Source organism: Streptomyces soli (genome assembly GCF_003999195.1).
Lineage (GTDB): Bacteria > Actinomycetota > Actinomycetes > Streptomycetales > Streptomycetaceae > Actinacidiphila > Actinacidiphila soli.
Genome location: NZ_RJVR01000351.1, coordinates 1 through 47,130, shown reverse-complemented (window position 1 = coordinate 47,130; position 47,130 = coordinate 1). Strand labels below are relative to the sequence as shown.

Sequence of the window (47,130 nt, the reverse complement as noted above, 5' to 3'; positions counted from 1 at the left end):
CGGACGGCGTGACGGGGGCCGCCGGGGGCTCTGCCGGGGCCGTGGGCGCCTGCGCCGGGGCCGCGGGGGCAGCAGCCTCGGGCGGGTCGGGGGGCTCCAGGTCGTTGTCGGACGGGGCGTCCTCACCCTCCGGGATGGCGACCACCATGTCCCGCTCCACCTCGTCGACCCCGGGCGCGCTGCGCACCTGGGCGAGCTGGGCGGCGGTGAGCTTCGCGGCGAAGCCCGGCAGCGCGTGGCCGTACACGTACAGCGGCTTGACGCCGAGCTTGTCCAGCACCGCCGTGGGGGCCGTGCCCGCGGTCAGGGTGACGATGTACTGCCCGGGGCCGGAGCCCGGTGCCTCCTTGAGCGGCTCCGCGTACGCGGTGGCCGGAATCACGGCGATCAGGGCGGCGGCCGTCCATCGCGAGACCCTGCGGGACTTGTGCATGCGTAAGGCTCCTTGACCGGACGGAATCTGATCGCCCCCCAGATTCTGGTTACCAGCGGTGACCCCGGTCCGCGCGGTCCCGGGGGCCAACCGGGTGATGCCGCGCATCTGCTGAAATGTCCGGTCGTTGACCAGTCCGATCCCCCGATCATGATCAACGAAAGGAACCACTCGTGAAGCGTCTCTCCAAGGCCGCCGCGCTGACCGTCGCGGCCGGCGCCGCCATCCTCGGCACCGCCGGTGGTGCCGTCGCCCACGACGACGGCCACAGCGGCGCGTCGGCCGAGGCCAAGGCGATCGGCTCCCCGGGCGTCCTGAGCGGCAACGTCATCCAGGTTCCGATCCACGTGCCGGTCAACGTTTGCGGCAACGGCATCAACGTCCTTCTCGCCATCGCGAACCCCACCATCGGCAACGTCTGCATCAACGGCGCCGGTGGCCACCACGAGGACCGCGGCCAGGACTGGGGCAACCACCACTAGCAGGACCGTAGGAAGGCCGCCGGGTGGACCCCGGCGGCCTTCCGCTTGCCGCCATTCCGGTGAACTGGCGTATCCACGGTCCTGACGGACCGTTTACCAGGTGCGTGCAGCCGACAGCAGAGGCCGCCGGAGTCATTCCTCCTCTCCGGCGGCCTCTGCCGTCGTACGCGACAGTTCGCCTACCGGTCAGCGCCGACAGCGTGGTCACCGCGCCGCCCAGCGCGTTCATCGCGGTCTCATCGGGCCGGGTGTTCTGGGCGGACAGCGCTCCGAGCGGCGCGAAGTCGTTTGTCCGGGCGCCCACTTCGGGCCGCCGCTCCGGCATGGACACCTTCGCCGCCTGCGGCGCCAGCGCGGCATCCTTGACCTGGCGCGGGACCGAGCGCACGGCCTTGACCACCGGCTCGGGGGCCGTCAGCACGGTGGGCGCCAACCCTCCGCCCGGTAGTTCGGCCGCCGAAGCGCCGGTTCGCATCCCATGCGAAAAGCGGTGGTTGACCAGGGCGACCAAGGCAGGGATCAGTCAGCGGCGACACCTGCGTCAACGGCTGACCTACCCCCGCAGAGCTCAGGAGTACTCGCACCATGCCGAAGAAGGCACTCACCGTCGCCACCCTCGCTGTCGCCAGCACGGGCGCCACAGCGTCAGACGTTCTTGACGTCGATGCGGGGGTGCGGGGGTGCGGATCAGGCTCCGGACGCCGACACCAGGTGAAACGCCTCAGGAAGAAGGATGTAACGGCTATTACCGCGTGAAGAGTGCACTCTCTAGCCGGATATAACCTGTCTTATTCGAATGACCCAAGTACGACAGCGCTGTTGAAGCCACCCGTCCCCCGCGCCACCACCAGCACCGTACACAGCCGGGCGGGCCGCAACCGCCGGGTGACCAGGCGGATCCCGTACCGCTCCAGGCTCGCCACCTCATCGGCACCGGCGGTCGGCGGAATGACGCCGGAGCGCAGGGCCAGCGCGGCGCAGGCGGTGTCCAGCGCGCCGCCGCCCGAAGTGAGCCTGCCGACAGCCGACTTGGGCACGGTGACCGGCAGGTCGGCGAGCCGGGGGCCGAAGACCCTGCGCAGGGCGGCCGCTTCGGCCGCGTCACCGTCGGGGTCGCCGGCGCCGTCGGCGAAGACCACGTCCACGTCGTCCGGTTCGCGGCCGGCCGAGGCCAGCGCGGTGGTGATCGCCCGGGCCAGCTGGACGCCGTCCGGGGCAGGTGCGGTGTGGTGGTGGGCGTCGTGCGTGGCGGCGTGGCCGAGCAACTCGGCGTAGATCCGGGCGCCTCGCTCGGCGGCGTGCGAGCGATCCTCCAGCACCATCAGGGCGCCGCCCTCGCCGGGCACGAAGCCGGCGGCATGCGGGCTGAACGGCAGATACGCCCGGTCCGGATCCTGGCCGCGATACACCGTGTGCAAGGTGCTCTGGCAGGTGAGCGCGAACGGCGACAGCGGGGCCTCGCTGCCGCCGACCAGGACCGCCTTGCTGCCGCGCCGCAGCAGCCGCCAGGCCTGCTTGAGCGCGTCGAGGCCGCCCGCGCCGTCCGCCGAGACCACGCCACAGCCGCCGGTGAGGCCGTGCTTGATGGAGATCTGGCCGGTGCTGGCGGCGTAGAACCAGGCGATGGACTGGTAGGCGCTGACCTTGCTGGGGTGCTCGGCCCACAGCGCCTGCTCCTCCTTCTGCCCGAACTCGTTGCCGCCGGAGCCGCTGGCGGTGACCACCGAGAGCTGGAAGTTCGGGTGGTCGGCGGGCTTGAACGCGGCGTCGGCGAGCGCCATTTCGGCGGCGGCCATCGCGAACCAGCTCCAGCGGTCGGTCTGGACCCGGAGCTTGTTGGTCATCCAGGTGGCCGGTTCGAAGCCGGTGACCTCCCCGGCCACGGCGATCGGCGAGCAGGTCGCGTCGAGCCGGTTGAGGCGGCGCAGCCCGCTCCGGCCGGCAAGGGCGGAGCGCCAGTACGGTGCGGTGCCGATGCCGATCGGGGCGACGACGCCGACGCCGGTGAGAACTGCCCTGGTGCTCATATGCCGGCCTCCGCCGCTGAGAGAACCGCTGAGAAGACCATCGCCGACTGGAAGCCCCCGAAGCCGCTGCCCACCGACAGCGCGTGCCGCACCGGCTGTTCCCGGGCGAAGATAGGCGTGTAGTCGAGGTCGCACTCGGGGTCGGGATGCACCAGGTTGGCGGTGGGCGGGATGACGCCGCGGTCGACGGCCAGGGCGCAGGCGGCCATCTCCAGGGAGCCGATGGCGCCGAGGGAGTGGCCGATCACCGACTTGACGGAGCTGATGGCGACCTTGTAGGCGTGGTCGCCGAGAGCCCGCTTGTAGGCGGCGGTCTCGTGGCGGTCGTTCTGCGCCGTGCCGGAGCCGTGGGCGCTGATGTAGTCGAGCTGGTCGGGGCGTACACCGGCCTCGCACATCGCGGAGATGATGGCCTCGCTCAGCTCGTACCCGTCGGGGCGCAGTCCGGTCATGTGGTAGGCGTTGGCCCGGTTGTCGTAGCCCCGGACCTCGCAGTAGATGTGCGCGCCCCTCGCGAGGGCGTGGTCAAGGTCCTCCAGGACGAGGATGGCGCTCCCTTCGCCGAGTACGAAGCCGCTGCGCTCCTTGTCGAAGGGCGTGGAGGCCTGTTCGGGGTCGTCGCCGCCGGTCGTGGTGGCGCGGATGGCGTCGAAGCAGGCGACGGTGATCGGGGAGATGGGGGCGTCGCTGGCGCCGGCGAGCATGATGTCGGCCTCGCCGTCCTTCATGGCCTGGAAGGCGTAGCCGATGGCGTCGATGCCCGAGGTGCACCCGGTGGAGACCACGCCGGAGGGGCCGTGCAGTCCGTAGCGCAGCGATATCTCACTGGCGGCGGACGAGGGGTGCATGGCCCGGTAGAGGAAGGGCATGCCGTGGCCCGGGTCGACCTCCCAGAGGCGGCCGTGATCGCTGGCGACGACGTACTCGTCCTCCAGCGTGATGGTGGCGCCGACGGCGGTGCCGAGGCTGACGCCGATGCGCTCGGTGTCCTCTTCCCCGGTGCGCAGGCCGCTGTCGAGCAGCGCCTCGGCCGATGCGGCCAGGGCGAACTGCGCGAAGCGGTCGTTGCGCCGGATCTCCTGCGGGGTGAGGCCGGCCGCGACCGGGTCGAAGTCGCATTCGGCGGCGATGCACGAGCGGTACTCGGTGGGGTCGAACCGGCTGATCCGCCGGATGGCCGGGCGGCCACCGACGATCCGGTCCCAGAACGCCTCGCGTCCCACGCCGCCGGGCGCGATCGCTCCCACGCCCGTGACCACGACTCTGCGCCCGTTTGCCTGCACGACCCGGCCTCCTCCGATCACCGGTCGACCAGTTCGCGTACGACCCGGGCGGCAGCCTCTTCCCTGCTCTCGGTGTCCACGTGGCCGAGGTCGGGGCGCGGCGCCAGCGGGCTGAGGAAGAACACCCCGCGAGCGGACGACCCGGTCTCGTTCACGACCCGGTGCCTGACATTGCGCGGCACGAGCAGCGCCTCGTCCTTGCCGACGATGTGCGGCACGCCGTCCAGGTCGAGCCGCAACTCGCCCTCCACGACGACCAGGAATTCCTGGGAGTACGGGTGGTAGTGCTCGGCCACCGCCTCGCCGGGGCCCAGCAGCACGATGCCGCAGAAGCCGTCGGTGCAGCCGACCGACCCGGGGGTCAGCAGGGTGCGCAGGTCACCGCCGCGCCGGTTGTCCGGCTTGACGTCGGAGATGTGGACGGCGCGGGTGCGGCGGGCTTCGAGGCGGTCCTTGATGAGCTGGAGCTGCACCTTGGAGTTGCCGTTGATGCGGTGCCGCATGCCCTCGTCGTCGACCGGGGCGTCGGGCTTCATCCGGAAGTCCTGGACCCAGCGCATACGGGTCTGCTCCGGTCCCAGCTCCTCGTACTGCCAGAAGATGTTCATGAACTCGAACGGGCCGGTCTCCACGCGGCGGGCGCGGACGGTGCGGCTGGCCAGGTCGGTGGTGCGCTCGGAGACCCAGGACCAGACGCGGCCCTTCTCGTCGGGGTGCATGGTCAGCCGGAAGGTGACCGTGTTCCCCTCCCGGCCGGTGATCTCGGCCGCGGCGTACTCACTGAAAAGGTCGGGCCAGGACGCCACGTCGTTCGTACGGGTCCAGACATAGGTGAACGGAGCGTCGATGACGATCTCGTTCTCGGTGTGCGCGGTCATCGTCCGGCCACCGCCTCTTCGACCATGCGGCGCAGCTGCGTCGGGGTGGTCTCGGGAGTCAGGTGCTCCTCGACATCCACGGCCCAGCGCTCCACGACGCGCGCGGCGATCTCGGTGCGGGCCAGCGAATCAAGATCGAGGTCCCGGAAGGAGTCGTCGAAGACTCCTGGCCCCACCGGCGGCTCGGCGCCGACGGCGAGCAGCAACCCCGCCAGGTCACTGTCGGTGAACTCTCTCAGTTGACTATCGGTCACAGACGTCACGGGTACCTCCAACCAGACGGCCGATTAATCACACAAACGGTCCCCACGGATGGGGAACGCGTCACGCGACGGCCGCCGGGTCCACCCGGACGGGGGACTCGCTACTCGGCCGACTCGGGATCATGTGCGAAGACATTCAGGAGGTCGCCGACGAAGTGCTTGGCCTCGGCAGGGTGACGGAAGTGACCGGTGGGGTTGATCGTGTACTGGTTGCGCCGACCGAGCCTGACCTTGCTCAGATACCCGCCGGCCACCAGATCGGCGACGATCCCCTGCGTCGCCCGCTCGGTGATCCCGGCATGGACCGCGACGTCCCGGAGCCGCGCGTCCGGCTTCCGCGCCAGTTCGAGAAGCACGCGGGCGTGGTTGGTCAGGAATGTCCATCGGCCGTTGGAGTCGGGGTCCTGGGTGGTCATGCGCTCCCTCGTGGCAATCTGTGCGAACGATCTAGTGACCTGCAATTGACGAATTTCATTTCACGTATCCATTGACAGGATACCGCTCGGGCGTCACGCTCGAAAGGTGATTGCACACGACAGCGTCGAAGCACGTGACCTGTCCAAGGTCATGTTCGCCCGGCTGAGGGAACTCGAAGAAGGCACGTACGAGTACCAGTACGTGCGCAACACCCTCATCGAGCTCAACCTCACACTGGTGCGCTATGCCGCCCGCCGTTTCCAGTCCCGCAGCGCCCAGCTGGACGACATCATGCAGGTCGGCACCATCGGGCTGATCAAGGCCGTCGACCACTTCGACATCCAGCGTGGCGTCGAGTTCACCAGCTTCGCGCTCCCCACCATCGTCGGGGAGATGAAGCGCTTCTTCCGGGACACCAGCTGGGCCGCGCACGTCCCGCGCCGGCTCCAGGAGGCCCGGATCGACATCGCCCGCGCCACCGAGGCGCTCGGCAAGCGGCTCGGCCGCGACCCGACGGCGGCCGAACTCGCCGACGAACTCCACCTCACCGAGGCCGAGGTCGTCGAGGCCCAGGCCGTCACCGACAACGCGTACACCGCGTCGTCGCTGGACGCCACCACCACGGACGACGAGAGCGAGGGCGCCCTCGCCGCCTACCTCGGCCACGTCGACCCCTCCCTGGAGCGCGTCGACAACCTCATCAGTCTCAAGCCGCTGATCGCCGAGCTCGACGAACGCGACCGTATGATCCTCTCCCTCCGCTTCGGCGACGAACTCACCCAGGCCGAGATCGCCGACCGCATCGGCGTCTCCCAGATGCACGTCTGCCGACTGCTCAAGCGCATCCTCGCCACCCTCCGCGAGGGCCTGCTCGCCGAGGCCGAAGCCTCCAGCTAGCCCCTGGTGAGGCGGGTGGCAGAGCCATTCGGTCGTGCTTGACTTGACGTAGAGGCCCGTGAGTGCCGCCATTGTGGCGGAGACCGCGCCCCTGGCCGAGTACGACCAGCAGATCCGCCACCAGGCGGCGCCACAAGCCCAGGGCTGGCAGGCGTAGACAGCGGCATAGGCTCTGTCCGGGCGATCACGGGCGCCCGCCGCGCCAGCGGCTGATGTCACAGCGGCGTCGTCTGGTGCGGTGCATCGCAAGGCGCTGGGGGCACCCCCGGACGGAGTCTGGGGGAGGATGTCCGCATACTGGTTTGTCTGTGGGCGTTTCGGCAACGCCGCGAGGTGCCGTGCCTGGGGGCACCTCCCAGCCGCCAGGCTGGGGGAGCGGCGAAGGGGCCGTTCGTGATCGCCCGGACAGGGCCTAGATCCCGCCGCGCTCGCGGGTGATGCGCACCGCCGCGTGGCGGTTCCCCGTACGGCCTCGGAGCCGCCCCCGTACCGGCGGCGCACGCCGGTCGCCTCGATCACGCTCTCCCCGATATCCATGGCTCAAGCGTCGGGCCGGGCGGCGGCCGGGGGCAGTGCGGACTGTCACGACTGGCGATGACGAATGTCATGCGTCGCCAGGGCCGCCGTCGGCATTGTGGGGGGCTGTCCGGTGAGGGCGGCAACGGTGGTGGCCAGAGCGTGGCGTTGTTCGTCGGTCCAGGAGGCCGCGTCGCCGGCGTTCATGGGGTGGCCGTGGGCCGGCGCAGATCGCCTCGCTGGACGACGTCTCGGAGCCCACGCTCAACTTCCCGGCGTACTACAACACCCATCTCGCCCCCATGCCCGCCTTCGCGGGCGCCACCGTCGACGGACAGCCGACCACGGTCTCGCCGCTGCTCAAGGGCAATTCCGCGCGCTACTGACGCGGTGAACGCGCCGCCCGCACGAGGCGGACGGCGCGGGGAGCCCGCCGAAGTGCGTACGTACTAGAACTGCACATCCGAGCAGGCGTAGAAGGCGTTGGCGGTGTCGGCGACGGTCCACACGGCGACGATGAGGTGCTTGCCGGTCTTGCCGGTGGGGATGGTGCCCTGGTGTGAGGCGGTGGTGCCCGGGCGGGCGCCGTTGTAGGGGACGATCAGGAAGGGCGTCGTGTCCAGGCTCGCGCGGGTGAGCGGCTTGGTCGGGTCGTAGCCGGACTTGGTGATGTAGTAGCGGAAGTCCGTGGTGGCGTGGGACGCGGTGAACCGCCAGGTGAAGGTGTAGCTCTGACCGCCGGTCACCTTGGTGGCCGGCCACTGTCCGCTGCGCGGGGCGTCGAGTTGGGCGAATCGGCTGTTGCCGCCGGCGCAGATCGTGCCGTCGGCGGGTCCGGCCGAGGGGAAGCCCTTGGGGCCCTCGACGCTCTGCGGTTCGTACTGGATGTCGCCGCAGTTGGTGACGGTGCCGTTGGCGCAGAGGGCCTGCCGGCTGATGGGGGTGTTGGTGTAGCCGTGACTCTGGGCGCTGCCGGTGGCGAGGACGGAGACGAGGGCGACTCCCAGGCCGATCACGGCCGCGCTGATCTTCTTGCGCATGCTGGCTCCTGGAGAACGTGGGGGAGTTCCTGGGGCGTGCTGGGGACGCGAGCTCAGCGCATTAAGGTCTAGACCAGGTTCAGGTTAGGGCACGCTATTTGAACATGTCCATACCATCGAGCAAACGGATCACCGCGCCTCACGCGGCCAGGAAGCGCTGCGCTGCCGCCGTCAGCCGACCAGGGCGGCGGCGCGGCGGCCGCTCTTGGCCTCCTGGACCTCACCCAGAAGCGCTGCCGCCGCCGCGCTGGTCGGATCGCCCGTCACGGTGATGGTCTCCCAGGCCGGTACGGTCCCGCTGAGCCCGACGAAACGCACCTGATCGGTCTTGGCCGCGAACGACTGCGGTACGAGCGCCACGCCGAGCCCGAAGGTCACCATGTCGAGCAGCGAGTGCACGTCGGTCACCTCCAGCGAGACATGGCGGTCCACGCCCGCGGCGGCGAGCGCGCTGTCGACCAGGTCCCGGGTGCCCCAGTCCGGCAGGAAGTCCACGAACTGTTCCCCCCGCAGCTCCGCCACCCCGACCTCCACCCGCGCCGCCAGCGGATGGTCGGGCGCACAGGCCAGCACCAGCGGTTCGCTGGCGAGCGGCCCCACCACGACGTCGTCCGGGCACCGGGCCGGGCGCGAGACGAAGGCCACGTCCAGCCGTCCCGCGCGCACCTGCTCGATCAGCTCGGCAGACCCGCCCTGCCGCAAGCGGATCTCCAGACCGGGATACTCGGCCAGGAAGCGGCCGAGCACGGCCGGCAGATGCACCACGTGCAGGCATTGCAGCGACCCGATGGCCAGGCTGCCGCGGAGCAGCCCCTGCACCGCCGCGACCGCGTCCTTGGCGGCGTCGGTCGCCGACAGCGCCCGCCGGGCCTCGACCAGCAGGACCCGCCCCGCAGGGGTCAGCTCGACCTGCCGGGTGCTGCGGAGGAAGAGCGGGGCGCCCAGTTCGTGTTCGAGGGAGCTGATCGAGGCGGACAGCCCGGACTGGGCGATGTGCAGACGCTTGGCCGCCCGGGTGAAGTGGCATTCCTCCGCGACGGCGACGAAGTACTTCAGTTGCCGGAGTTCCATGATTCATCACCAGAGCTGCTCAAAGGGATCGGTTTCTCCTGTTGGACAGCTTAATCACCAAAGCGCAGGCTGGGGAAGCACCAGCAGATCTCCAAGGAGGAGCTCCCATGCAGACTCGCCGCATCGGTGACACCCAGGTCAGCACGATCGGTCTCGGTGGAATGCCGATGTCCATCGAGGGGCGCCCCGACGAGCAGCGCTCGGTCGCGACGATCCACGCCGCGCTGGAGGCGGGCGTGACGCTGTTCGACACCGCAGACGCCTACCACCTGACAGCGAACGACGTCGGCCACAACGAATCGCTGATCGCCGGCGCGGTGGCCAGCTACGGCGGCGACACCTCCGACGTACTGATCGCCACCAAGGGCGGTCACCTGCGTCCGGGCGACGGCTCCTGGACCCTGAACGGCTCGCCGGAGTACCTGAAGCAGGCCTGCGACGCATCGCTCCAGCGACTCGGCGTCGAGGCCATCGGACTCTACCAGTTCCACCGGCCGGACCCGAAGGTCCCCTACGCCGACTCCGTCGGGGCGATCCGCGACCTGCTGGACGCGGGCAAGATCCGCTACGCCGGCATCTCGAACGCCAACCCGGATCAGATCCGGCTGTCCAACGAGATCCTCGGCGGCCGGCTGGTGAGCGTACAGAACCAGTTCTCCCCGGCCTTCCGCTCCAGCGAACCGGAGCTGGAGCTCTGCGCCGAACTGGGCATCGCCTTCCTGCCGTGGAGCCCGCTCGGCGGGATCACCCAGGCCGGTGAACTGGGTTCACGGTTCGCTGTCTTCGCGGAGGTCGCGAAGGCACACGGTGTCAGCCCGCAGCAGGTCTCCCTGGCCTGGGCACTCGCCAAGGCGCCCGTGGTGATCCCCATCCCGGGTTCCTCGCGCCCCGAGACCATCCGCGACTCGGTCGCGGCGGCCGATCTCAAGCTGTCCGCCGAGGAGTTGAGCCGCCTCGACGCCGTCTGACGGAGCCTCGTGGTCTCGGGAGCGCGTGACCTCGAGTGGCCTCACTCGTTGGCTCCCGTGCAGATCACTCGTGACGCGTCCTGCTGGTCCATCCCAAGGCATCCGCGCTCCCCTCGCGCTCCCAAGACCACGCGGTCCGCCTGAGTCTTCCGGCGCCTACATGAAGGTCAAATACAAGGAGACGGCACGGGGTAGCCTCGCGGTGAACATCATCGACTCGCTAGCTAGGGAAAATGGCCCTGACCTGCCCCTTTGCGTCTTTCGGGGCTGTCAGGGCCTTCCCTGCTCGCACGGCGGAAAAGTCCCCGGGAATTCCCCGGCGGGCGTCTGACCAAGGCGTTCACGACCTCGCTCGTCTGGTTCGTCGAGTCCCATGACGGCACCTTCGCGTCGCTGTTCCACGTGGTCGAAGTTGCCGCGAAGCTGAAGCCCGACACGATCAGCATGAGCTGGGGAGTGGGGCAGGAGTTCACGGACGCGGCGTACAACCCGGATGTCCTGTCTGGGCACGGCAGTGTGACTGCCTCGCAGGGGCGCGCGAGGACGTTGACCGGGGAAGATGGCACGCGAAGGCGACCCCTGTTCGTGATCTTCGGTCTCAACAACCTTGATCATCAGGAGTCGCGTTCGTCATTTCCAATCGAACCAAGGGCGCAACCACGGATTGGTCAGGACGAACACCTCATCTCGCCTACCGAGAACGGCCGGTGATGCCCCGCACCTGCGAAAAGCTTTGGGCTTCGCTGAGCGCGGAACCGCTGCTGGGCCCGCTCGCCGCCCAGCGGTCCAGGGCGCCGGGGTGTGGGGCGGGCTGCTGGCCGGAGCTGTCGTGCCACGAGCGAGGCACTCTTCCCGCGCCTGGAGGACACGCAATAGGTCGGATCTTCTCGCCGTAATCCGCGCCTGACTCTAGGAGTTGGAGGCACGGTTGCGTACATTCATTGGACGTCTGACCTTCGCCCGTCCTGCTGGAGACCCACGATGCGCAACACCGCCGTTGCATGCCTTGTTGTCGCCGCCGCCGCCTGTTTCGGCTTCACCGGTGGCCCACCCAGAGCCGTCCCGGATACGAACACCCTCCATGTCGCGCCCGACGGGCGCGGTTCCGCCTGCACTACGAACAATCCGTGCACCCTGAACACCGCCCGCGACCGTGCCAGATCCCTGGTCCCCGACGCCACCGGGGACGTCGTGGTCGAGCTGCAGGGCGGGACGTACCGGCTCACCAGCCCGTTCCAACTGGGCGTGCAGGACTCCGGCCGGCCCGGCCACCCGGTGGTGTACCGGGCGGCCGCCGGCCAGACACCTGTGCTCAGCGGCGCCACCCGCGTCACCGGGTTCGCCGAGGTGGACGCGGCCAAGAACATCTACCGCGCCGAGGTCCCGGCGGGCGTGGCCAGCAGGGAGCTGTTCGTCAACGGTGTACGCGCGGACCGTGCGCGAGGGCCGAAGAACCCCTCAGGGTTCTCGGTGACCGCCACCGGGTTCACCACCAGCGACCCGTCGTACGCCTCGTGGACGAACCCCGCTCAGGTCGAGGTCGTCGAGAACAACGCCTGGAAGCAGATGCGCTGCCCGCTGGCGTCCATCACGCGCTCCGCGTCCGGCGGTTCCGACCTCACCGTTGACCCCGGCTGCTGGAACAACAACCACAGCTCGGTGCCCAACCCCGGCTTCCCGTTCAACGGCGCGGGACTGCCCAGCCTGGACGGCATCACCTGGCTGGAGAACGCGTACCAACTGCTGGGCACCCCTGGGCAGTTCTACCTCGACGACAGCGCCGGCTACCTCTACTACGTGCCCCGGGCCGGCGAGAACCTGGCCACCGCGGACGTCGAGCTGCCCGTCGCCCCCGAACTGCTCGATGTCTCAGGCACCCCGGGACACCTGGCCCCGGTGAACGACACCGACTGGCGAGCGGTCTACAGCGGAAGCTGGGGCTACTCCAGCGGCCGGCACCTCGGTGACCTGGGCGCCGATGTGCACTACACCTCCACCAACGGCGACTCGGTCAGCTACACCTTCACCGGCACCGGGATCCAGGTCCTGTCCGAGACCAACTCGGACGAAGGCAACGCGGACGTCTACATCGACGGCACGAAGGTGTCGACGGTCTCCGGCAACGGCCCGGAGCGCCTCGCCCAGCAGGCCATGGTCTCCGTCACCGGACTGCCGAAGGGCACGCACACACTGCGCCTGGTCAATACCGGCGGATCGTATCTGCTGGTCGACGGCTTCACCGTGATCCCCGACGTGATCGCGCCCGTGCACGACGTCGTCTTCTCCGGGCTCACCTTCGCCTACACCACCTGGAACGCCCCGACGGCCGAAGGCTATGTGGACAACCAGGCCGGCGTGATCTGGGATCCGACGACGCGCACGCCGATACAAATCCCCGCCGCCGTCCAGGTGCACCGCGGCGCGCGAATCACCTTCACCGACGATGTTGTCCAGCACACCGGAACCAGCGGGATCGCCCTGGCTGACCAGACGCAGGACTCCAAGGTGAACGCAAGCTCCATCACCGACACATCGGGTACCGGAGTGGCCATCGGCGCGGTAGACGACTACTACCAGACCGAGCCCGCGCTGATGACGAGCGGCAACACCGTATCCGCCAGCACCGTGCAGTTCCCCGGCCAGGAGTACCAGGACGCGGTCGGCATCTGGGTCGGCTACAGCAAGGGAACCGTCATCTCGCACAACGACGTCGGCTACACGCCGTACTCCGGCATGTCCATCGGCTGGGGCTGGGGCTGGGCGTCGAACTGCACGCTCCAGGCCGCGCAGGGACTGCCCAGCCCATGCCTGCACGGCACCAGCTACGCCGGGGGCAACAAGATTATCGACAACCATGTGCACAGCGTGATGGGCGCGCTGAACGACGGCGGACCGATCTACACCCTCGGCGGCCAGTCCGCGCCCTCGGAGTTCTCCGGGAACGTCCTGTCGGAGTGCATCGACGGCTGCAACATGATCTACCACGACGAAGGAAGCTCGCTGTGGAACACCCACGACAACGTGGTGCGGTTCAGCAACGGGTCACTGTGGACGAACCTGTGGACGCCGAGCATCCATGACGACTCGATCCACGACAACTACAGCGACACCGCTTCCTACAACAACAACGGCACGAACATCACCTTCCAGCAGGCCACCGTGGTGACCGACGGGAACTGGCCGACCGCGGCCCAGTCAATCGTGAACGCCGCGGGTCCCGGCACCCTGCCGGGCAAGGTGGTCGACGACGACGACCTGCGCGTGGCGTACACCGGCGGCTGGTCGTCGAGCGGGTCCCGGAGCACCGGCGACCTCGACAACGGCGTGCACTACACCCAGCAGAACGGCGCCGCCGCCACGATCACCTTCACCGGCACCGGGATCAGCTTCCTCACCGAGACCAACTCCGACGAGGGCGACATCGGTATCACCCTGGACGGCGTCTCCAAGGGAACGGTTAGCGCGAACACCCCGGATCGGCACTCCCAGCAGAGCCTGTACTCGGTGTCCGGCCTGACCGCCGGCCAGCACACGCTGACGGTGACCAAACTCAGCGGCACCTACCTCCTGGTGGACGGCTTCACGCTGAGCTGAGCGCCACTGATCGCCGCGGAATCCCTGTCCCGGGCCCGAACAACCAAGCCGCTCTGGCCGGCCGACTCCGGGTGCCCCTGACGTCTTCGCCGAAACCGCCGTACTCCGGCCGTGCGTGACGTCAGCGGGCACCGGGTCGCCGGCCGGGAGAAAGGTGAACCATGCTTGTCACCAAGAGAACAACGCTGCTGGCCCTGCTGGCCGTGACCACCGCCGTCGCCGGACTCATGGGAGGCGCGCCCTTCGCCGAAGGCCAGCCGGCCGACTCCCACGCGGCCAACCCCCAGCGGGTGGCCGCTTGGGCGCCCAGCATGACGATCGGCGGACCGAACTTCAATGACCAGACCATCCGGATGGTCGCGCACTCCAGCATCGACGGAACCGCACTCCGTATCCACCTGTCCAATCTGCGCAGCACCATCCCGCTGACCGTCGGAGCGGTGAGCATCGCCGCACAGGCCGACCGGGCCACGGCGGTCGCCGGATCGCAGCGGGCGGTCACCTTCTCCCACAGGAAGTCCGTGACCATCGCGGCCGGGGCGGAACTGGTCAGCGACCCGGTCCCGATGTCCGTCAAGGCTGACCAGAACGTCCTGGTCAGCATCTACCTCCCGCACGCGACCAGTTCCGCCACCTGGCATTCCGACGCCTTCGACACCAGTTACCTGTCCACCCCGGGCGACCACACCGCCGACACCGCGGACGGCAACTACATCGCGGCGACCACCTCCTGGTACTACCTCTCCGGCCTCGACGTGACCTCGCCGGACGCCCATGGCACTGTGGTGGCCTTCGGCGATTCCATCACCGACGGTTACAACACCCCGGCGGGGGCGTACCACCGCTGGCCCGACGACCTGGCCCGGCGGCTGTCCGGAACCCAGCCGATGGGTGTGGTGGACGCCGGCATCGGCGGCAACCGCGTCCTGACCGACGTGCCGAACATCTGGCAGGGCATCAGCGCTACCAAGCGTTTCGCCCACGACGCGCTGGGCCAGCCCGGGGTGCGGGACGTGATCCTGCTGGAGGGCATCAACGACATCGGCAACAACGCCGGTCCGGGTGGTGCCCCGCTCACCGCACAGGACCTGATCAACGGTTACCAGAATCTGATCCAGCAGGCCCATGCGGCCGGAGTCCGGATCATCGGCGGCACGATGCTGCCGGACAAGGGAGCCGGCTACTACAGCGACTCCGCCGAAGCCATCCGCCAGGCGGCCAATACCTGGATTCGCACCAGCGGGGCCTTCGACGGGGTGGTCGACTTCGAGAAGGCCGTCGCCGATCCGGCGGACCCGGCCGCCCTCAACCCCGCCTTCGATTCCGGCGATCACCTCCACCCGAACGAGGCCGGCATGCAGGCGCTGGCGAACGCGGTCGACCTGTCGCTGCTGAAGTAGACGGCGGCCGTCCCCGTATCGACGCCTGCCGGGGCGACGGACCCGTCTCGGCAGGCGTCAGCGCGGTAACGTCATCGATCGTGGCCGCCACCGCACTAGCCTCGCCCGCCCCGGTAACCGTGCTCACCTCCGACCCCGAAGGCCTCCTCATGCTGTGTGGTCCTGGCACCCGCGTCTTCAAGGTCTGACTGACCCCCGAGCCCTGGCTGCGGAATGGCAAGTCCGACTACGGCGGCTGCCCGGCACCGGCGCCGCAGGACTCCGGTGGGCGACCAGATTCGCGCAACCGCGCTCACAACAGCCACACCCCCTCCCGCATCAAATCCCGGCCCCGCAGCTCCTCCACCGTCCGCCACGTCTGCACCCACCACGGCCGCACCGCGTAGTACGCATACGCCGGACCGCTCTCCCGGGGATCCCATCCGCCCTTTGCCGCGAACGACTCACCCACCCCTGCCGGCAGCTCGCCACTCGTCATCTCCCGCGCCGTCCCGCCCATGAGCACCACATCACCCGTATCCCCAAAACTCAGCCGCACCCGCCCCGACGCCCGCAGATTCCGCCCCGTCGGATTCGACTCCCGCGTCGACAACCACACCTCCTCGCCGTCCCACCAGAAGGACAGCGGCACAAGGCACGGCTCACCGCCGGCATCCGCCGTGGCGACCCATACGTCCTTGTCGTGCTCCAACCGGTCCAACGCCTCACGGTGACGCTGCTCAAGAGGGCGCGGGCCTGCGTTTGTTCCCATGTGCCGCGACGTTACCGGCGTGTGCCGCGCCGCGCCTGTGCCGCGCCGCGCCTGGGTGAAAGGCCGGTAGGACCGGCGCCTTACGCCGTCCCGGGGTGACAAGCCGATGCGGACAGGGCCGCCCTTGGGGTCGACGTTGACCGGCAGGCTCGACGGCGGTGACGACCGACTTGCCGATCGTGAAGATCCGAGCCGGGTGACGGGCGACGTGGCGGTGAGGCTCGCCGACGGTGGCGAGGCCATCGCCGACCTCGGTATATGCCGCGATCAGCCGTGGCACACTGAAGATGTACCACGTGACGTGTCAAGCGCACTCCGGGATCGGTGAAACTCCGAACCGACGGTTAAAGTCCGTGACCCGTCCGCATCCAGCGGTCGGTTGACCAGGTGAAATTCCTGGACCGACGGTTAAAGTCCGGATGGGAGGCAGTGCGCGGCGGGCATGCACCGGTACGCAGCCGTGAGTGATCTGTGAGGCGGTGCGCAGCCGCGCATCTGGCTTCGGAACGCTTCCCCGGTTCGGCGTTCCCCGGTGTATTCGTCTCGTACGAGTCCTATCTCGCCCCCGGAGTCCTTGCCCGAAGAGGCAGGAGGACCCGGTGGCCACCGCCGATGCAGCCCCCGCGATGCGACGAGCGATTACGCTCGCGGCCCGCGGGCTCGGCTCCGCCAGCCCCAACCCAGTCGTCGGGTGTGTCGTTCTCGACGCCGGCAGACAGGTCGTCGGCGAGGGGTGGCACCAGCGCCGCGATGCCGGTGAGGTGTCGATGAGTTTCGCCACTTGGCGCGAACGGGCCTGGTTGGTGGCGGCCAGGGGCAGCGGGCACCGTTGCGGTCGGCGGGCTGTTCGTGACGTTCCCGGCGCTGTCGTGGAACCCGTGGCCCAACCCGTACATCGTCGTGGGCATGCTCGCCGTGATGGTCGCGCAGGCCCGCGGCCGGGTGGAGTTCTGGTTCGCCCGGCTCGCGGTGGCCCTGGTGGGCGTCCCGCTCGCCTGCAGCAGCGGCCTCGTCTTCTCCGGCCTGGTCTACGGCATCTACCCCGTCCTGGTGATCCTCGGCGTGCGCGGCTCGTGGCTGCGGGCCCGGGCCCCCGGACCCGACCGGACACGTGGAAGGAGCGGCAGCATGACCTGGTACGAGACTGAGGCGGGCTTCGCGCTCGACCCCGTTGAGCGGGCGATCGCCGACATCGTGGCCGGACGCCCGGTTGTGGTGGTCGACGACGAGAACCGCGAGAACGAGGGCGACCTGATCTTCGCCGCCGAGCTGGCCACGCCCGAGCTCGTCGCATTCATGATGACCGAGTGCCGCGGCCTGGTGTGCGCGCCCATGGACGGCCCGGACCTGGACCGCCTGGGGCTGCCGCAGATGGTCGACCAGAACACCGAGGCCATGCGCACCGCGTTCACCATCTCCGTGGACGCTGCCACCGAACACGGCACCAGCACCGGCATCTCCGCCGCCGACCGGGCGATCACCTTGCGGATGCTCGCCTGCCCGGGCAGCGTGGCCGACGACTTCGTCCGCCCCGGCCATATCTTCCCGCTGCGCGCACGCCCCGGCGGCGTGCTGACCCGCGGCGGCCACACCGAGGCCGGGGTCGACCTCGCTCGCCTGGCGGGTCTGCGCCCGGCTGCCATGATCTGCGAGATCGCCAACGAGGACGGGACCATGGCCCGCCTGCCGGAACTCGTTCCGTTCGCCCGCAAGCACGGCCTGACGATCATCTCCATCGAGGACCTGGTCACCTACCGGCGCGCCGGCGAGCCCAGCGTGCGCCGCGAGCCCACCGTGCGCCGCGAGGCCCGCACCCGGCTGCCCAGTGTCTTCGGCGACTTCCAGGCGTTCGGCTACCGCAGCACTGTAGACGGGGTCGAGCACATCGCTCTGGTCGCCGGCGGGTTGGACAACGACGGCCGGCTGACCGACGGCGAGGACGTGCTGGTGCGCATGCACTCCGAGTGCCTGACCGGCGATATCTTCGACTCGCTGCGCTGCGACTGCGGACCCCAGCTGCGCACCTCCCTGGAACGGGTGGCGTCCGAGGGCCGCGGTGTGGTGATCTACCTGCGCGGCCACGAGGGCCGCGGCATCGGACTGCTGCACAAGCTGCGCGCGTACGAACTCCAGGAGCGGGGCCGGGACACCGTCGACGCCAATCTGGAGCTCGGGCTGCCCGCCGACTCCCGTGTCTACGAAGCGGGAGCGCAGATCCTCACCGATCTCGGCGTGCGCTCGGTGCGTCTGATGACCAACAACCCGGAGAAGATCGCGGCCCTGACCCGGCACGGGCTGCGGTTCACCGGCCGCGAGCCGATGCCCGTGCAGGCCGGGGAGCACAATCTGGGGTACCTACGCACCAAGCGGGACCGGATGGGTCACGACCTGCCGTGGCTGGACACGGACACCGTCGGCGCCTGCGCCAGCCAGTAATCCGATAACCCAGTACGACAGACGACATCCGGACGTCATTGAGTCGAGGAGAGACATGAGCGGTAGGGGCGCCTGCCTGTGGCGCCGCGCTGCCGAGGACCGCCTCGCCACGGTGCCAGTGCTGAAGACGGCCTCCACCGCTGGGGCCACCGTGGACGCGGGTCCTGGCGACGACGGTCATCGTGGGCACGGCCGCGATCGGCAGCGGGCCGACGATGAGGCCGCCGTCACTGACCTGGTCCACCCACGCCTTTGGCAGTAGTGGCGGGGTGCACCACCCACCATCGGGTCGAACGGGGCCTACGGGGCCCGCTCGGGGAAGCCGACCGTGCCGTCGGCGGCGTGGCAGCGGACGTTGTCCAGGCCCCGTTCCTGGCGGATGAGGTTGGCCCAGCGGCTCAGGTAGGTGTCGAGATCGAGGCTGGTGACGGAGCCGTGGGGACCGACGAGCTGGGCGAGCAGTCCGCGGGACGGTGCCGCAGTCCACGACGCTCAGTCATGCCCGTCATCCACCTCCAGCGTGGACAGCTCGCGGAGGCGCTCGGGGACGGTTTCGGCGGCCAGGGAGACTGCGCGCATGGCTCACTCCTTCGCAGGGTTGGGGCGAGGTACGCGTATTCGTCGTCAACCGCTTCGGGCGGGTGAAGGACACACGCGGGGGTGACACCGGGCCGGTCAGGTTGGCGAGTCCGAGCGTGGTAATTGGCCAGCCCCGCCCCTCGCCCGAAGATCTGGATGACCCTTGGGAGGGCAACCGGAGACGCCCGCCGGCTCCCCGCCGGGGTCTTCACGCCAGCACTACGTCACCGGCATGGCCGGTGAGGTGTCGCACGACGTATTCGGCGTCTCGTCCGACGCCACAGCCGAATTCTGAGGTGAAGCTGTACTGGAACGGCAGGCCGACGAAGTACAGGCCCGGGATCTCGGATACTCCGCGCGTGTGGCGTGGCATGCCGAATTCGTCGAAAGCGGGCAGGTTGATCCAGCCGAAGTCCGGTCGGAAGCCGGTCGCCCACACGATGGCCGCGGGGCGTACGACCCGCCCGTCGCCAAGAAGGGGAAGGCCATGGGAGTGCCCTTCGACCCTGGGCAGCCGTTCGACTCCTGCCTTCGTCAGTTGCCGGGGACTGCTCCTGATCACAGGTGTGCCCTTACCACTCGTGGCCGCGCGGAGCCTGCGTCCCATGGAGCTGTCGACGGTCAGTAGACGGTGGGCGAGTCGCCAGAAGACCGGCCCGGTGGGATTGAACGGGATGTGGCCGGGGTGGCGGCCGGCGAGCCAGACCGAGTGCGCCGTGGCGAGTTCAGTGGCGATCTCCACGCCGGTGTTGGCGGCCCCGACCACCAGTACCGGTCCCGAGGCGACCTCGGTGGGGTTATGGTAATCGGCCACCGTGAGCTGCTGGATTGCCGGATCGAGTCCGTCGGCGAATGGGGGGATGCGGGGGGCGAGCAAGGAGCCGATGGCCACGATCACGATGTCCGCTTCGAGGCCGACGTCGCCCAGGTCGAGGAGGAACCGGTCGCCGCGCCGAGCGAGCTCGTGGACCCGGGTGTCCAAGCGGACCGGCAGGTTAAGGATCTGGGCGTACGACTGCAGGTAGTCGGCCATCTGATCCTTGCTGGGGAAGGCTCTGCCCGGGCCGGGGAAAGGCAGGCCGGGAAGGCCGCTGACAGCGGCAGGCGTGAACAGCCGCAGCGAGTCCCACCTGCGGCGCCAAGGCTCGCCGATACTCGAGTGGGCATCGACGATCAGGTACTCCCTGGCCGTCCGGGCGAGATGCGCCCCTGCCGCGAGTCCAGCCTGGCCGGCACCGATCACCACCGTGTCCAGTCGCTCGGTCATGACCTCCTCCTAGTAAATGAACCAAAGGGGCGAGTCCATCTCCTCCTACGCCCCTGCCCGCCACCCGCTCAGCAGCGCTTCCATCCAAGAAGCGTCAGTCTTGCCTCATGGGAGAGTCAATCGCCACGCCTCGCGCGGGACCCTCCCCTGACGGGGCAGTCGACGCCGAGCGCAGAGCCGGCCAACTGAAGTCCGGCCTCGGTGTACTCGCCGACCAGGCCGTGACCGGTCAGTTCGGCCCGGACGTGGTACGCGACCGGCGGTAGGGAGAACCGCACGCACAGACACCAGTTTAGGACCGCCAAGGAGGACTGCGGCCAGTACCGCGCCGAGCGAGGAGTCCGAGCGGCCGAGGTTGGCGGCTGCGGGTAGGTGGCGCCAGCGCTTGGCCGGCTTGAGGTTCGGGATGTACTGCGATGGACCGGCCCGGCCCCCGGATCCAACGGATTTTCCTGGCGTCCCATGCGGTGTCCCCCTCCACCCGACGCGCGGTCATCGCACGGTCGGCCCGCGTCAACCTACGCACCCCGGCGCCTGGCAGCAACGCCTTCTCAAACGCAGTTTTCCTCCGCGCCCGCCTCTGACCAGCAGCGCGGCGGACTTTCAACCACACGCCCTGGCCCCCGACCGGCGGCGAGCAGCCGTTCAAGGGCGTGCGCGGCGCGCAGCACTGTCGAGTCCGTCAGTCGGCCGCCAACGATCTGGAGACCGACGGGCAGTCCCTCGCCGGTTACCCCCACCGGTACGCTCGCCGCCGGCTGACCGGTGAGATTGAACGGGAAGGCGAAGGGCGACCAGTCACGACCCGGCCCGTCTTCCGGCCATCGCAAGCCGATCGGGAACGCCGTTGTTGCGGTGGTCGGGGTGACCAGCAGGTCCCAGTCCGCCATGAAGCCGCGGACCGCGTCGTACAGCACCTGGCGCCGGGTCGCGGCCCAGGTGAACATCTCCGCGGTCCACTCCCGGTGCACCAGCTCCCGAAGGTCCTCGGAAACCTCATGCCGCTCCGCCAGCTCCCGCAGCCCTGCGAGGTCGGAGTCCCGGGCGACCGTGGCCGCGAACGCCGAACGCAGCTCCCGCAGATCCCCGACGGGCGGATCGACGGGCACGACCTCGCAGCCCAGTCCGTCGCGGCCGAACAGGCCGACCGCACGCGTGGTGAGTTCGAGCACCTCGGGGTCGACATGCGCCTGCCCGAGGCGCGGGCTCCAGGCGATCCTCAGACCACGCACACCTTCGTCCAAGGACGCCCGCAGCTCACCCACGGCGCTGGGTATCGAATGCCGGTCCCGCTCGTCGAAGCCCGCGATCGCTTCCAGCACCAGTGCGGCGTCCGCTACCGTACGGGTGATCGGCCCGACGGATTCCAGCGTTTCCCAGCTCCCCAGCCCCGCCCGTGTCGGCAACCGGCAGGATGGGTACAGGGGCACCACCCCGAAGGTCGGCTTCAGGGTGAAGACACCGCACAGAGCCGCGGGCACGCGCAGCGAACCGCCACCGTCGTTGCCCAGGCTGACCGACCCCATCCCGGCGGCCACGGCCGCGGCCGAGCCGCCCGAGGACCCGCCTGCCGTACGATCCGGTCGGTGGGGATTGCGGGTCGGACCGAACAGCGCATTGTCGGTCACCACGCCGTACCCGAGCTCACGGGTGTTGGTCTTCCCGAGCAGGAGGCCGCCCGCCGCGCGCATCCGCTCCACGCAGACGTCGTCATGGTCGGGGATCCAGTCGGCGTAGGCGGTGCTGCCCAGGGTGGTACGCAGTCCGGCGGTCGGGATGAGGTCCTTCACGGAAAACGGAACCCCATGCAGCGGCCCGGTCCTCTCGCCTGCCGCCAGCGCCGCATCAGCCGCCCGCGCGTCCGCCAGTGCCCGCTCGTTGAGCGTGCAGAAGGCGTTGACCGACGGGTCGGCCGCATCGATACGGTCCAGTACCGAACGCATCAGCTCCTCCGCGGAGAACCGGCCTTCACGGATCCCCCGCGCTTGCTCGCCGACGGTGAGCTCCCACAACTCCGTCATCGCATCAGCCCGGCTGTCTCCCGGTGCTGGTACCGCCCGAACCCCGGCTGCTGCCTGAGCTCGCCGTCCTCCAGCACGACCCGGCCACGCACGGTGGACAGGACCGGCCAGCCGGTCACCTCACGGCCTTCGTAGAGGCTGTACGTCGCGGTCGAGTGCTGGGTCGCCGCGCTGATCACTTCCCGGCGTTCGGGATCCACCAGGACGAGATCCGCGTCGGAGCCCGGCGCGATGACGCCCTTCTTCGGGTACAGCCCGTAGATCCGCGCCGGGTTGGTGCTCAGGATCTCGGCGAGCAGAGCCACGTCCCCGCCACGCCGCACCACCAGTTCGTCGAAGATCACCGGCAGCATGGTCTCCGTACCGGGTGCGCCGTACGGCTCGGCGAACACGTCGGCGACCGGGCCCATCCGCTCCCGTACCCGGGGCGCGTGGTCGCTCGCGACCACCGACAGTGTGCCCGCGCTCAACCCGTCCCACAGCCGGTCCCGGTCGTGGTCGCTGCGCAGCGGAGGCCCGACCTTCGCCTGCGCCCCGACGCGCAGGAGATCGTCGTTGGTCAGGCTCAGATACTTCGGGCAGGTCTCCCCGAACACACGCTGACCCTCGGCCGCCGCCTCGCGCAGGAGTTCCACGCCACCCGCCGTGGTCATGTGCAGGATGTAGAGGGGACAGTCGGTCGCCTTCGCATAGGCGAGCGCCTTGTGCACCCCTAGGTCCTCGGCCGAGGCGGGGTGCGTCCAGGCGAAGTCCTCAAGCCCGGTGCGCCCGGTCGCCTGGGCGTGCTCGATGAGGTTGCTGAGGATCTCGCCGTCCTCCGCGTGCACCATGGCCAGGCCGCCGTTCTCCGCCACCACGCGGAGGTTGCGCAGCAGGGTGGCGTCGGGCGTCATGATGCCGGTGTCCTTGTAGGACATGAAGAACTTGACGGACGGGCTGCCGAGGCCGATCACCTTCGGCACCTCGGTGGCCGCGTCGTGCTCGGGCCGCAGGATGGTGTGCAGCCCGAAGTCGATCGGCGACGTGCGCTCGCCCTCCTCGATGAAGTGCTCGATCGCGGCCGAGGGAGCCATCTCGACGGGCGCCCTGATCTGCGTGATCGCGGTGGTGACGCCACCGTGGGCCGCCGAGCGGTGGGAGTCACCGATGGCGTCGGCGTGATCGGTCCAGGTCTGGCAGTGGACGTGGGCGTCGATCACTCCGGGCAGCACGAACTTGCCGGTGGCGTCGATAACGCGACCGGTAACGTCCGTGAGGGCGACTGGGGCGCCGACCGACACGATGACGCCGTCCTTGATCGCGACATCGGTACGCGTGACGCCGTCCGGTGTGACGACGGATCCGCCGATGATGGCCATGTCGTACATGTGATCGCCTTTCATCGAGTAGGGAGCACCGGGTGCCGGGTGTGCCAGTCCGTGGTGGCCTCGTAGGCGCCGGCCGCATAGAACAGAGTCGTCTCGGCATGTGGCGGCCCGGCGATCTGCATGCCGATCGGGAGTCCGCCCGCGGTGGCGCCGCAGGGGACGGACAGCGCGGGCAGGCCGAGCGAGCTGAGCGGTGCCAGATAGCGTGTGTAGACGGTGTGGGTGGGCTCAGCGCCCCGTGAACTCGTGGTGACCGAGGACGTTCCGATGGGCGCGGCGGGCACCGGGACCGTCGGAGTGACGATCAGATCGACGTCTCGCCACACCTCGGAGAACTTCCGGCACAGCACGGCGCGAATACGGGACGCCTTGAGGTACTCGCCGGCGAGCATCGCCCGCCCGGCCTCCTCCCGGTCACGGATGTTGGCTCCGAACTCGTCGCCCTGGTGGAGCAGGAACGGCTCGTGAGACGCGGATGCCTCGGAGAACGCGACGGCACGGTGCATCCGCAGGATGTCCCCCGCGTACGGCACGTCCACCTCGCGGACCTTCGCGCCGAGGTCCTTGAGGTGCTCAAGCGCCCGCTCGAACGCGTCCCGCACCTCCGGGTCGAGCCCCATGTCGAGCCAGGACGTGGGAATACCGAAGGTCAGGTCGAGGGCGGGGGCCCGTGCCCCGGCCAGCGCCGCGCTCTCGCAACTGCCGCGCTTGCCCCACGGGGTGGTGGGGGACAGCAGGTGATCGGCTATGCCGGCGGCTCCCCGTACGCGCTGCCCCATCACACCGAGGGAGTCCAGCGTCCAGGTCAGCGGCAGCACACCACGTCGGCTGATCGCCCCGTAGGTGGGCTTGAGCGCGACGACCCCGCAGAGCGCGGCGGGCACCCTGATCGATCCGCCGGGGTCGGGACCGAGCGCGGCGGAGACGAGTCCGGCCGCCACCGCGGCCCCCGCTCCGCCGCAGGCTCCGCCGGCCATCCTGGTCAAGTCCCAGGGGTTACGGGTCCAGCCGTACCGGGCGTTCTCACCGGTCGTACCGGCCGCGAACTCCTGCACGTTCAGCTTGCCCGCGAGCACGGCACCCGCGCCGGACAGCGTGCTCCAGCACTCGGCGTCGGTGTCGGCGATCCGGTCGCCCAGGATCGCCGATCCGGCTGTGGTGGGCAGCCCCGCGACATCGATCATGTCGCTGAGGCCGATCGGGACCCCCGCCAGCGCTCCGGTGCGCGGCTCAGCCGCCTTGTCGAGTGCGACGTCGATGAACGCGTTGATCTCCGGCTGCCATGCGCTGATCCGCCGGGCGTACAGGGCGGCCACCTCCTGCGCTGTGTACGCCCCCTCGCGTACCAGGCGGGCGAGATCGGTGGCCGGCGCCCAGGGCAGTTCGTCGGCGCCCGGCGCCGGGAGCGCACCGGTGGAAGCCCCGGTACCTTCGAACTCCACCGGCGTCGGCAGATAGGACGAGGCAGCCACCGGATCGAACGTGAGGACCGGGAACGTGGTGTCCAGATCCCGCGCGTCCACCGAGTCAAGGTAGGCGACGACGTCGTCGAGCATACTTCCGGCCCGGTCAAGGACGCCTTCCCCGAGGTCCGGCTGGATCAAGCGGAGAATGGCGGATCGGGATTGCACGGTCCGTTTGCCTGCTTTCATATCGACTGGGTGGGTGCGGTCGCCGGGCGCGGCATCTTCTCCTGAGTGGAGCCGAACACGGACTCCGGTTCGTCCTCGGAGACATTGCCCACCGGCTCCCACTTGATCACGGCGAGCATTATCAGACCGATCGCCGGGGCGATCAGCAGGATCAGCAGCGCGTGGTAGAGCCCGAAAGCGGACAGCAGGACCGGGACGCCGTAGAGCGCGATCAGGCTGCCGGTGCGGTTGCTGGCCTGGGACAGTCCGGCGCCCACGCCGCGGATCCGGGTCGGGTAGGACATCGCCGACATCGCCTGGGCGGTGGAACCAGGGCCGAAGGTGTGCGCGCCGATGAAGAACGCCAGCAGGACGACTCCGAGGATCGGCGGAATCAGATTGCCGACCAGGCCGAGCACGACCAGCACGACCGCGACACCGGAGAATCCGACGATGGTCAGCCTGCGCAGCCCGAGCTTGTTGGCGAGGTTCGCAGCCAGCAACGCGGCGCACAGACCACAGGCGTTGGCGAACACCGACGCCAACAAAGAGACGGTGAAGCTGCTGTGGAAGAATGAGAAGACGATCAGCGGCAGATAGAAGCCGACCGAGGAGAACTGGATGCTCTGCGCCCCGCTGATGACGGAGATCAGGATCGTCCGCTTGCGGTACTGCCCGGCGAAGAGCTGTCCGAAGGGACGGAACGGGTTTCTGGGTTCCGCAACCACTGTCGGGGTCGCCGCGTCCGGCGCCAGTTCATACGGCCTGGCGTAGGTGCGGCTGAGGAGGCGCGCGGCTTCGGCGAGGTCACCCTTGGTCGCAGCCCACATCGGGCTTTCCGCCATGTACTTGAAGCGCAGCAGAAGGATCACGACGGCGGGCAGGGCCCCAAGGCCGACCTCCCAGCGCCACAGGCTGGTTCCGGCTCCGAGCGCGTCGAGGAGAAGAGCGACGAGCAGTCCGCTGATGGTCGCCGCGGACCAAAGGGCAGCGGCCGACTCCGCCCACTTCGCCTTCTTCCTCGTGGCCATGAACTCGACCAGGAACGCCATGGCGACCGGCACGTCGAGTCCGACCCCGATGCCAATCAACAGGCGCAGCACGATGAGGGTTTCGTAATTCGGGGAGAAGGCCGCACCGAGCGTCGCCAGGACGAACAGCAGCAGGTTCACGATGAACATGCGGAGCCGGCCGAACCGGTCCACGAAGTAGCCGCCGAACAGTGCCCCGACGATGGCACCGAAGGCCATGGTGGCGGTGACCAGACCGAGTTGGCCTGAGGTGAGCCCGAACTCCTCCCTCATCTGGACCGAACCCGCGCTCAGGCTGGTGAAGTCGTAGGCGTCGAGGAAGAAGCCACCCAGGGCGATGAAGCCGATCATGCGGCTGTGCGGGGCGTCGTCGCTCTCGTTGATCGCGCGGACGACATCGTCCTTGGTTCTGATCAGGACCGGGGATACACCCATCGGTTTATTTTCTCCTGTCCCGGGGTGGCGACCAATGTCGTATCCCGGAGTGGACTGTCGCTTTCGAAGTATGAAACGTGGCCCTTATCAATAAGTCCAGTCTCTTTTTCTGATGAAACAGATAGGCTACGCCGATGAGTATGGATCTGCGCACGCTGGAGTACTTCGTCGCTGCGGTCGAGACCGGCGGTTTCACGAAGGCCGCCGCCCGACTGCACGTGAGCCAGCCGGCATTGTCCGAGGGCATCCGCAAGCTGGAGCGGGAGTGCGGCTCACCGTTGTTCCACCGGGTCGGCCGGGGGGTCGTCGTCTCCGAGGCGGGGGCCGTCCTGCTCACCTACGCGCGCCGCGCGCTCAAGGATGTCGAAGAGGGGCGGCTGTCGATGATCGCGTTGAAGGGGTTCCGTGGCGGGCGCGTCACCGTCAGCGCCCCACCGGCGTTGAGCGTCGAACCGCTGGCCCGAATCATCGGGATCTTTCGCCGCAACTATCCGGAGGTGACCATCTCGATGCTCCCGACGGAGGACGGCGCGCTCGCCGCGGCGGCGGTGGCCAATGCCTCGTGCGAGGTCGGGCTGACCGACCGCCCTGTCTCGGCGGACCTGCGGGCGCATCCCATCGGCCGCAACGAGATCGTCGCCGTACTCCCGCCCGGCAGCCCGCTCGCCGGCCAGGGGCCGGTCAGTCTGGAGCGCCTGGTGGACATCCCGTTCATCAGCAGCGCCGTGGGTACCCGTGCCCGCATCCTGCTCGACGAGGCGAAGCAACGGGGTATCGCGCTGCGCACCGCGCTGGAGACCCCGCACCGTGAGGCGGTCGTGCCGATGATCCTGGAGGGCGTCGGTGCGGCCTTTCTGCCCTGGACGGTGTCACGGGAAGCGGCGCGCAGGGGCGCCGTGGTGCTTCCCCTGCTTCCCCAGGTCACCTACGACCTGCTCATCGTCCACCGGGACCAGCCGCTGACCGTCGCGGCCGAGGCTTTCGTGGCCACCGCGCTGGACTCACGCGCCGCGTGACTGTCGCCCGGCAACCTGTGCGCTGACCTGCCTTTTCGGTGCTCGCCGGTGAAGGAGCTGGCCGAGTTACATTCGGTCTGTGGGGGGTCACGGTGACGGCGTGGCCCCCCACACTCGCCGGACCAGTTTGGAGAGGGACAGGCTGTCCCGCTCAATCGCCAGGGGTGTCCATGGTGTGGACCCCCTTTGTGAGGGAGTCCGACTCCCCCGCAACCGTGACCGTCAGCCTGACTGCCTGTGGGGCATGAGCCGCCACTGCCGGCGGAAGTGCTACCCAGCCTGCTGCTGCTCGGCTTCGCGGATGGGGTGGACGGTGCCTTCGAGAGTGCCGTCTTGCTGTTCGTGCTGGGAGAGGGCGAGGCCGAGGCCGAAGAAGGTGGGTGCCCATTCGCCGACGAAGATGCCCCACCGGTCAGCGCGGTCGAGGCCAACGCCGGGTTCGGCCTTCAAGCTGGTGACCCAGGCGGCGACGGAAAGCCCGATGGAGGCCATGTCGGCCAGGTAGGCGTGTTCGCTGCGGATGCCCATCTTGTGCATTGCTTTGATCATCACGGTGTGCTCCTTTCGGGTTCTCTGGGGGGTGTCCGCTCACACCCGAATCGCACATAATCGCACATAATGGGATAGAGACGACGAAGCCGCCATCCTGATGACTGGGGCCTTCTTTGCGTTCAGGGGGCGCGGGGCCGGCGCTAGTCTGCCTCGATGACCATCGACGACAAGCTGCTGAAGATGCCCTACGCCGTCGCCGCCCGCAAGCGAGCCGAAGCCGGCGGGACCATCTTCAGTTGGCGGGCCCTCGTGCCCACAGAGGAGAAGCACGAACTGACCGCGCTCTCCGACGCCATCGAAGCGGTGGAGCACTACGGCTGGCGGCTGGACCAGGCACTGCCGGCCGGGCAAGACTCCCCTCTACAGGCCGCGTGGTTCCTCATCTTCCGGCGGGCACAGGGGTAGACGGACGGCGCTCCTACGCCGACGACCTGTTCACCGAAATCACCGACCCATGGATCACGCCGCACTCGCGGTGACGATGACGCGCAGACGAAGGCCCCGCCCGAACTCCCGATGGCCGCCGGTCAGTTGTGTCCGTCTCGCCCACAACTGGCAGTCGTGGGGATACGCCCACAACCGTGGGGCAGCTGTCCGCGGTTCGCTCGTGCCGCCGTTCGGGTGGTGGTTGTCCGCCGGATGCCTCGCCACGCGGGCGGCGGCGACATCCACGCCGTGAAGGAGACACTGCGGCACTCGACGATCCAGTTGTCGAGCGACACCTACGCGAGCCTGCTCCCCCAAGTCGACCGGGCGATCGCGGAGAAGGCGGCGGCGCTGGTGCCCCGCGCACGCCGGGAGAAGATCATCCGGACCGCCGCTCACGCATCGCTCACGCAGGAGCCCCCTAACGAGTGAGTGTCCCACCCTGGTTCAAACCAGTTGGGACACTCGTATGCAGGTCAACCGACCTACTCCCCCGCCGGGCACGGTGGGGCGGGTGGGACTCGAACCCACGACCGACGGATTATGAGTCGCCCGGATTCCGTGCCGGGGGATGACGAGTAATCCCCCCTGATCCCGTCCGTGCAGGTCAGAAAGGGAGCAGGTCTGACTCGCAATGAACGGTCCCACCAAGTCCAGGAGCGTCCGGGCTCACACCGGGCTCACCGCCTGCGCTCCGCAACGGACTCCATGGAACTGGCATGCCACGGCAGGACGACAGATTCAGATCCGTCTCTCGAAAGGCGGGAATCACCGGGAAGGCGGTGGGCGTTTGATCCTCCGCCTTCCCAGAGCTGACCGTGCGGCTTGTCGCCATCGCGCGAGCAGGGCGAGGGCGGCCCGACCCGCCTGGACGGATCCCCCGCCGGATTGGCGAGGAGGGTCAGGGAACTACTCCGTCCCGCACAACGGTGAGCGGAAGGTCTCGTCGAGGGAGGTGCATCCAGCCCTCGACCGCGGCCATGGCATGCTCCTCGTCCGTGGTCGGCGAATGGGTCATTCCACACGCTGCGGCCCGTGCGACGACCGCCGATATCAGGGCGTCCAGGTCATGGTCGCTGCGCGTGCACCGGTCGCGCACGCGTTCGCTGAGGTCGAGGCCCAAGCCGCCGGCGAGGCCGGCAAGGATCTCGGCCCTCGCAGCAAGAGCGGCAGGCTTGGAGCTCTTATAGCTGACCTTGCTCGCAAGCCCCCACTGGATCAGCGCGAACGCCGGGTAGACCTCGACGACCGAGCCGGAGCCGTCTCGGGGAATAGCGGGGCCCACCTCAGCCAGACGTTCCAGGAGATCCACCGCTCGCATGGCGACGATGCCCAGCTTGTCAGCAGCGACCGACAGAGGGCGCTGCTTCCCGGCCCCGGTGCGCTTCCATGCCACGTCGTCGGTCAGACGATGGGTGAACCTGCCCAGCCCGTCGCGACCGCCCGGGTGCGGCACGTAGCGGGACCGTACGGGCAGCTTCGTGCCAGCCTGGTGGGCGGCGAGCAGGGACGTGAATGCCACCGGCCAGCCGATAGGCGAATCCAGACCGGTCTTGTCGGCGGTCCGCATGGCCGCCAGCAGGTCTTCGTCGTTCCTGGCATTGAGTAGCTCGACGGCCGGTTGCTCCGCCCAGATGACGCGGCAGACCCCGGTCGTTCCGGAGTAGCCGGCCAGGTCGATGCCCACTGTCACCATTGGCGGGTCCGTCACGGCGGTCTCTGCCCACTTGCCCGCAGTCATGACCTGCAACTCGCCTCCGCCTCCTTTCTATGCGAGCCTGCCAAGTCCCGGCCAGGCTGTCAGTGCGTGGACTCACGGTACTTGTTTGACCCGGGCAAAGAGGCCGGCCTCGATCTGATCAGGACGGGCCCCCAACCTCGCCGCGAGCCCATGCGCGGTGGCCAGGTACCGCTGGTACGGATCGGTAGTCTCTCCAAAATCGTACGAGCGGCGCCGGAGCCGTCCTCAAGGACGCGGGGATCGAGGTCGTGCTCAGCGGCGTACGGATGCCGCGCATGAACTCGATCATGGAAAGGTGGGTGCAGACCTGCCGACGTGAACTCCTGGACCGCACCTTGATCTGGAACCAGCAGCACCTGCTCCACGCACTACGGGAGTTCGAAGAGTTCTACAACACCCGCCGGCCCCATCAGGGCATCGCCAACGCCCGACCGCTGCACCCGATGCCGGTGCCGATCAACGATCCGGAGCAGATAACCCACCTCGACGTCCGAAGATGGGAACGACTCGGCGGCATCCTCCACGAGTACCAACATGCCGCCTGAGCTGGCCGGATGAGGTTTTCGGCAGGAGCAACCTTGGGACAGACGAGGAAGAGGGCGTGCATGTGGGGGACGCGTGGGCCAGGAACCACGGCTCTGGCGGGCGCGCAGCAGTGTCGGCAGCCGGCCGGTGCAGCGCGACCCCGGGGTCGGCTGCGACGACGCATTCCCGCGATCAATTTACACGCCGCTGATCAAGCCTTGACCGGCGCCCCTCATCCTCGGCCGGCCGGTCACCGGGAGAGGTAGGGCGCCGCCGGCCGTGAGGTGGCCGGCTCCGTCCGAACCGCCCATGGGGGCGGCGGGGACGGTGACATGCGGACGCGGCGATCCCCGGTGAGCGGGACGTAGCCTGCTCACCGGGGATCGCCGGGTGTCACGGATGCGACGTGCGACTACGGTTTCTCGGTGTCGTAAAGGGCGCTCACTTCCTCGGCGGTGAGCGCCTTGTCATAGGCGTGCACCTGGTCGACGGCACCGTTCCAGTAGTCGGTGTTCGCGCCGGCGAACTTGGCGCGGCCGACGGAGAGCGGCCCGGTGCTGACGTCGGCCGGCCCGGATGCGTTGGTTGCCACCAGCCGGCCGTCCACGTACAGCTTGATGTTCTTGCTCGCGGAGTCGTGCACCCCGACGAGGTGGTACCAGCGTCCCAGCTCGGGCTTGGTCACCAGACGGGCCCGGTTGCCGCCGGGTGTGCTGAAGGCGAAGGCACCCTGGCCGTACTGCAGGTAGAACGGGTTCTCCGTTCGCCGGCCGTCCTGGCTGACCACGGTGGCGTAGTTGCCGGGGAGCGAGTCGAGCGTGACCCAGGCGGAGACCGAGTAGTCCTTGGTGGTGTCGACGACCGGCCCGGTTGTCTGGGCGTACTGGCCTTGGCCGTTGAACTTCAGCGCGCTGCCGCGGACACCCGGGGTCCAGGTGGTGCCCCCGGTGAGCTTCAGTGGGCGGTCGTTCGGGCCCTGGTCGGCCGCTGTGGTGCCGCTGCCCTCGTCGAGGGCCCAGTACCCGCCGCCCTGCAGCTTGTCCCGTTCACCGGCGGCCGCGCCGGCCGCGATGACCTGGCGGTTGATGTCGCGTACCTTAACCGGGTCGACCTTGAGCACCCGGCGGTCGTAGGTGTACAGGCCGTTGAGCTCGTTCTCCAGGTCGGTGACCTGTGTGTACACCGAGCCGGACAGCTCGGCGCCGGCGGCTTCGAGATAGAACGTCCTGGTGTTGTCCACGTACTTCTGGGTCAGGGCGTCCTTGTCGGCCACACCGCTGTAGATCACCGTGGGAGCGCCCGGCCACATGTGTCCGGGGGTGCGGAGGGTGAATCCGCCGTGCTCGCCGTCCAGCGCCGCCCGGTGCTCGTCCGGGAACGGTGCGTCGTTGTTGCCGTAGTCGTGGTGGTCGATGATGTCGCCCTTGCCGGAGTCGCCCTTGGAGTTGCAGCAGTTCACACCGCTCTGGGCGTTGACGATACGGGAGGGGTCGGCCGCCTTGACGGACTCGGCGATCCGGCCGGTCTCGTCGCGGTTCCACTCGCCCCAGCCCTCGTTGAAGACGTCCCAGCCGATGACCGAGGGCGAGTTGTGCAGCTGCTGGACCTCCTGCATGCCCTCGGAGACGAAGGCCTTCTGCCCGGTCTCGTTGGTGATGTCGCCGGAGACGAAGTCCTGCCACACCAGCAGGCCGAGCTTGTCGGCGTAGTAGTACCAGCGGGGTGACTCGACCTTGATGTGCTTGCGCACGGCGTTGAAGCCGAGGTTCTTCTGCGCCTCGAGGTCGAAGGCGAGGGCCTCGTCGCTGGGCGCGGTGTACAGGCCGTCGGGCCAGAAGCCCTGGTCCAGCATGGCGAGGGAGAAGATCGGCTTGCCGTTGAGGACGAGTTTCTGGTAGCCGCCGACGTTCGCTATCCCGATCTTCCGCATACCGAAATAGCTGCCGACGAAGTCGGTGGAGTGGCCGTCGGTCAGTGTGACCTTGAGGTCGTAGAGGTACGGGTCGTCGGGAGACCACAGGTGCTGGTTGCTGACGGGCAGCCGAAGCGGGCTGTTGGCCGGGCCGGTGACGGAGCCGACGGTCCTGCCCTTGGCGTCGCGGGCGACGGCCTTGACGCGGGCGGAGGCGGAGGCGGAGGCGTTGGCGGAGTTGACGGTCAGGGCGAGGGTGCCGGTGTCGATGTCGGGTGTGGTGACCAGTGTGTCGATCGCGGTCGTTGCGACCGGCTCCATCCAGACGGTCTGCCAGATGCCCGACGACTGGGTGTAGAAGATGCCGCCCGGTGCGCTGGACTGCTTGCCCAGCGGCTGGTTGCGGCCCGCGGTGTCGGTGACGGCGACCACGATCTCCTGCGGCCCGGTCTTCTTGAGCGCATCGGTGATGTCGGCGCTGAACCCGGTGTAGCCGCCGGTGTGCTCCGCGACCTGTGTCCCGTTCACCCACACCCGAGCCTGGTAGTCGACGGCGCCGAAGTTGAGCTCGAGCCGCTTGCCGTGGCCGACCTTCCAGTTCTTGGGGACGGTGACGAGCTTGCGGTAGAACATGTGGTCCTCGTGCCGCTCGATCCCGGAGAGCTGCGACTCCACGGGGAACGGTACGGTGATCTTCTCGTCGAGGTTCTTGCCGAAGACCGGCTGCTCGTTCGCGCCCGCTGCGGCGAACTGCCAGGGCCCGTTGAGGTTCTTCCACTGGTCGCGGACCTGCTGCGGGCGCGGGTACTCCGGCAGCGGGTGCTCACGGTCGAGCTTGTCGCCCCATACGGTGGTGAGCCGGTGGGTGGAGGCGTTCTGCGCCGAGCGGATGAGCTGCGGAACGGTGTCGGTGCCCGCGTTCAGGCCGCCCTCGCCGTCGTAGGTCACCCTGACCTGCTGGCCCTTCTGGATCGGCGCCGACAAGGTGATGACCAGGGACCGCGGGTCGTCGGAGGCGACGGCCACCGTCTTGACCGGGATCGGAGTCGTGTCGGCCGTCACCTTCAGGTGGTCCTTGACCGCGCCGATGGAGCTGACCCGGTTCTCGAAGGTAGCCCGCACCTGCGTGCCGTCCTGCGGGACGGAAAGGTCGACCGGATAGATCTGGAAGCCGTCCGGCGGGGTGAACGCCGTCTCCGGGACGAGCTGTTTGGCGATGGACGGGCCGGACCAGCGCAGGTACATATTCGCGCCGCCGGTGTCCTGGAACATCTCCAGGCGGAAGTCGTGCCGCTCCCCGGCGGTCAGCGATACCGCGGCGCTGGTCTGCTCCCGGTCCCAGTCGCCCACCCAGTGGTCGATGACCGGCACGCCGTCGATGAACAGCCGGAAGCCGTTGTCGCCGATGGCGTAGAAGGTGTAGGCGCCAGTGGTGGGAGCCTCGATCCGGCCGGTCCAGCGGGCGGTCGCGTTCTCCTGATGACCGGTCAGTTCCTCGAACGTGCCGGCCAGACCGGGAAAGTTGATCTGGGGGTCGAGCGAGACTCCGCCGAGGTCCGCGAAATCGTGGGCGCCCGGTGCGGACATGCTGAAGTACTCGCCCTTCAGACCGTGCACCGGGGCGATGGAGCCGGCGTCGGACGCCGCGGGAGCGGGCGGTTCGGCAGCCGAGGCAACGGGGCCAAGGCTGCCGATCGGCAGTGCCAGGGCGGCGGCGAGCAGCAGCGCCCTGATCAGTCGTCGGATGTGAGTGGGCTGTCGAGTCATGGGCTGTTCCTCGCGCAGGGGGATCGGGCCGGAACTGTGCGGAGCGATCGTGCTGGTGAGGTTGTGCGCCGGGCCGGCCTGACATACCGCCGCGGGCAGGGCTGCCCGAGGCCGCCGCGGCGGAAGGCGGCGCGGCGGGGCCGGTCGATTGCAACGTTAGAAATCTGCGTGCAGCGGAATGAGAGCACGTCAGCAATCGGCTGTCCAGAGGTTCTGCAGCACTCGTTCCCGGCCGGCCCGCTCTGCCGCGTCACGCACAGGAAACATGGCGGCGACGGTCTTGCCGTCGGCGTGGGGGCGCCTATATAACGTTGTAAAGCCAGTTGGTGACACCCTGTCATCGAGCTGGCCGTCAGGGTCCTTTCACAGCTCACAGCCCCTTTCACCGATCGCAGCCGCACGCTGCGCCCGCTCGGGGCGGCCCTGTTGCGCTCCCGCACTGCCCGCGACCGCACGCCGTACGGCGGCGCTGTCCCGTCCGCCAAGGAGTGTTCTGTTCATGACAAGCACGCGCAGTTCCCGCACACTCGCCGCCGCCGGACTCCTCGTCGCGGCCGTCACCCTTGCCGCCACCGGTTGTGCGAAGTCGGAGACGACCGACAACGCGGGCGACGACTCCTCCCAGGCGGCGCAGGTCGCCAAGACTCCGGAGGCGAGCTCCGGCCCGGGGTGCGCCCTGACCGCCTACGGGGCCCCGAAGATCGACCTGAAGAACGCGGTCGTCGGCTTCTCCCAGTCGGAGAAGGAGGCGAACCCCTTCCGTATCGCCGAGACGCAGTCCATCAAGGACGAGGCGGCGAAGATCGGGGTCAAGAAGCTGCTGACGACCAACGCCCAGTCGCAGCTGTCCAAGCAGATCAGCGACATCCAGGACATGCTCGCCCAGGGGGCGCAGTTCCTCATCGTCGCCCCGCTCAATTCCGACGGCCTGGAGCCCGCCCTCAAGGCCGCGGCCGACAAGCATGTACCGGTCCTCACGATCGACCGGAAGATCAACGCCACGGCGTGCAAGGACTACCTCGCGTTCCTCGGCTCGGACTTCGTGGAGCAGGGCAAGCGGGCCGCCGACGCGATGATCAAGGTCACCGGCGGCAAGGGCAAGGTCGCCATCCTGCTGGGCGCCTCCGGCAACAACGTCACCACCGACCGCACCAAGGGCTTCGTCGACCAGATCAAGGCCAGTGCGCCCGGCCTGGAGATCGTCGCCCAGCAGACCGGCGAGTTCGCGCGGGACAAGGGCCAGCAGGTCATGGAGCAGCTCATCCAGTCCAAGCCGGAGATCACCGCGGTCTACGCCGAGAACGACGAGATGGGCCTGGGTGCCCTCACCGCCATCAAGGGCGCGGGCAAGAAGCCCGGCAAGGACATCAAGATCGTCTCCATCGACGGCACCCGTAACGCCGTCCAGGCGCTCGCGGACGGCGAGTACAACGCCGTGATCGAGTCCAACCCGCGGTTCGGACCGCTGGCCTTCGCCACCGCGCAGAAGTTCTACGGCGGCGAGTCCATCCCCGAGGACGTCATCATCTCCGACCGCGCCTACGACGAGGCCAACGCCAAGGCGTCGGTCGCCGGAGCGTACTGACCCGCACGGCTCCGGGCCGCCACGGCGCACTGCGACCGGTGGCGGCCCGGTCACCACTCCTACGATCTGCGGAAGGCCAGGACATGGCACCTCCCGAAGCGGCAGCGCCCGCGACGGCCGGCCCGGAGCCGGCGACCGCACCGGCGGTGCTGGAGGCTCGCGGCGTCAGCAAGCGGTTCCCCGGTGTGGTGGCCCTCGACGATGTCTCGTTCACCCTGCGCGCGGGGGAGACCCACGCCCTCGTCGGTGAGAACGGGGCCGGCAAGTCCACCCTGATCAAGGTCCTCACCGGCGTCCACCGGCCGGACAGCGGCGAACTGCTCCTGGCCGGGCGGCAGATGCACTTCGCCCGGCCCTTCGAGGCGCAGCAGGCGGGCATCTCCACGATCTACCAGGAGGTCAACCTCGTCCCGTTGATGAGCGTGGCCCGCAACATCTTCCTGGGCCGCGAGCCCACCTCGCGCCTCGGACTGATCGACTTCGCGCGGATGCACCGGGAGGCGGCCGGACTGCTGGCCGGTTTCGGTGTACGGGTCGACCCCCGGCGGCCGCTGCACACTCTGGGCGTCGGAACACAGCAGATGGTCGCGCTCGCCCGCGCGGTGTCGGTCGAGGCGCGCGTCGTGGTGATGGACGAACCCACCTCGTCGCTGGAGCCCCGCGAGGTGGAGACCCTTTTCCGGGTCATCGGTGACCTGCGGCGGCAGAACATCGCCGTCCTCTACGTCAGCCACCGCATGGACGAGCTGTACCGCATCTGCGACCGGGTCACCGTCCTGCGCGACGGCCGGCACATCCACACCGGCGACCTGGCCGACATCGACCGCATGCAGCTGGTGTCGATGATGCTCGGCCGGGAGGTCACCGAGGTCCGGCGGCACGGAGTGACGGCGTTCGGCGACGAGGGGCACGACGTGGCGCGCACCCCGGTCCTCACCGCCACCGGTCTGACCCGCAGGCACCAACTCGACGCCGTCGGGCTGGAACTCCACGCGGGCGAAGTGCTCGGCCTCGGCGGCCTGCTGGGATCAGGGCGCAGTGAGACGGCCAAGGCCCTGGCCGGTGCCCTGGCCCTCGACGCGGGGGAGATCACCGTCGCGGGCCGGCCGATGCGGCGGACGACCTCCGCGCGCGCCATCCGGGCGGGGATCAGCCTGCTGCCCGAGGACCGCAAGGCGGAGGGCATCGTGCCGGGCCTGTCGGTCCGCGAGAACATCGTGCTCGCCGCGATGCCCCGGCTGTCGCGGGCCGGGATCGTCTCGCGCCGGCGACAGGACCGCATCGTCGACATTTTCATGAAGCGCCTGCGGATCAAGGCCTCCAGCCCGGAGCAGCAGGTCGGAGAACTCTCCGGCGGGAACCAGCAGAAGGTGCTGCTGGCGCGCTGGCTGTGCCTGGAGCCCAAGGTGCTCCTGCTGGACGAACCCACCCGCGGCATCGACGTCGGCGCCAAGGCGGAAGTGCAAGCGCTGATCGACGAGCTCGCCCAGGAAGGACTCGCCGTCCTGCTGATCTCCTCCGACATCGAGGAACTGGTGGAGGGCTCCGACCGGATCGTGGTGCTGCGCGGCGGCGCGGTCGCCGGTGAACTGACCGGTGACCAGGTCGGCGAGAGCACGCTGCTCCAGGTGCTCGCCGACCACGCACCCCCCGCCGCCGCGGACGCGGCGGATGCCGTCCCGGGCCCCGGCACCGAGGCCGCCCCGCACATCCCGGCCGGGGCACCGGCCGGCAAGGAGGATCCCCGATGACCACCCAGGCGACCGTGGCGCCCGGTCGTGCCCTGTCGCGACTGCCCGGCCCCGCATGGTTCCAGGAGTACGGCGTGTACGCGGCGGTGGCCGCGCTGCTGGTCTTCAACGCCGCCTTCACCGAACACTTCCTCACCGTGGACAACCTCCGCACCCAGCTGGTCCAGGTCGCGCCGGTGGTCATCGTGGCCCTGGGCATGGCCCTGGTCATCGGCACCGAAGGCGTGGACCTGTCCGTCGGATCCACCATGGCGCTGGCAGCCGCCCTGCTGCCGCTCTACCTCGGCTACGGGCTCGTACCCGCCCTCCTGGTCGCAGTGCTGGCCGGCGCCGTGGTGGGCGCGGTGAACGGCACCCTGGTCTCCGTTGTGGGCCTGCAACCCATCGTCGCCACGCTCGCACTGTTCGTCGGCGGCCGCGGGCTCGCGCTGGTGGTAGCCGACGGGCAGCTCAAGCAGATCGCCAACCCCGATCTGCTGGCCCTGGGCACCGGCAGCTTCCTGGGCATCCCGCTGGTCGTCCTGATCGCCGGGGCCCTGGCACTCGCGGTGGCGTTCTTGGTGCACCGCACCACCTTCGGCCGCCAGGTGGTGGCCATCGGCGGCAACCGCCCCGCGGCCGCGCTCGCGGGTCTGCCCGTCAAACGCGTCCTGACCGGCGTGTACGTGCTGTGCGGGGTGTTCGCGGCGCTCGCCGGTGTCCTGGCCACCGCTCGGCTCACCGCCAGTGACCCGTCCTCGCTAGGCAACCTGATGGAGCTGTCCGCGATCACCGCCGTGGTCGTGGGCGGGACACCGCTGAGCGGTGGATCGGTCCGCGTCCTCGGCACCGTCGCCGGCGCCCTGCTCATGCAGCTGCTGCGGGCCACCCTCGTCAAGCACGACCTGCCGGACTCCACCGCCCAGATGGCCCAGGCCGCGATCATCCTCGCCGCCGTCTACGTCGCCCGGGAGCGCCGATCCCGATGAAACCCCTCTCCGCGCCCGCTTCCCCCAAGACCGCCACCCGGCCGCCGGCCGCACCGGCCCCCGACGGCGGCCCGATCGACAAGGACCCCGCCGCCGAGCGGCCGACCAGCGGGGAGCGCCTGGCCTCACTGGTCCAACGCCAGGGCGTGCTCGCCGTTCTCGTCCTCGTGGTGGTGGTCTCCTCCTTCGTCTATCCGTCCTTCGCCACCGTGGACAACGCCCGGGGAGTGACGGTCCAGGCCGCGTTCCCGGCCGTAGTGGCGCTGGGCATGACGCTGGTGATCATCACTGGCGGCATCGACCTGTCGGTCGGCTCGGTGTTCGCACTCGGCGGCGTGCTCGCGGCCTGGGCCTCGCAATGGGGCCTGCTGCCCGCCCTGCTCCTCCCGCTCGCCGTATGCGGAGCGATCGGAGCCCTCAACGGACTGCTCATCGCCCGCGCCGGCATGGCGCCCTTCATCGTCACCCTCGCCTCGCTGCTGGCCGCCCGCGGACTGCTGCTGGCCATCACCGACGAGGGTGCCACCACCTATCTGGTGCCCAAGGAGTCGGCGTTCGCCGACCTGGGGCAGGGGAGCGTGTGGGGATTCGGCTACCCCATCCTGATCGCCCTCGTGCTCTTCGGCCTCGGAGGCCTGGTACTGCAGCGCACCTCCTTCGGACAGACTCTGTTCGCCGTGGGCGGCAGCGCCGACGCCGCCACCCTCATGGGGTTGCCCGTGGCCCGCGCCAAGGTCCTGGTCTACCTGTTCAGCGGTCTGCTGGCGGGCCTGGCCGGCGCGATCAACGCGGCGCGGCTGTCCTCCGGCGTCACCATCATCGGCGTCGGCATGGAACTCGACGCCATCTCGGCGGTCGTCATCGGAGGCACCCTGCTCATCGGCGGCGCCGGTTCGGTCAGCGGCACCCTGTGGGGCGTGTTGCTGCTCGCGGTGATCCAGAACCTGATCAACCAGATCGGCTCGCTCAACTCCTCCTACCAGTCCGTGGTCAGCGGGGGCTTCCTGATCGTGGTCGTGGTGGCGCAGCGATACTTGGCACGCAGCCGCAGAACCACCTGAGGAACCCCGGGTTGCCGTGCGGCCGAGCGCCGGCGGTGCCCGGCACACAGCACGCCGATCCCGGGCCCGTCCCGGGGGTCGTCCGGTCCGGTCCACCGAAGGAGTGCAGTGGGCGTCAGCCTGAAGGACGTCGCGCAGCGGGCAGGCGTGTCCGTCAAGACCGTCTCGAACGTGGTGAACAACTATCCCCACGTCACGCCGCACATGCGGGCGAAGGTACAGCAGGCGATCGACGAACTCGGCTACCGCCCCAACCTCACCGCGCGCCATCTGCGCAAGGGACGCACCGGCATCATCGCCCTGGCCGTGCCGGAACTGGGCAACCCCTACTTCGCGGAGTTGGCCGGAGCGGTCATTGACGAGGCAGCCCGCCACGACTACACCGTGCTGGTGGACCACACGGCGGGACTGCGCGAACAGGAAGTCCTGGTCAGCCAGGGATTCCGGTCACATGTCATCGACGGCCTCATCCTCAGCCCGATCCATCTGGAGACCGAGGACCTCACGGGGCGGGACGAGACCGTTCCGCTGGTCCTGCTCGGTGAGCGGGAGTACGAGGCCCCGTACGACCACATCGCCATCGACAACGTGGCGGCCGCCCGGGAGGCCGTCGGCCATCTGGTCTCGCTCGGCCGCCGCCGGATCGCGTTCATCGGCTCCCGTACCGGACGCGAACGCCAGCCCGCCCACCTGCGGCTGCACGGCTGGCGCGAGGAACTCACCGCTGCCGGGCTCATGCCCGACGACGCGCTGGTCGCGGCGACCGACGGGTACGGGCGCGCCGACGGCGCCGCCGCCATGGCCGCGCTGCTGGACCGCGGCGAGCGGCCGGACGCCGTCTTCGCCTACAACGACCTGATCGCGATCGGTGCGATGCGCACCCTCGTCGAACGCGGCCTGACCGTGCCCGGTGACGTCGCCGTCGTCGGCTTCGACGACATCGAGGACAGCCGGTTCGCGGCCGTCAGGCTGACCACGATCGCCCCCGACAAGCAGACCATCGCCCGTCTCGCCGTGGAATGCCTGTTGGAGCGGCTGGCCGGGCACCCGGCCGAACCGCGTAGGACCCGCCCCCAGTACCGGCTCCTGGTCCGCGAGTCCACCGGTGCGGTGCCCGCCGGGCAGCACCTTACCGGACGCGGTGACGCGTCGGCCGCCCCCGGCTGACGGCGGCTCGCACCGGCCGCTCCCCACACACCGACCGCTCACGACGAGGACCCCCATGCCCCGGCCCACCCTGCACCGCAGCCCCTACGGAACCAGCCCCGAGGGCCGCGCCGTCGAGCTGTGGCGGCTGGACTCCGGTACCGGCGTGACCGCCGAAGTCCTCACCTACGGCGGCATCCTGCACTCGCTGCGGGTACCCGACACGTTAGGGAACGCCTGTTCCGTCGTCCTGTCTCTCGCCTCCGTCGCCGAGTACGCCGAGAAGAGCCCGTACTTCGGCGCGCTGATCGGCCGCTACGCCAATCGGATCGCGCACGGCCGCTTCACCCTGGAAGGCACGCGGTACCACGTCCCTCCCAACGACCGCGGCCACGCCCTGCACGGCGGCCCGGAAGGCTTCGACTCCAGGATCTGGCGGGCCGAGCCGGTCCCGAGTGGCGACACGGCCTCGCTCCGGCTGTCGCTGCACAGCCCGGACGGTGACATGGGCTTCCCCGGCACCCTCGAAGCGACAGTCGCCTACGCACTCGACCCGGCCGGCACCCTGGCCGTCGACTACACCGCCTCCACCGACCGCCCCACCGTCGTCAACCTCACCCATCACCCCTACTTCAACCTGTCGGGGCGAGGAGGCGACGTCCTGGACCACACCCTGCAAGTGGAAGCCGGATCCTATCTACCGGTCGACGCCGACGGGATTCCGCTGGGACCCCTCGCCCCGGTCCAAGACACCGCCTTCGACCTGTCGTCGCCGCGCCGCATCGGCGACATGCTGGCCCTGCCCGACCCGCAGCTGCGGCAGGCCGGCGGCTACGACCACTGCTGGGCGCTCCGCACCGGCAGCGCGCAGGGCGAACCGCGCCGTGCCGCGCGCCTGTCGGCCCCTGCCCAGGCGCGCGTGATGGAGGTGTGGACCACCGAGCCCGGCCTGCAGGTCTACACCGGCAACCAGCTCGACGGGTCCCTGGCCGGCGCCGACGGCCACCCGCACCTGCGCCACGGAGCGGTCTGCCTGGAGACCCAGCATTTCCCCGACTCGCCCAACCACTCCGCCTATCCCGCCACCGAATTGCGTCCCGGGCAGATCCTGCGCAGCCGCACCGAGTACCGCTTTCCGCACCTGGCCGCGCCGGGGGAGCGGGGCGAGCGGGACTGACGCCGGCTTGAGTGCGGCGCATCGGCCCAGCGGCCACCCCGGAACCGAGGGAACAGAGCGAACAGACGGCCCAGCCACCGCACCAGGGAGAGGACGTGTCCCGTGCCGTACCGGGAAACAAGGAGCACGACAACCCGCCTCCGCCGCCGACTTCATGCGCTGCTCATCGCGATCGCCCTCGCCGCCGCGGCCGTCACCGGCACCGGAACCGTCGCCGCCGTGACGCCTGGTCAGGCGCTGCCGCAGGAACCCGCGGCGGTCCCGGCGCACCCCGCCGTCGGACCTGGCACCCATGTGCTCGACGACGCCTCCTACCTGACCGGGTTCAACGACCCGGCCTGGTACGAGTCGAACATTCCCTTCGTCGACCTGCCGGACAAGACGATCCAGGACGTCTACTACTACCGCTGGCGGGTCTGGAAGGAACACCTGCGCTACACCAACCCCACCGACGGATGGATCCTCACCGAGTTCCTCGACTGCTGCGGATACGCCGCGCCGTACCAGGCCGTCGACGCGGCGGCAGGCCACCACATCTCCGAAGGGCGCTGGCTGCGCGACCCGCAGTATCTGGACGACTACACCCGCTTCTGGCTCACCGGTCCGGGCTCCGGCCCCAAGCCGGCCACCGACGACGTCAACGCCGACACCACCGACTGGGCGCACCAGTACAGTTTCTGGCTCGCGAGCGCCGCCTACGACAGGGCCCAGGTCACGGGTGACTTCAGCTCCCTCGTCGCGCTGCTCCCGCAGCTGAAGCGGCAATACCACGGCTGGGACAAGCAGTTCGACGCCCGACTCGGGCTCTACTGGTCGGTGCCGGTGTGGGACGCGATGGAGTTCTCGGCCTCCTCCTACGAGTCCGCTGACCCGTACCACGGCGGCGCCGGCTACCGGCCGACGCTGAACTCCTACCAGTACGGCGACGCGACGGCCATCAGCCGTATCGCCGCACTCTCCGGGGACGGGGAGACCGCACGGGAGTACGCGGCGAAGGCGGCCGCGCTGAAGACGGCCATGCACCGATGGCTGTGGGACCCGAGCCGCCAGTTCTACCTCTCCATGCCGCGCGACGACAACCCCCAGCACCGCCTGCTCGACACCCGCGAGGAGATCGGCTACATCCCCTGGCAGTTCGGTGCCGCGAAGCCGGGCGACGCCCCGGCGTGGGCCCAGTTGCTCGACCCCCAGGGCTTCGCAGCGCCCTACGGTCCGACCACCGCGGAGCGCCGCAGCCCCTGGTTCATGCACGAGGCCGGCGGCTGCTGCCGCTGGGACGGGCCCAGCTGGCCCTTCTCGACGGCGCAGACCCTGACCGGCATGGCGAACCTGCTCGACGACCACCCGGAACAGCGGGTCGTCACCCGGGCCGACTACGCCGACGCCCTGACCGCCTACGCCAGGACGCAGTTCAAGGACGGCCGGCCGTATGTCGCCGAAGCGCACTCACCGGACCAGGACGCCTGGATCTACGACGGTGGCAACCACAGCGAGGACTACAACCACTCGACCTTCAACGACCTGGTGCTGTCCGGACTCCTGGGACTGCGCCCGCAGAACGGCGCGAGCCTGCGAGTGCAGCCGCTGGTCCCGGTGAGCTGGGACCACTACGCGGTGGAGAACGTCCCCTACCACGGCCGCAATGTGACGGTGCTGTGGGACCGCGACGGATCTCACTACCACCAGGGCGCGGGCATGCGGGTGTACGTCGACGGGAAACTGGTCCGCTCCTCGGCGACGCTCAAGGACATGACCGTCCCGGTGGAGCCGTTCCCCAGCGGTCATGGAGCCGTCACCAAGGAGCCCACCCGGCTGGTGAACGACGCCGCGAACCCGCTCCGGCAGGGCTACCCCAAGCCGATCGCCTCCTACACCTGGCGCTATGACAATGCCTGGAGCGGCCTCGACGGCAAGGTGTGGTTCAACGAGGTGCCGCAGAACACCCGGTGGACCAACTACGCCTCGCCGCACGGCCAGGACTACTACGGCGTCGACTTCGGCGTGCCGACCCCGGTGAGCGACATCCGCTGGTACGGATACGACGACTCCGGAGGCGTACGCCCTGCCGTGTCCTACCGGCTCCAGTACTGGACCGGCGACGCCTGGACCGACGTCCCCGGCCAGGTCCGCGACCGCGCCGAGCCGGCCGGCAACGGACTCAACCGCGTCACCTTCCCCGTCCTGACCACGGAGCGGGTCCGGCTGCTGTTCACCAACCCCTCGGGCGCCTACGTCGGCGTGAGCGAACTCCAGTCGTGGGCGCCCTCCAGCCGCGACGCGGTCGTGAAGGTGGGACCCGACGGCACCGGCGCCCTGCCCGTGAACGGGCGGACCACGGTCGAGGTGACCGTGGCCAACACCACCGGCCGGCGCCTGTCGGATCCGGTCGTGTCACTGGCCGTGCCCAGCGGCTGGACGGCGGCACCCGCCGCCAGGCGACACACCGCCAAGGCGATCCCTCCCCGGGCGTCCGCGGTGTGGCGGTTCACCCTGACACCACCCCCGGGTGCGTCCGGGACCGACTCCGCCCTGGTGGCCACCGCCACCTACGGCACCCACGGCCACGGGGTCGCCGTCACCCACACCCGGCGGCTGCTCACGGTCGCCTTCGACCCGGAGGCATACACCCACCCGCAGGTCGTCGACGACTTCTCCACCGACAGCCGAGCCGACTACAGCGCACGCCGGCCGTATCAGGACGAGGCCGTGCCGGAGCTGGCGATCGGCGGCGGACAGATGACCGCCCGCGCCGGCCAGCGGTTCTTCACCCTGCTCGACCGCGGCATGAGCCCGACATCCCCGGATGCCGCCGTCATCGTCGACCCGGCCGCCTTCATCGGCGACGCCCCGAACGAGGACAGCCTGTTCGTCGGCCTCGTTCGCGACGACACCACCTACATCGGCGCCTGGTACAACAACCACCACCGCTCCACCGGGATCGACGTGCGGGTCGACGGCGCTCTGAACCCGTCGGGCAGCGGCGCCTGCTGCACCTCGGTGACGCTGACCCCCGGCGACCGGCTGGCCTTCCAGACGCACGGCACCACGGTGTCCTCATGGGCCGAGCACGACGGCACCTGGCAGCGGTTGACCACGACCGACGTGGGATCCGCCGTCGACCTCTCGGATCCGTCCGTACGCTCGTCGTACCACTTCATGTTCGGCGTGCGCGGTGACCCCGGCACGATCGCGGTGGACCGGTTCGAGGCGCGCAGCGGGGCTTCCTGACCGTGAAGGCGCAGGTTGCGCTCCTCGTGCGCGACCTGCGCCGCTCCGGCCGGGTGCCGGGCACCGGACCAGGGAGCCAGGATCTGATCGGTGCCCGGCACCCGGCCGCCGCGCACCGAAAACCCCCTCTTACTGTCGTCTCACCCGCACCGTACCGGGCATTAACCGCGTGCCCTTACGTGGCAAGCCTCAGGACTCCTGTGCGGAGGACGGAGCCGCTCGGCGGCGCGGCCTTGTGGCCCCCGGACTGAATCGGGGGAGTGAGGGACACCTCACCGGTCAGCGGCGCCAGGCCGGGGATGAAGTGCTCGTGAATCGCATTCCACTGAGCGGTGAGGGTGGCGTCGGACAGCTGCGAGTAGGGGGTCGTCGGCAGCACGAATCCCAGCGCCGAGGCCCGCTGCCGGGCCTCGTCCAACAGCTCGTCCGGGCAGACGGTGACAACGGGATGGTGATGTTGCAGGTGGCGGCCGAGTAGATCCTCGTCGAAGCAGTCGATCGGCACCAACAAGATGTTGTGATCAAGACGCAGACTCTGGGCTGCCTTCAGCTCCCAGATATCGACATCGACGAGATCCAAGAGCGAGGCAGGTAGGTGCAAGCAGTACCAGAGCCCGGGCAGCGCGGCGGCCACCGTTTTACGGTCGAACGCCGCGGCCAGGTCGGCGTCCAGTACCCACTGGCGCTTCGCGGCCTTGCCCTTCGCGGTGCTGAAGATCGCCTGGATGGCGTCGTGGCATCCGCGGCCCGGGCGGAATCCGTAGGAACGGGATTCGAACCGGGCTTCCCACTCGGGCTCCCGATGCCCATGCGAGGACGGTAGCGGCTGTCAAGCCCCGGGTTTCGTGGATGGCGGTCCAGCTCCGCGGCGAAGAAAGCGGAGGCGGACTTCAGGATCGCGTTCGCCCGACGGAGCTCCTTCACCTCGCGTTCCAGCTCGGCGATGCGGGCCGCTTCGGCGCTGGTGGTGCCGGGCCTGGTGCCATCATCCGTCTCGGCCTGCTTGACCCAGCCGCGCAGGGCGTCGGGGTGGACGTCGAGCTGGTCGGCGATGCGCTTGATCGCGCCGACCCGTGCCTCGGGGTCCTTGCGGGCCTCGACGGCGAGCCGGGCCGCGCGCTCGCGCAGCTCCTCGGGGTACTTGCGGGGTGCAGCCATGAACGGGATCCTTCCGGGTCTTCGATGTCTCCATCAAACCCGGGGCAGTTCATCCGGGCGAAAAAGATCTCCACATGGGGCTGATTCTGAGGCATTGTCAACTTGGCTGACACACTGCCCGACCGTGGGACAAGCTGCTGGATCGCACCCTCATATGGGACCAGCGCCACCTGCTCCACGCCCTGCGCGAGTTCGAGTCGTTCTACAACGGGCATCGACCCCACCGGACCCCTGGGTCAGACACCCCATGTCGTTGGGTGTCAAGCGGCATGGGGTTGGGCGTGGTGCGACCAGGCGGTCGCTTCGTCGTAAGTGGTGTGGGTTTTGAGG

39 protein-coding genes, 4 pseudogenes and 1 riboswitch are annotated in these 47,130 nt (G+C 69.3%); of the genes and pseudogenes, 22 read left to right on the top strand and 21 right to left on the bottom strand.

Annotated elements, in window-relative coordinates:
* A partial coding sequence (locus tag EFK10_RS42870) for a protease inhibitor I9 family protein (protein ID WP_206305817.1) occupies positions 1–433 on the bottom strand: 433 nt, incomplete at its 3' end.
* A gap of 173 nt (positions 434–606) precedes the next feature.
* Between EFK10_RS42870 and EFK10_RS42865 the strand changes: the two genes are divergently transcribed.
* On the top strand, positions 607–915 hold the full coding sequence (locus EFK10_RS42865) for a chaplin (protein WP_127361042.1): 309 nt from the start codon (positions 607–609) through the stop codon (positions 913–915).
* Positions 916–1,703: 788 nt separating this feature from the next.
* Here EFK10_RS42865 and EFK10_RS42860 read toward each other — a convergent pair.
* The 5 genes from EFK10_RS42860 to EFK10_RS42840 form a co-directional block, all read right to left on the bottom strand.
* Positions 1,704–2,942, bottom strand: a complete 1,239-nt coding sequence (locus EFK10_RS42860; RefSeq protein WP_127361041.1) for a beta-ketoacyl synthase N-terminal-like domain-containing protein — start codon at positions 2,940–2,942, stop codon at positions 1,704–1,706.
* Entirely contained in the window at positions 2,939–4,225 is a 1,287-nt protein-coding gene (locus EFK10_RS42855) for a beta-ketoacyl-[acyl-carrier-protein] synthase family protein (RefSeq protein ID WP_127361040.1), read from the bottom strand. The genes EFK10_RS42860 and EFK10_RS42855 overlap by 4 nt, the downstream gene beginning before the upstream one ends.
* A gap of 17 nt (positions 4,226–4,242) precedes the next feature.
* Positions 4,243–5,103: a cupin domain-containing protein gene (locus tag EFK10_RS52955; protein WP_127361039.1), complete on the bottom strand. Its 861-nt coding sequence runs from the start codon at positions 5,101–5,103 to the stop codon at positions 4,243–4,245.
* On the bottom strand, positions 5,100–5,366 hold the full coding sequence (locus EFK10_RS42845) for a phosphopantetheine-binding protein (RefSeq protein ID WP_240677818.1): 267 nt from the start codon (positions 5,364–5,366) through the stop codon (positions 5,100–5,102). Before EFK10_RS42845 ends, EFK10_RS52955 begins: the two co-directional genes overlap by 4 nt.
* Before the next feature lie 101 nt (positions 5,367–5,467).
* Positions 5,468–5,782, bottom strand: a complete 315-nt coding sequence (locus EFK10_RS42840; protein ID WP_127361038.1) for a helix-turn-helix transcriptional regulator — start codon at positions 5,780–5,782, stop codon at positions 5,468–5,470.
* 151 nt (positions 5,783–5,933) lie between these two features.
* On the opposite strand from EFK10_RS42840, the gene EFK10_RS42835 reads away from it, so the two are divergent.
* Positions 5,934–6,680: a SigB/SigF/SigG family RNA polymerase sigma factor gene (locus EFK10_RS42835; RefSeq protein ID WP_127361047.1), complete on the top strand. Its 747-nt coding sequence runs from the start codon at positions 5,934–5,936 to the stop codon at positions 6,678–6,680.
* 582 nt (positions 6,681–7,262) lie between these two features.
* Here EFK10_RS42835 and EFK10_RS49100 read toward each other — a convergent pair.
* The 3 genes from EFK10_RS49100 to EFK10_RS42825 all read right to left on the bottom strand — a co-directional run bounded on the left by EFK10_RS49100 (position 7,263) and on the right by EFK10_RS42825 (position 9,307).
* The gene (locus EFK10_RS49100) at positions 7,263–7,403 is read right to left on the bottom strand and encodes a hypothetical protein (protein ID WP_206305816.1); all 141 of its coding nucleotides are present in this window, start codon (positions 7,401–7,403) and stop codon (positions 7,263–7,265) included.
* Between the two features lie 242 nt (positions 7,404–7,645).
* Positions 7,646–8,236: a lytic polysaccharide monooxygenase auxiliary activity family 9 protein gene (locus EFK10_RS42830; RefSeq protein WP_127361037.1), complete on the bottom strand. Its 591-nt coding sequence runs from the start codon at positions 8,234–8,236 to the stop codon at positions 7,646–7,648.
* A gap of 171 nt (positions 8,237–8,407) precedes the next feature.
* Positions 8,408–9,307, bottom strand: coding sequence for a LysR family transcriptional regulator (locus EFK10_RS42825; RefSeq protein WP_127361036.1), 900 nt, complete (start codon positions 9,305–9,307; stop codon positions 8,408–8,410).
* 107 nt (positions 9,308–9,414) lie between these two features.
* Here EFK10_RS42825 and EFK10_RS42820 point away from each other — a divergent pair, with 107 nt between their 5' ends.
* The 5 genes and pseudogenes from EFK10_RS42820 to EFK10_RS42800 all read left to right on the top strand — a co-directional run.
* Positions 9,415–10,275, top strand: a complete 861-nt coding sequence (locus tag EFK10_RS42820; protein WP_127361035.1) for an aldo/keto reductase — start codon at positions 9,415–9,417, stop codon at positions 10,273–10,275.
* A 252-nt stretch (positions 10,276–10,527) separates the two neighbouring features.
* Complete coding sequence (locus tag EFK10_RS42815) at positions 10,528–10,986, top strand: hypothetical protein (RefSeq protein WP_127361034.1); 459 nt, start codon at positions 10,528–10,530, stop codon at positions 10,984–10,986.
* A gap of 270 nt (positions 10,987–11,256) precedes the next feature.
* Positions 11,257–13,869 carry a hypothetical protein gene (locus tag EFK10_RS42810; protein WP_127361033.1) on the top strand — a complete coding sequence of 871 codons (2,613 nt, stop codon included), beginning with the start codon at positions 11,257–11,259 and terminating at the stop codon, positions 13,867–13,869.
* Between the two features lie 161 nt (positions 13,870–14,030).
* A complete protein-coding gene (locus EFK10_RS42805; protein WP_127361032.1) occupies positions 14,031–15,269 on the top strand; it encodes an SGNH/GDSL hydrolase family protein in 1,239 nt (412 codons plus the stop codon).
* Positions 15,270–15,343: 74 nt separating this feature from the next.
* A pseudogene (locus EFK10_RS42800) lies at positions 15,344–15,457 on the top strand (DNA-binding protein); the annotation flags it as partial.
* 104 nt (positions 15,458–15,561) lie between these two features.
* On the opposite strand, the gene EFK10_RS42795 reads toward EFK10_RS42800, so the two are convergent.
* The gene (locus EFK10_RS42795) at positions 15,562–16,020 is read right to left on the bottom strand and encodes a pyridoxamine 5'-phosphate oxidase family protein (protein WP_127361031.1); all 459 of its coding nucleotides are present in this window, start codon (positions 16,018–16,020) and stop codon (positions 15,562–15,564) included.
* Between the two features lie 306 nt (positions 16,021–16,326).
* A riboswitch (FMN riboswitch) is annotated at positions 16,327–16,457 on the top strand.
* Between the two features lie 412 nt (positions 16,458–16,869).
* Between EFK10_RS42795 and EFK10_RS42780 the strand changes: the two genes are divergently transcribed.
* A complete protein-coding gene (locus EFK10_RS42780) occupies positions 16,870–18,456 on the top strand; it encodes a bifunctional 3,4-dihydroxy-2-butanone-4-phosphate synthase/GTP cyclohydrolase II (protein ID WP_164836395.1) in 1,587 nt (528 codons plus the stop codon).
* A gap of 55 nt (positions 18,457–18,511) precedes the next feature.
* A complete protein-coding gene (locus tag EFK10_RS42775) occupies positions 18,512–18,718 on the top strand; it encodes a hypothetical protein (protein WP_127361029.1) in 207 nt (68 codons plus the stop codon).
* 38 nt (positions 18,719–18,756) lie between these two features.
* Here EFK10_RS42775 and EFK10_RS53665 read toward each other — a convergent pair whose 3' ends face one another.
* Together EFK10_RS53665 and EFK10_RS42765 are read right to left on the bottom strand one after the other, a co-directional pair.
* Positions 18,757–18,918, bottom strand: coding sequence for a hypothetical protein (locus EFK10_RS53665; protein ID WP_127361046.1), 162 nt, complete (start codon positions 18,916–18,918; stop codon positions 18,757–18,759).
* Positions 18,919–19,243: 325 nt separating this feature from the next.
* Complete coding sequence (locus tag EFK10_RS42765; protein WP_127361028.1) at positions 19,244–20,302, bottom strand: flavin-containing monooxygenase; 1,059 nt, start codon at positions 20,300–20,302, stop codon at positions 19,244–19,246.
* A gap of 107 nt (positions 20,303–20,409) precedes the next feature.
* Between EFK10_RS42765 and EFK10_RS48200 the strand changes: the two genes are divergently transcribed.
* The gene (locus tag EFK10_RS48200) at positions 20,410–20,568 is read left to right on the top strand and encodes a hypothetical protein (RefSeq protein ID WP_164836394.1); all 159 of its coding nucleotides are present in this window, start codon (positions 20,410–20,412) and stop codon (positions 20,566–20,568) included.
* A 285-nt stretch (positions 20,569–20,853) separates the two neighbouring features.
* On the opposite strand, the gene EFK10_RS42760 is transcribed toward EFK10_RS48200, so the two are convergent.
* Genes EFK10_RS42760 through EFK10_RS42745 form a run of 4 tightly spaced genes read right to left on the bottom strand, consistent with a single transcriptional unit; the run spans position 20,854 to position 26,787 of the window.
* Positions 20,854–22,323 (bottom strand): amidase, encoded by a 1,470-nt coding sequence (locus EFK10_RS42760; protein WP_127361027.1) that lies wholly within the window; start codon positions 22,321–22,323, stop codon positions 20,854–20,856.
* Positions 22,320–23,690, bottom strand: coding sequence for a dihydroorotase (locus tag EFK10_RS42755; RefSeq protein WP_164836392.1), 1,371 nt, complete (start codon positions 23,688–23,690; stop codon positions 22,320–22,322). Before EFK10_RS42755 ends, EFK10_RS42760 begins: the two co-directional genes overlap by 4 nt.
* An 11-nt stretch (positions 23,691–23,701) precedes the next feature.
* Positions 23,702–25,294 (bottom strand): amidase, encoded by a 1,593-nt coding sequence (locus EFK10_RS42750; protein ID WP_164836391.1) that lies wholly within the window; start codon positions 25,292–25,294, stop codon positions 23,702–23,704.
* Positions 25,295–25,338: 44 nt separating this feature from the next.
* Positions 25,339–26,787, bottom strand: coding sequence for an MFS transporter (locus tag EFK10_RS42745; RefSeq protein WP_127361024.1), 1,449 nt, complete (start codon positions 26,785–26,787; stop codon positions 25,339–25,341).
* Between the two features lie 134 nt (positions 26,788–26,921).
* Here EFK10_RS42745 and EFK10_RS42740 point away from each other — a divergent pair, with 134 nt between their 5' ends.
* The gene (locus EFK10_RS42740) at positions 26,922–27,803 is read left to right on the top strand and encodes a LysR family transcriptional regulator (RefSeq protein WP_127361023.1); all 882 of its coding nucleotides are present in this window, start codon (positions 26,922–26,924) and stop codon (positions 27,801–27,803) included.
* Positions 27,804–28,073: 270 nt separating this feature from the next.
* Here the strand turns inward: EFK10_RS42740 and EFK10_RS42735 are convergent, their stop codons facing one another.
* Positions 28,074–28,352 carry a hypothetical protein gene (locus tag EFK10_RS42735; RefSeq protein WP_127361045.1) on the bottom strand — a complete coding sequence of 93 codons (279 nt, stop codon included), beginning with the start codon at positions 28,350–28,352 and terminating at the stop codon, positions 28,074–28,076.
* A 156-nt stretch (positions 28,353–28,508) separates the two neighbouring features.
* Between EFK10_RS42735 and EFK10_RS42730 the strand changes: the two genes are divergently transcribed.
* Together EFK10_RS42730 and EFK10_RS42725 are read left to right on the top strand one after the other, a co-directional pair.
* A complete protein-coding gene (locus EFK10_RS42730; protein WP_127361022.1) occupies positions 28,509–28,760 on the top strand; it encodes a hypothetical protein in 252 nt (83 codons plus the stop codon).
* A 243-nt stretch (positions 28,761–29,003) separates the two neighbouring features.
* Positions 29,004–29,213 (top strand): annotated as a pseudogene (locus EFK10_RS42725) (site-specific integrase); the annotation flags it as partial.
* 469 nt (positions 29,214–29,682) lie between these two features.
* Here EFK10_RS42725 and EFK10_RS42720 read toward each other — a convergent pair.
* The gene (locus tag EFK10_RS42720; protein ID WP_240677819.1) at positions 29,683–30,522 is read right to left on the bottom strand and encodes a DUF429 domain-containing protein; all 840 of its coding nucleotides are present in this window, start codon (positions 30,520–30,522) and stop codon (positions 29,683–29,685) included.
* 248 nt (positions 30,523–30,770) lie between these two features.
* On the opposite strand from EFK10_RS42720, the gene EFK10_RS42715 reads away from it, so the two are divergent.
* On the top strand, positions 30,771–31,067 hold the full coding sequence (locus EFK10_RS42715; protein ID WP_265737604.1) for an integrase core domain-containing protein: 297 nt from the start codon (positions 30,771–30,773) through the stop codon (positions 31,065–31,067).
* A gap of 392 nt (positions 31,068–31,459) precedes the next feature.
* On the opposite strand, the gene EFK10_RS42710 is transcribed toward EFK10_RS42715, so the two are convergent.
* The gene (locus EFK10_RS42710) at positions 31,460–34,726 is read right to left on the bottom strand and encodes a LamG-like jellyroll fold domain-containing protein (protein ID WP_127361021.1); all 3,267 of its coding nucleotides are present in this window, start codon (positions 34,724–34,726) and stop codon (positions 31,460–31,462) included.
* 499 nt (positions 34,727–35,225) lie between these two features.
* Here EFK10_RS42710 and EFK10_RS42705 point away from each other — a divergent pair, with 499 nt between their 5' ends.
* From EFK10_RS42705 to EFK10_RS42675, 7 genes are all read left to right on the top strand, one after another.
* On the top strand, positions 35,226–36,311 hold the full coding sequence (locus EFK10_RS42705) for an ABC transporter substrate-binding protein (protein WP_127361020.1): 1,086 nt from the start codon (positions 35,226–35,228) through the stop codon (positions 36,309–36,311).
* A gap of 83 nt (positions 36,312–36,394) precedes the next feature.
* A complete protein-coding gene (locus EFK10_RS42700; RefSeq protein WP_127361019.1) occupies positions 36,395–38,062 on the top strand; it encodes a sugar ABC transporter ATP-binding protein in 1,668 nt (555 codons plus the stop codon).
* Complete coding sequence (locus EFK10_RS42695) at positions 38,059–39,030, top strand: ABC transporter permease (protein ID WP_127361018.1); 972 nt, start codon at positions 38,059–38,061, stop codon at positions 39,028–39,030. The genes EFK10_RS42700 and EFK10_RS42695 overlap by 4 nt, the downstream gene beginning before the upstream one ends.
* Positions 39,027–40,091, top strand: coding sequence for an ABC transporter permease (locus tag EFK10_RS42690; RefSeq protein WP_127361017.1), 1,065 nt, complete (start codon positions 39,027–39,029; stop codon positions 40,089–40,091). The genes EFK10_RS42695 and EFK10_RS42690 overlap by 4 nt, the downstream gene beginning before the upstream one ends.
* Before the next feature lie 108 nt (positions 40,092–40,199).
* Entirely contained in the window at positions 40,200–41,258 is a 1,059-nt protein-coding gene (locus EFK10_RS42685; protein ID WP_127361016.1) for a LacI family DNA-binding transcriptional regulator, read from the top strand.
* 55 nt (positions 41,259–41,313) lie between these two features.
* Entirely contained in the window at positions 41,314–42,414 is a 1,101-nt protein-coding gene (locus tag EFK10_RS42680) for an aldose epimerase family protein (protein WP_127361015.1), read from the top strand.
* 102 nt (positions 42,415–42,516) lie between these two features.
* The gene (locus EFK10_RS42675; protein WP_206305815.1) at positions 42,517–45,642 is read left to right on the top strand and encodes an MGH1-like glycoside hydrolase domain-containing protein; all 3,126 of its coding nucleotides are present in this window, start codon (positions 42,517–42,519) and stop codon (positions 45,640–45,642) included.
* Positions 45,643–45,817: 175 nt separating this feature from the next.
* Here the strand turns inward: EFK10_RS42675 and EFK10_RS42670 are convergent, their stop codons facing one another.
* Together EFK10_RS42670 and EFK10_RS51550 are read right to left on the bottom strand one after the other, a co-directional pair.
* Positions 45,818–46,276, bottom strand: a complete 459-nt coding sequence (locus EFK10_RS42670; protein WP_164836389.1) for a hypothetical protein — start codon at positions 46,274–46,276, stop codon at positions 45,818–45,820.
* 236 nt (positions 46,277–46,512) lie between these two features.
* Positions 46,513–46,800 (bottom strand): annotated as a pseudogene (locus EFK10_RS51550) (transposase); the annotation flags it as partial.
* 131 nt (positions 46,801–46,931) lie between these two features.
* Here EFK10_RS51550 and EFK10_RS51545 point away from each other — a divergent pair.
* Positions 46,932–47,054, top strand: a pseudogene (locus EFK10_RS51545) (integrase); the annotation flags it as partial.
* Positions 47,055–47,130: the final 76 nt, after the last annotated feature.

Bases quoted from the DNA above. Each gene is read 5' to 3' on its own strand.
- EFK10_RS42730 (WP_127361022.1), top strand. From the start codon at position 28,509: ATGACCATCGACGACAAGCTGCTGAAGATGCCCTACGCCGTCGCCGCC.
- EFK10_RS42810 (WP_127361033.1), top strand. From the start codon at position 11,257: ATGCGCAACACCGCCGTTGCATGCCTTGTTGTCGCCGCCGCCGCCTGT.
- EFK10_RS42765 (WP_127361028.1), bottom strand. From the start codon at position 20,302: ATGACCGAGCGACTGGACACGGTGGTGATCGGTGCCGGCCAGGCTGGA.
- EFK10_RS49100 (WP_206305816.1), bottom strand. From the start codon at position 7,403: ATGAACGCCGGCGACGCGGCCTCCTGGACCGACGAACAACGCCACGCT.
- EFK10_RS42805 (WP_127361032.1), top strand. From the start codon at position 14,031: ATGCTTGTCACCAAGAGAACAACGCTGCTGGCCCTGCTGGCCGTGACC.
- EFK10_RS42820 (WP_127361035.1), top strand. From the start codon at position 9,415: ATGCAGACTCGCCGCATCGGTGACACCCAGGTCAGCACGATCGGTCTC.
- EFK10_RS42830 (WP_127361037.1), bottom strand. From the start codon at position 8,236: ATGCGCAAGAAGATCAGCGCGGCCGTGATCGGCCTGGGAGTCGCCCTC.
- EFK10_RS48200 (WP_164836394.1), top strand. From the start codon at position 20,410: ATGGGAGAGTCAATCGCCACGCCTCGCGCGGGACCCTCCCCTGACGGG.
- EFK10_RS42745 (WP_127361024.1), bottom strand. From the start codon at position 26,787: ATGGGTGTATCCCCGGTCCTGATCAGAACCAAGGACGATGTCGTCCGC.
- EFK10_RS52955 (WP_127361039.1), bottom strand. From the start codon at position 5,103: ATGACCGCGCACACCGAGAACGAGATCGTCATCGACGCTCCGTTCACC.
- EFK10_RS42795 (WP_127361031.1), bottom strand. From the start codon at position 16,020: ATGGGAACAAACGCAGGCCCGCGCCCTCTTGAGCAGCGTCACCGTGAG.
- EFK10_RS42710 (WP_127361021.1), bottom strand. From the start codon at position 34,726: ATGACTCGACAGCCCACTCACATCCGACGACTGATCAGGGCGCTGCTG.
- EFK10_RS42840 (WP_127361038.1), bottom strand. From the start codon at position 5,782: ATGACCACCCAGGACCCCGACTCCAACGGCCGATGGACATTCCTGACC.
- EFK10_RS42705 (WP_127361020.1), top strand. From the start codon at position 35,226: ATGACAAGCACGCGCAGTTCCCGCACACTCGCCGCCGCCGGACTCCTC.
- EFK10_RS42700 (WP_127361019.1), top strand. From the start codon at position 36,395: ATGGCACCTCCCGAAGCGGCAGCGCCCGCGACGGCCGGCCCGGAGCCG.
- EFK10_RS42775 (WP_127361029.1), top strand. From the start codon at position 18,512: ATGAGCGGTAGGGGCGCCTGCCTGTGGCGCCGCGCTGCCGAGGACCGC.
- EFK10_RS42860 (WP_127361041.1), bottom strand. From the start codon at position 2,942: ATGAGCACCAGGGCAGTTCTCACCGGCGTCGGCGTCGTCGCCCCGATC.
- EFK10_RS42720 (WP_240677819.1), bottom strand. From the start codon at position 30,522: ATGACTGCGGGCAAGTGGGCAGAGACCGCCGTGACGGACCCGCCAATG.
- EFK10_RS42825 (WP_127361036.1), bottom strand. From the start codon at position 9,307: ATGGAACTCCGGCAACTGAAGTACTTCGTCGCCGTCGCGGAGGAATGC.
- EFK10_RS42735 (WP_127361045.1), bottom strand. From the start codon at position 28,352: ATGATCAAAGCAATGCACAAGATGGGCATCCGCAGCGAACACGCCTAC.
- EFK10_RS42755 (WP_164836392.1), bottom strand. From the start codon at position 23,690: ATGTACGACATGGCCATCATCGGCGGATCCGTCGTCACACCGGACGGC.
- EFK10_RS42695 (WP_127361018.1), top strand. From the start codon at position 38,059: ATGACCACCCAGGCGACCGTGGCGCCCGGTCGTGCCCTGTCGCGACTG.
- EFK10_RS42740 (WP_127361023.1), top strand. From the start codon at position 26,922: ATGAGTATGGATCTGCGCACGCTGGAGTACTTCGTCGCTGCGGTCGAG.
- EFK10_RS42835 (WP_127361047.1), top strand. From the start codon at position 5,934: ATGTTCGCCCGGCTGAGGGAACTCGAAGAAGGCACGTACGAGTACCAG.
- EFK10_RS42690 (WP_127361017.1), top strand. From the start codon at position 39,027: ATGAAACCCCTCTCCGCGCCCGCTTCCCCCAAGACCGCCACCCGGCCG.
- EFK10_RS42760 (WP_127361027.1), bottom strand. From the start codon at position 22,323: ATGACGGAGTTGTGGGAGCTCACCGTCGGCGAGCAAGCGCGGGGGATC.
- EFK10_RS42680 (WP_127361015.1), top strand. From the start codon at position 41,314: ATGCCCCGGCCCACCCTGCACCGCAGCCCCTACGGAACCAGCCCCGAG.